Origin of the sequence: Micromonospora sp. CA-248089, from assembly GCF_050948515.1 — a bacterium.
Lineage (GTDB): Bacteria > Actinomycetota > Actinomycetes > Mycobacteriales > Micromonosporaceae > Micromonospora.
This window is the reverse complement of the sequence record NZ_CP192016.1, coordinates 4,084,199-4,141,435: the sequence shown is the minus strand read 5'-3', so window position 1 is coordinate 4,141,435 and position 57,237 is coordinate 4,084,199. Positions and strand designations below refer to the sequence as shown.

Genomic DNA, 57,237 nt, shown 5'->3' with positions numbered 1-57,237 from the left:
AGACGGAGCCGGTCGGCGACGTCCCGTGCCCAGAATCGGTATCCGTGGGTCGACGGGTGGAAGCGGTCGATGCTGAAGAAGTCGGGTGGCGGCGTCCCGGCGGGTTGGTCGATGAACGACGTTCGGGGGTGGCCGCAGCAGACCTCCCGGGTGACCGCGTCCAGTGCGGCGGCGCGCTCTCCGAGATAGCGCGCGAGGGTGGCCGGAATGGCCGGGAACAGGGTGAACGGCGGAAGTCCCACTACCGCCACCCGGTGTGCGCGGCGGGTGAGCCCGGCGAGGATACCGGTCAGGTCCTCGCGCCAGAGGTCCGGTCCGCGGCCGGCCAGCACGTCGTTCGCGCCGGCGAGCAGTACGACCAGGTCGAGGTCGTCGTGGAGGCGCGGCACGAGCTGGAATCGGATCCGGCGGGAGGTGGCGCCGAACTGGCCGACGGCCTGCCAGTCGACCGGCCGACGGGTGCGGGCGGCCAGTTCCCGTGCGAGGCTGGCCGCGAACGCCTCCTCGCCGTCGGTCACGCCGCAGCCGGCGGCGGTCGAGTCGCCCAGTACGGCCAGGCGCAGCGGCTCCGCCCCGGGGCCGGGGACGGTGCCGCTGACACCGCCACCCGGTGCCGACGCGAGCCGCAGGGTCGAGCGCAGCCAGGCGCCCTGGACCACGACGACCGGCAGCCAGACCGGGTTCATGCCGTCACTCCGGCGCCGTTGCGGGCCAGGGTCAGGGTGGTGCGCAGGTCGAGAGTCACCGTGCCGCCGAGGTCGTCGATCACCCGGCCGAGCAGTTCGAGGCCGCGCTGCCGCAGTTGCGGCGGGGCGGTCAAGAACGGGCCGAAGGTGCGTACCAGTGCGAGGTACCGGTCCCGGGTGAGCGGCAGATGGCGATGGAACTGCTGCATCCGGGCGTCAGTGAACATGTGGCTGGCCATCACGTCGGGTCCAGCCAGTGCCACGCCATGGCGCAGCCGAGCACGTCCACCCCGCCGGGCGGCGGAGTCCACTGCTCGAACGTTCCCGTATACACCTCGGCCCGCGGAACCTTGTCCTTCAGGAGGCCGGCCATGCGTGGATCCGGCTCGATGCAGATCAGCGGCGCGCCGATGGCGGCCAGCACCTCGGTGCCCTTGCCGGTGCCAGCGCCGATCTCGGCCACCGAGGCGGGCCCGCTGCCGTGGTAGGCGACGATCGCATCGGCCACGCCGGCCGGGTAAGCGGGCCGCTCCCGCTCGTGGAGGGCGGCCACGTGACCGAAGACGTTCATGACGACCTCCTGGGCGGCAGCGCCCCCGTGTACGCTGCCGTATACGGAAGGCTAGCTGGCCATGTACGGTGCCGTATACGGTGGAGTGAGGTGGATCACATCAAGTTCGAAACGCGGACCCCGCGAGACCGATGGATCGAGGCCGGCCTTGAGGCGCTCGCATCCGGCGGTCCGGATGCGGTACGGGTCGAGGCGCTGGCCAAGCGGCTCGGCGTATCCAAGGGCGGCTTCTACGGCTTCTTCGCCGACCGTGATGCGCTGCTGACGGCCATGGTGGACACCTGGGAGCGGGAGAGCACCGACGAGGTCATCAACCGTGTCGAGAAGGAAGGCGGCAGCCCGAAGACCCGAATCGCCCGAGCCGGCGTCCAGACCTTCTCCAGTGACCGGCTGCTGCCGATCGACCTGGCGATCCGTGACTGGGCCCGGCGCGACCCGGTGATCGCCGATCGTCTCCGCAGGGTCGACAACCGGCGGATGGGCCTCCTGCGGGAGATGATCGGCACCTTCTGCGACGACCCGGACGAGGTGGAAGCCCGCAGCGTCCTCGCGTTCTGCCTCCTGATCGGCGAGCACTTCCTGGCCGCCGACCACGGCGATCGGTCCCGGGCGCAGGTGCTCCGTCGCGCGGGTGACCTCATCCTGAACCGACACCCGGGCCAAACGCCGGCGTGACCGGCGAGCCCGGCCGCCGCGCGGGCCAGGGTGGCGTCCGCTCATGCCGCGATTCAGCGGTTCGCCGGTCGGGGCGCGCTCAGTCGGGCCAGCAGATCACCGCGTCGCCGGCCCGTGCGGCCGCGACGAGCAAGCGGTACGTCGCTGAGATCGTCACGGACATCGCGCGTGAGACGTGACCGCTCCGCCGGCGTAGGCGTCTTGCGGGGCACACAGAGCCGGGAGGTCTCGACGGCCTCCCGGAGCCATTGCCGGTCGACGTCCGAAACCACACTTCCCCCGTTCCTTGGAAACGTCAGACTGATGTGCGTCGTACCGCACGGCAACGGGTCACTTCTGTGCGCCAGGGACAGGCAGCGGCAGCAACCCGGCGGCGACTGCGGCGACGACGACCAGCAATCCGGTGACTGTGATCACGACGACGCCCGGAAGGCAGTACGCGAGCGCGGGCCACCTGCCCTGATGCGGTCCACACCGATACCGTGCTGTTGTGCGACTGGCCCGTGACCGCCGACAGGGTCCGTTGGCGAGCCTGCAGCTCGGCGGCCGGGCAGGAGCAGCGCTTCGGCTCCCACCGCCCGAAACCCGGCAGCTTGAAACGCCCGCACGCTGCGGGCGTTCCCGGCGGCCTGCTGGGACCAGACCGGCTGCCGATCAGGCACCAGATGCCGTGCGGCCAGCGCCAGCGACCGCCCCAGCCCTTGATGACGAAGCCCTTCATCGACCTCTATGGAGGCCTCCCAGCGGCCCGCCACACCTTGGCCCAGGACGATCACCCCGCCGTCAGCCGCCCAGACGCGAATGTTGTCACGACGGTGGCGCGCTCTGCCCGCTCGGGGGTGATCGGCTTCCAACAGCTCGGTCAGTCGCAGGGGAGGCGCGCCGGCGAGCGGGCTCGCGACAGTCAGCAGATCAATCGTGTCCATGGATCGCCCTGTCCGGCCGAGCAGCGCGCTCAAAAAGCCCGGATTCATGGTGGCGGCCAGGGCATCGCAGTCCAGGGCCGCCAGGACGCCACGTACCCAGAGTGGATCCTCGTCGGTGAATACCACCGAGTGTGCGGTGAACGCGATCACTCCGGCATCGCGATGGTTTGGCTGTGGCACTACGGTGGTTCCGCCGTCCGGTGCGGGAAAGTGCCCGTGCGCGGCAGCATTCAGGATGTCGGCCAATGCACTACTCATGATCAAGCTCTTTCCTGCCCGAATCGTCCAGGTGGCTTGAAGGTCGATCCTAGGCTCGCCACCCGAACCAGGGCTGTCCGTCCGATGAGTTCTTCGGCACGTCTGGGGTCATCAGCGACAGCGCTCCCAGTCGACGACCACGACCGCTCAGAGTCGGCGCGGTGTTGGCCCGAACGACGCTTTCGGCGGTGGGGCAATGGGTCGCGTTTCCGGGCCGGGTGACGGGTACAGCCCAAGGCTGCGACAGACATCCGGTTTGTGTTCCGGCCGGGGCCTACGAGGAACATCTGCCCGGACGCCGCCCGTCTCCTGCGGGCGGCCGTCCTCACTCGGCGGACGCGACCCCGACCAGCGTCGCCAGCTGAGCCCGCGACGTGATGCCCAGCTTGGGGAACGCCTTGTAGAGGTGGTAGCCCACGGTCCGTGGGCTGAGGAAGAGTTGGGCGGCGATGTCGCGGTTGGAGGCGCCGGCGGCGGCCGGCCGCACGACCTCGCGTTCCTGCGCCGTGAGCACGCTGAGCGGATCGCCGGCCGGGCGCGGCGCGGCGGGGACGTCCCCGGTCGCGCGCAGCTCGGTGCGGGCCCGCCGGGCCCACGACTCCGCGCCCAGCCGATCGAAGACCTCCAGCGCGGCGCGGAGCTGCGTGCGCGCGTCCGCCCGCCGCCGGGCCCGCCGCAGCCACTCGCCATAGGCGAGTCGCGTCCTCGCCTGCTCGTACGGCTGGTCGTCGCCGTCGTGGGCGCGGACGGCGGCGACGAAGTGCGCCTCGTCCTGCTCGACCAGGGCCCGGCAGCGCAGGGCGACCGCGTCCGAGGCCGGTTGACGGACATGCCGTGCCCAGGTCACGTAGCGCTCCAGCGGTTCGGCGGCCCGCTCCGGCCGGCCACTGCGGACCGCCGCCTCGACGAGATCGGCGGCGGCGAGCGTCCCGAACCCGGTCGGCGGGATCCGTTCCAACTGCTCCAGAGCGGCGTCCGCGTTTCCCTGACCGAGTTCGAGCCGGCCGAGCGCCCAACGTCCGAGGGTCGCCGCGAGGACCAGCTTGCGCTCGTCGGCCCGCCGGACGCCGTCCTCGGCCCTCGCGCGGCACCCCGCCACGTCGTCCTGATGAGCGAGCACCCAGGCCAGGCAGCAGGTGAGGTGGATGACCCGGTGCTCGTGACCAAGGGCGGTCGACAGCCGCAGCCCTTCGTCGAGGGTGGCCCTCGCCTCCCCGTAGCGGCCCTGTAGCCCTTGCGCGAACCCCTGGTCCTGGAGGGCGAACGCCAGCCAGCCGATCATCCCGCTTCTCCGGCAGTCCGCCACGACCCGGCCGGTTAGTTCCTCACAGAGTGTCGCGCGGCCCGTCGCGAGGGCGGCACCGGCGGTGAAGGTCAGTCCGGGAACGCCCAGCCCGGCGAGCCCGGACGGGTCCAGCGCGCCGCCGGTGAGCGGCAGCCCACCCGCGAGGTCGCCGGCCAGCAGCCGGGCCAGCCCGACCGCCTGGCCGACCAGCGGGGAATTGGTCGCCGGGAGCTCGTGGAGCGCCGTCGCCGCCTGTTCGGCCAGCGGCGCGTCGCCGGCGAACCAGGCGCAGCGAACCGCCTCCACCAGCAGCCAGGTCGCCTGCTCGGGCCCGTGCGCCGCCACCCGGGGCGCGGCGTCGAGGATGATCCGGCCAGCGGCCGGCGGGGTGCCGAGCTCGACCTCACGGTGGGCACGTACCTGGGTCAGCGCCACGATCATCGCCGGGTCGTCCACGTCGGGCGTGGCGCTTGCGGCGAGCGCGGCGGCGCGGTCGGTCAGACCGGCGTCGCTCGCGGCCAGCGCCGCCGCGGCGAGCCGAGCGGATCGGCGTACCGGATCGACGGTGAGCTCGGCGGCCCGCTGGTAGGCAGCCGCCACCGCGGCGTGACCGCCTCGGGTACGGGCCCGGCCCGCCGCCTCCTCCAGCTGCCACGCGACACCCTCATCGGGACCGAGCGCGGCGGCGGCCAAGTGCCAGATACGCCGGTCGGCGGCGTCGGGCGAGGCCGAGCCGCTCAGCGCGTCAGCGAGCGCCCGGTGTACGGCGAGGCGGCGGCTCACCGACGCGCTCTGGTACGCGGCCGCCCGGATGAGGGGATGACGGAAACCGACGGCCGTCCCGTTGATCCCGATCAACCGGCTCCGCTCGGCGGCTTCCAGACCGTCGAGCGGAGCGCCGGCGGCGACCAGCGTGGCGAGGTCGCCCGAGCCTTCCGCCGCCGCGACCAGGAGCGCGGTACGGGCGGCCTCGGGCAGCGCGGCCACCTGCGCGAGGAAGGCCTCCTGGATCCGCTCCGACACCGGCATCGCCCCCACCGGCGACAACCGCCCAGCCCGCTGTTCGGGAGTCAGCGCGGCCGACAGCTCGATGAGCGCCAACGGGTTGCCGGCCGACTCCTGGACGAGGTGCGCCCGAACCTGCGGCGGAAGATCGGCGGGAAGCAGGGCGGCGGCCGCCGTGTGGTCGAGCCCGGCGAGACGGTGTTCGGGAAGGCCGGTGACCGGGAGGTCCGGACGGGCGGCGAAGATCATGGCGACACCCTCGGCCCCGAGCCGGCGTGCCGCGAACACCAGGGCGTCGACGGACGCCTCGTCGCACCATTGCACGTCGTCCACGAGGCAGAGCAGCCCACCGTCCCCGGCCAGCTCCGACAGGAGACTCAGGGTCGCCAGACCCACCAGGAACCGGCTCTCCGGTGGCGCGTCGCGCAGTCCCAAGGCGGCGCCGAGCGCCCTCACCTGCGCGTCGGGCAGCGCGTCAATCCGGTCGAGTCCGGTCCGCAGAAGCATGTGCAGCGCGGCGAACGGCAACGCCGCCTCGGACTCGATGCCGACAGCGCGCACCACCCGCATGCCGGTCGCCCGCATCGCGGCGTACTCCAGCAGCACCGACTTGCCGATCCCCGGCGGTCCCCGGAGAACCAGGGCACCGCTGCGACCTTCCCGGGCGCCGTCCACCAGCCGGTCGATCTGCGCCTGTTCCTCGACCCGCCCGTACAGCACGACTGGCAACCTACCGTCACGATGACGGATTCGGCATGGCCACCAGCTCCGTAGCTTCGTGAGCAGACGCACGTCAGCACCACGAAGGGACTTCGAGATGGCCACCATCGCCAGCACCGCCCGGACCGCCGACGACGCCAAGCTGCTCCGCTTCGCCCTCAAGCAGGACGCGATCGGCTCAGGTGCCAACGGCGTCGTCTACCTCGCCGCCGCGGCGATCTTCGGCCGGATGTTCGGCCTTCCCGCCGGTCTCCTCTACCCCGTAGGCGTCTTCCTGGTCGCCTTCGCGGCCGCCCTGCTCTTCCTCGCGTCGAGGCCGACGGTGAGCCGACCCGCCGTGGTAGTCGTGATCGCCCTCAACATCGCCTGGGTCGCCGCGAGCGTCGAGCTGCTCGTCGCCGGCTGGTTCCCGTTGACCACCCTCGGCGCCGCGCTCGTCATCGCGCAGGCGGTGGTGGTCGCCGGCTTCGCCGCCCTCCAGATCGCCGGCCTGCGCCGGACCGCCTTCTGATTCGTGCTGATCCCCGGGTGCCCATTCCGGACCGGAGCGCGGGGGGATCTCGCAGGCCGATCCGGCCGGCGCCCGTCCAGTGATCGAGACGCCCGTACCGTCTGCGACAACCCACGGTGTGCGCTGAAGTCGATCGCTCTGGCGTGGACCGCCCGGCGGCGGTGCCGGTAGTCCTCTCTAGACGCGGGTCGGCCGGGTGGCCGCGGAACTGGACGTACCGCCACCGGCGCTTGCGTGACGAGAGTCCGCGCCGTGACTGAGAGGGAGTGCGGGCCGGATGAGTCGTTCGCCGAGAGCCAGCACCAGGGCGGCCACGCCGAGCAGGGCGCCGATCAGCACCGTGGCGCGCACACCGTGGCTCGGCAGGGCCAGGCCGCCGACGAACGCGCCGGCGGTGATGCCGACGTTGACCGCGGCGGAGACTGCGGCGGCGGCGAGGTCGGAGCGACCGGGGGCCACCTGCAGTACGAGACCGCCGAGCGTCGCGGTGAACGCGGCGAATGCCAGTCCGGCCAGAGCGATCAGGCCGACGGACACCGACGGCCGTTGGCCGAACGTGTACAGGCCGAGCAGTGCTGCCGATTGCAGTGCGACGGTCGTGAGGAGAGCGAGCCACGGGCTGCGGTCCAGCAGCGCGCCGACGGCGAGGATGCCGAGCACGCTGGCGATGCCACGCACGAACAGGATCGCCCCGACTGACGCGGCAGAGAATCCGCTGACCTCGGTGACGAAGAGGGCGACGTAGGTGTAGGCGGCGATGGCGCCGGCGGTCGCCAGGACGGCCATCGCCACCAGCAGCCAGAAGCGTCGGGCATCGGGCGTCGCACCTCGGGCGGCGTGTCCGTCTTCCGGCCGCGTCGAGGGCAGCAGCGCCGCCACCACGACGAGCACGACGGCGCCGAGCCCGGCTACCGCCAGGAACGATGTGCGCCATCCGGCGCGGTCGCCCAGCCAGGTGCCTGCGGGCACTCCCAGGGCCAACGCGACGGTGCCGCCGGCGAACACGACCGCGACGACCCGCCCGCGTCGTGCGGGCCGGAACAGCTCAGCCGCAGCCGGCACCACCACGGCCCAGAACAGCGCATGGGTCGTTGCGGTGACCATCCTGGCGACCAGGAGCAGCGCGAAGGTGCTCGTCAGTGCCGTGACGGCGGTGCTGAGAACGAAGCCGGCCAGGAGCGCCGACAGCAGCCGGCGGCGAGGGAACCTGCGGACCAGCGCCGTCAACGGTACCGAGGCGACCATCACCACCGCGCCGTACGCGGTGACGAGCATGCCCACCTGCGGCGGCGAGACGGCCAGGTCCACCGCCATCGGAAGCAGCAGCCCGACCGGCAGCGCCTCGGCGGTGGTGTAGAGGAACGTCCCGCCGGACAGTCCGATCAGCGCCCCCACTGCCCGTACGCGTCTCATCTGGCCCCCTGTTTCCGGTAAAAGGACTTACGATGGCAACACGCTAGCGGCGCCCGTCGATGCAGGTCAACTGGTAAAGTGAGTTTCGATGGAAACACTTGAGGGTGTGACGCGGGTGCGCCTGGTGGGCGGCAACCTCGCGCTGGACTTCATCAACACCCGTACCGGTCCGCCCGTCGGATCTCCGGACGGCGACGTGCTGACCGGCTACCCCGAGCTCGTCGCCTGGAGCGTGTACGCGGGTACGCTCAGCGAGCCGGAGGCGGAGGCGTTGCGGCGGCTGTCACGCGATGATCCGGCCGGCTCTCAGACCGCCTTCGCCCGATCGCTGCGGATCCGCGACGACCTCGACGACGTGTTCCGGGCAGTCGCTGCCGATCGCAGCCCGGGCAGGTCCGTGCTGGCCCGTCTGCGGGACGACGAAGCGGACGCGCTCGGTCATGCACGACTCGACCAAGGGCGTACGTTCGAGTGGACCTGGCGGGACGACCAGACCCTTGCCCGGCCGCTGCGGCCGGTGGTGCACGCGGCGGTCCAGCTCCTCACCACCGGCGCACTGGACCGGATCAAGGGATGCGGCGGCTGTCGTTTCCTCTTCCACGACGAGAGCAAGAACCGCAGTCGCCGCTGGTGCAGCATGGACGACTGCGGAACGTCCGAGAAGATGCGCCGCTACGTCGCGGCGCGACGTACCCGCGCGACGAGCTGAGCCTGGCCCGTCACGATCCGGCGGCGCGGCTGTCAGTCGAGCCGGCCCACCCCGCAATAGGTGGAGAAGCGGCGAGGGTCCTCGTCCGGGTCGACCGGCCAGTCGGGCCGCCACTCGGGCAGTTGCACCAGCCCTGGCGGAATGAGGGTGTAGCCGGTGAAGAGCCGTTCGATCTCGGACCGGCTGCGTAGGGTCATCCGGGCGGTGTTGGCGTACCCCTGGTTGTAGGTGTCGCGTAGCGCCAGTGCGTCGGAACGTTCGTCGGAGGAGGCGTGTGACAGGGCGAGGTAGCTGCCCGGGGCGAGCCGGTCGCGGTAGTGGGCGATGATCGGCGCCGGGTCGGTGGTGAGCTGGTGCAGCACGCCCACCAGCAGGACCGCGACCGGCCGGTCGAGGTCGAGCACGTCGCGCAGTGTCGGGTCACCGAGCACCGCCTCGGGCTGGGTGAGGTCGGCGTGCAAGACCACGGTCCGCGGGTCGTCGGCCAGGAGGCGTCGGCTGTGGTTGTACGCCACGGGGTCGATGTCGACGTACGCGACGACGGTGTCCGGGGCGGCCTGGCCGGCGACCTCGTGCACGTTGCCCACCGTGGGGATGCCGGAGCCGAGGTCGAGGAACTGCCGGATGCCCGCGTCGACGAGCGCCCGAACCGCGCGACGCAGGAACGCGCGGTTGGCCCGCATGATGTGCCCGATGTCGGGCATGGCCTGCTCCATGCGGGCCGCCAGCGCACGGTCCGCCGCGAAGTTGTGCGACCCGCCGAGGAAGTAGTCGTAGACCCGCGCAGGGCTGGGCGTGTCGAGATCGGGGGTGAGGTCCATGACACAAGTGTCCGTCGATACGCCTGTTCCGCGCTGTCCTGCGACACCCGACGACGTTCCTTGAGGGTGTCCACGACGTGCGGAAAGCCGGAAACGCGTTCTCCGAATGACGTTCGCTTCCGTAGGATCTCCGGCGATCAAAGGGGATGAGACGGTGGGCGACTTCCAGCAGTTCGTGACAGATGTGACCTCGCGTCTGTCCACCATGTCCAGGGGTGAGTTGTACCTCGTGGGCGACGGTCTCGACCGGGACTCGCTCTGGCTCACGTTCCTCGAGTCCTTCCCCGCCGGCACCAATCTGCGGTTCCGTGAGCGGTCCGAGTACGACTGCTCGACCTGCCGGGGGTTCATCAAGCACTTCGGCAACGTCGTCGAGATCCACGACGGGCGGGTCCGTACCGTCTGGTCCGGGGTGTCGGCATCCGACCCGGTCTTCTCCGTCGTCGCCGCCGCGATGGACGAGTTCGTCCTCTCGCTGCCGTTGTCCACCATCTTCCGGTCCAGCCAGGCGCAGTACGGGACGAAGACCACCCGGACGCTGCGCGACGGCCAGGTCGAGGTGTGGCATCACCTGCACGGCCGGGTGGCAGAGCGGCATCACACCGAGGACGTCGGCGCGGCGCAGGGCACCTTCGACGGCGCGGTGCAGGTCTTCCGGCGTGGCCTGGCCGAGCTGACCCGGCACGCTCTGGACACCGTGGTCGACCTGATCGACGACAACGCCCTCTACCGCGGCACGGAGCATCGTCCGGCGGTGACCGAGTTCCGGTCGCTGCAGAGCCGGTGGGCGAAGGCGACCGACGGACGCGCCTTCGTCTTCGCCAACGCCATGAACCCGGCGGCACGTCTGCGCAACACGGTGATCGGCACTCTCGTCCAGGATCTCTCCGCGGGCGTCGACCTGGCGCAGGCGGTCCGGTCGTTCGAGACGAAGGTGGCACCGCAGAACTACCAGCGACCCACCGCGTTGATCACCCCGGCCATGGTCAAGGCTGCCATGAAGACCATTGACGAGCTGGGTATCGAGGATTCGTTGCAGCGACGGTTCGCCCGGCTGTCCGACGTGTCGGTCACCAACGTGCTGTGGGTGGACAACGACACACAGCCGCTGATGAAGGACGGCATCGAGGGGCTGCTCATGCAGGCGGCCACCACGACGTCGACGGGCGCGCGCCTTCGTGACGCGAAGCCGGAGGAGGTTCCCGTGGTCTCCTTCATGAAGGACGTCCTGCCCGGCGCCACCACCATCGACCTGTGGGTCGCCAACGCCTACGAGCCGCACTTCGTCAGCCTCACGACCGGGCGCCACGCGGCTGCTCCGCGGTTGTTCAAGTGGGACAACGATTTCGGCTGGTCGTACGGCGGCAACGTCACCGACTCGATCCGGGAGAAGGTCAAGCGGGCCGGCGGCAACGTCACGGGCAAGCTGCGGGTGAGCCTGTCCTGGTTCAACCACGACGACCTCGACCTGCACGTGTTCGAACCCAACGGCGACCACATCTGGTACCAGGAGAAGCGCAACAAGCTGGACGTCGACATGAACGCCGGCGGGCCGCTCTCCCGTGAGCCGGTGGAGAACGTCACCTGGGCCGACCGTGTGCCCGACGGTGAGTACCGGATCGAGGTGAACCAGTACCGCAAGCGGGACAGCGCGCAGGTCGGCTTCGTGATCGAGACCGAGAGCAACGGGAAGATCGAGCATTACCGCCACGAGCGCGCGGTCGGCCACAAGGAGACCGTCGAGGTGGGCCGGATGACTGTCTCCGGCGGGGTGATCACCGCTTTCCGGCCGGGTAAGGACGTGCAGCAGGGCAGTGCGGGCAAGGAGTTGTGGGGCATCACCACCGAACAGTTCGTACCGGTCTCCACCGTCATGTACTCGCCGAACTACTTCGACGACCACGAGGTGGGCAACCGGCACTACTTCTTCATGCTGAAGGGGTGCGTGAACGACCAGCCGACGCGGGGGATCTACAACGAGTTCCTCCGCGCCGATCTGCAACCGCACCGCAAGGTGTTCGAGGTTCTCGGCGACCGCACCAAGTGCGAGCCGTCGCCCGATCAGCTTTCCGGCCTCGGCTTCAGCTCCACGGTACGCAACTCCGTGGTCGCCAAGGTGACCATGACCGGCGGCCGCCGCCGCCTCATCAGCATCCAGTTCTGATTCCCACCCCGACATCGGGGAGAGAGGCCATCGTGACCATTTTTGAGAAGGCCACGCGGGAGAAGTTCCGCTATCCGTCGGCCAAGGGGCAGCTGACCACGGAACAGTTGTGGGAACTGCCGCTGACCGCCAAGTCCGGCTTCAGCCTCGACGACGTGGCCAAGGCGGTCAACGCCGAACTCAAGGCCGTCGACACCGAGTCGTTCGTCGCCACCGAGGCCAATCCGGCCAAGGCGACCCTGGAGACCAAGCTGGAGGTCGTCAAGCACGTCATCGCCGTCCGCCTCGCGGAGGACCAGGCGGCGAAGGCGGCGGCGGCCAAGAAGCTGGAGAAGGAGAAGCTGCTGGCGGTCCTGGGCCGCAAGCAGGACGCGGTCCTGGAAAACCTGACCGAGGCAGAGCTGCTGGCACGGATCAACAACCTGTAGCCCGCCTGCGGTCGGCCTCGGCCAGCCGGTCCGCACATCGACCGGACGCCCCGTCATCGGCTTGGGCGTGCACGGGATCGGGGACACGACCCACAGGCTCACGGTGCGCGCTGAGATCGGCTCGGCGCGCACCGTCTGCGTATTCGCCGGCACCCGATCCCTCATCCCGAGCACACTGTTGCCCCCGCCGGTGACGATCCTCTACGGTCGGCTGAAGCGGTGGGCGGTGCGGTCCGCATCCGACCGACACCGCCGGGTGCCCCTCGCGCGGGCCGGGACGGTGGAGTCCCGGGCCACCCCGTCGGGGGCGTCGCGGCGGTCGTGTGACTCCAGCTCGTCCTCCGGGTGGTGCTGCCCGGCGCGGCTCCGCGCGGAGCCGGCGGCGAGCGGGCCACGCCGACCCCCACCGGAGAGTCCCGTGTTCCTCAGCCCGCACGAACAGGACCGCCTGCTCGTCCACGTCGCGGCCGACGTCGCTCGCCGCCGCCGCGAGCGCGGCCTGCGACTCAACTATCCCGAAGCCGTCGCGATCATCGTCGCCTTTCTGCTCGAAGGGGCCCGCGACGGACGGTCGGTGGTCGACCTCATGGCCGCCGGCCGGACGGTGCTCGGCCGCGAGGACGTCCAGGACGGCATCCCCGAGATGCTGAGGGAGGTGCAGGTGGAGGCGACGTTCCCGGACGGTACCAAGCTCGTGACGGTGCACCACCCGATCCCGTGATCCCCGGGGAGATCCTGCCGGCGGCCGGCCCGGTCGAGATCAACGTGGGTCGGCCGGTGACCACGGTGGTCGTGGTCAACACCGCCGACCGCCCGGTGCAGGTCGGTTCGCACTACCACTTCGCCGAGGCCAACCCGGCCCTGATGTTCGACCGGGCGGTCGCCTGGGGTCAGCGTCTCGCCGTTCCGGCGGGAACCTCGGTCCGGTTCGAGCCGGGCGTGAGCCGCGACGTCGAGCTGGTCCCGCTCGGCGGCGCACGCGTCGTGCCCGGTCTGCGCGGCGAGTGCGCCGGGCCGCTGGACGAAGCGCCACCGACCGCGCCGGAAACGGACGCGCCGACGAGCGACGGGCCGGCGCGGTGAGCGCCGTGCGGCGGGACCGCTACATCGACTTGTACGGGCCGACCACCGGCGACCGCATCCGGCTGGCCGACACGAGCCTGCTGATCGAGGTGGAGACCGACCACTGTGTGGGCGGCGACGAGGCGGTCTTCGGCGGCGGGAAGGTGATCCGCGAGTCGATGGGCCAGTCGCGGGCGACCCGCGCCGAGGGCGCCCTCGACACCGTCATCACCGGTGCGGTGGTGCTCGACCACTGGGGCGTGGTCAAGGCCGACGTGGGTCTGCGCGACGGGCGGATCGTGGCGCTGGGCCGGGCCGGTAACCCGGACACCATGCCCGGCGTGCACCCCGAGCTGGTCATCGGCCCGGCCACCGAGGTCATCGCCGGCAACGGCCGGATCCTCACGGCCGGCGCCGTCGACACCCACGTGCACTTCATCTGCCCGGAGATCGTCACCGAGGCGCTGGCAAGTGGCATCACCACACTCGTCGGCGGCGGCACCGGCCCCGCCGAGGGCACCCGGGCCACGACCGTCACCCCGAACGCCTGGCACCTGGCCCGCATGCACGAGGCGCTGGACACCCTGCCGGTCAACGTGCTGCTGCTCGGCAAGGGCAACACCATCTCGCCGGAGGCGCTGTGGGAGCAGTTGCGCGCCGGCGCGGGCGGTTTCAAGCTGCACGAGGACTGGGGCACCACACCGGCGGCGATCGACGCCTGCCTGCGGGTGGCGGACGCCTCCGGGGTGCAGGTGTCCATCCACACCGACACCCTCAACGAGGCCGGTTTCGTGGCCGACACGCTGCGGGCGATCGCCGGCCGCGCCATCCACTCGTACCACACCGAGGGGGCGGGAGGCGGGCACGCGCCGGACATCATCACGGTGGCCGGCGAGCCCAACGTGCTGCCGTCGTCGACCAACCCGACCCGGCCGTACACCGCCAACACCCTCGCCGAGCACCTGGACATGCTGATGGTCTGCCACCATCTCAACCCGTCCGTGCCGGAGGACCTGGCCTTCGCCGAGAGCCGCATCCGGCCGTCCACCATGGCCGCCGAGGACCTGCTGCACGACCTCGGCGCGATCTCGATCATCGGCTCCGACTCGCAGGCGATGGGCCGGGTGGGCGAGGTGATCCTGCGAACCTGGCAGAGCGCGCACGTCATGAAGGAGCGGGTCGGCGCGCTACCAGGCGACGGCGCGGCCGACAACCACCGGGCCCGCCGGTACGTGGCGAAGTACACCATCTGCGCGGCCATGGCGAACGGGCTGGACCGGGAGGTCGGCTCGGTCGAGCCGGGCAAGCTTGCCGACCTGGTGCTGTGGGAGCCGGCGTTCTTCGGCGTACGACCGCACCTGGTGCTCAAGGGCGGCATGATCGCGTACGCCCAGATGGGTGACGCCAACGCGTCCATCCCGACGCCGCAGCCGATGCTGCCGCGCCCGATGTTCGGGGCGTACGGTGCCGCCGCCTCGGCTACCAGCCTGGCGTTCGTCGCGCCGGCCGCCCTCGACGCCGGGCTGCGCCTCGACGTGCGGCGACGGGTGGTGCCCGTCGCGGACGTGCGCTCGCGGGGCAAGGCGGACCTGCCGGAGAACGACGCGATGCCCCGGATCGAGGTGGACCCGGACACCTTCACCGTGCGGATCGACGGTGAGGTGGTGGAGCCGGACCCGGTGCCACGCCTGCCGATGGCCCAGCGGTACTTCCTGTTCTGATGGCGACGTCGAGTCTGCTCCTGCTGCTGGCCGACGGCCGCTTCCCGGCCGGTGCGCACGCCCACTCGGGCGGCCTGGAGGCGGCCGTCGCCGCCGGCCGGGTCACCGACCTGGCCACGTTGGAGGCGTTCCTGGCCGGCCGGCTGGCGACCGCCGGGCTGGTCGGTGCGGCGTTCGCGGCGGCGGCGCACCGGGCGGTGACCTCGGCCGGTTCCGCCGTACGCCGGTCCACGCTGGCGTTGCTCGACGCGGAGCTGGACGCCCGGACGGCGGCGCCGGCGCTGCGTACGGTGTCCCGTCGCCAGGGACGGGCTCTGCTGCGCGCGGGCCGGGCCATCTGGCCGGAGGCGTCCTTCGACGACCTGCCCGCCACACCGGGTGGAGCGCACCAGCCGTTGGTGCTCGGGCTGCTCTGCGCCGCCGCCGGCCTGAGCCGCGTCGAGACCGCCACGGTTGCCACCCACGGGACGGTGACCGGTGCGGCCAGTGCTGCCGTACGCCTGCTCGGCCTCGACCCGTACCAGGTCCAGGCCCTGCTGGTCGGTCTCGCCTCCCGGTGCGACGGCACCGCCGCCGCGGCGGCCCGGGCCGCCGACGACCCACCCGAGCGGCTGCCCGCGGCAGCCGCGCCCCTTGCCGACATCCATGCCGAAGCTCATGCCACCTGGGAGGTGCGTCTCTTTGCGTCCTGAAACCGTTGCGCCCGATGCCGACCGGAATCCCGCCCGGCACGACGAGACCGTTCCGCACACCCACCCCGAACCGGGAGTGGACCCGCATCCGCCGCTGACACAAGCCGGCCGGGCGCTGCGCGTCGGCATCGGCGGGCCGGTCGGGTCCGGCAAGACCGCCCTGGTGGCGGCCCTGTGCCGGGCGTTCGCCGGCGAGCTGCGGCTCGGCGTGGTCACCAACGACATCTACACGACCGAGGACGCCGACTTCCTCAAGCGGGCCGGCGTGCTGGACCCGGCCCGGATCCGCGCCGTGGAGACCGGTTGCTGCCCGCACACCGCCATCCGGGACGACATCGGGGCCAACCTCGACGCCGTGGACGAGTTGGCCGAGGCGGTCGGCCCGCTGGACCTGGTGCTGGTCGAGAGCGGCGGGGACAACCTGACCGCCACCTTCAGCCGGGGCCTGGTGGACCGGCAGATATTCGTGGTCGACGTGGCCGGCGGGGACAAGGTGCCGCGCAAGGGCGGACCCGGTGTGACGTCCGCCGACCTGCTCGTGATCAACAAGACCGACCTGGCACCGATGGTGGGCGCGGACCTTTCCGTCATGGACCGGGACGCGCGGGCCCGGCGCGGCGACCTGCCGACCGTGTTCCTGTCGATCGTCGGCGACACGGCGGCGGGGCCGGTCGCCGACTGGATTCGCCACGAACTGGCCCACCACGCGGCAGCGCATCCGGCCGCCGCGCGGGGCGGCCCGGTCTGATGCGCGCGTACGCCCGGCTAGTGGCCCGGGCAGACGGCCGGGGCGGCACGGTCCTCGCCGAGCTACGCGGTGAGACGCCGCTGCTGCTGCGACAGACGCCCGGCAGCGGTCGTGCCGTGACCGTGTACGTCGTCGGCGGAGCGGCCGGCCCGCTCGCCGGCGACGACCTGCGGCTGGACATCGACGTGGGACCGGGGGCGGCGGTGCGGGTACACACCGTCGCCGCCTCGGTCGCCCTGCCCGGCCGGCCCGGCGTCGCGTCGCGGATGGCGGTCCACGCCGTGGTGCACGACGGCGGCGCACTGCACTGGCTGCCCGAGCAACTGGTCGCGGCGGCCGGCTGCGCGCATCTCGCCGAGTCCCGGGTGGAGCTGGCCGCCGGGGCGAGGCTGACCTGGCGCGACGAGGTGATCTGCGGCCGGTACGGCGAGGTGCCGGGCGGCGCCGTCGTCCACACCCGGGTCGACTACGACGGCCGGCCGCTGCTGCGCCAGTCGCTTGCCGTGGGACCGGGTGCGCCCGGCTGGGCCGGCCCCGCGGTGCTCGGCGGCGCACCGGCCACCGGGTCGCTGCTGGTGGTGGACCCGTCGCTTCCCGACGAGCGGGCGACGGTCGAGGGTACCGTCGCCCGGCTGCCCCTGGCGGGTGGTCCGGCGACACTGTGGACCGCCACCGCTCCCGACGCGCACACGCTGCGCGCTCACCTCGACGGGGAGCCGCTGCTCACCGAGGTGTAGGGAGGCGAAGGCCGGCCGCTTCGGCGTTGTCGCGGCGACCCGCCGGGTCGAGCCGGGCGATCAGGTCGGCGAGATGGTCGAGCAGGGCGGTGTCGGCCGGTACGCCCGCCTCGCCGAGGCTGGTCCGGACCCGTTCGTCGACGCGGGCGTGCTCGCGGCGGCCCCGGGCGGTCAGGTAGGCCCGGATCCGCCGGCGGTCCAGCGGGTCGATCCGCCGGAACACCAGGTTCCGGTCGACGAGCTGGTCGACCAGCTTGGTGAGGGTCCCGGGCGGCAACGACGCCTCGGCTGACACCTCGCTCATCGGATGGCCCTGGCCGTCGGCGAGCAGGCAGAGCACCCGCCACGCCTCGGTGGTCAGGTCGTCGTCGGCCAGAACGGCGGCCAACCGGCGGGAGAGCAGCCGTTCGGCGCGGGTGAGCGAGCGCAGCAGATCGGCTGGCGCCCCGGGCACGTCTGACATGGAACTCCCTGGGCCGGTGGCCCTGTCATCGTAGCGACTCGTCCCGCTCCGTGGAGAGCTGTGGTTTTCCCACGTCGGCCGGGCAATCATGGGCTCATGTCCGCGCCGGCACCGCCGTGGCTCACAGTCGATCGGGCCGTGGTCAGCATCGCGCTGGTGTACCCGATGCGCGGGCCGGCGGGAATGTTCGGCCCGACCTGCGAACTCTGCGCCCAGCTCGCGGTCGAGGAGATCAACGCCGGTGGCGGGGTGCTGGGCCGCGAGGTGCGGCTGGTGCCGGTCGACGGCGGCGCCCCGCCGGCCGAGGTGGCCGCCCAGGTGGAGGCGCTGGTGTCGATGGGCGCGGTGCAGGGCGTGACCGGCTGGCACATCTCCTCGGTGCGGCAGGCGCTCGCGCCCCGGGTCGCGCACCGCGTGCCGTACGTCTACACCGCCCTGTACGAGGGCGGTGAGCGTACCGAAGGGGTCTATCTGACCAGCGAGACACCGGATGCCCAGCTGTGGCCCGCGATGCGGCTGCTCGCGGGGGAGCAGGGCGTGCGCCGCTGGTTCGTGGTCGGCAACGACTACGTGTGGCCCCGGCGCACCGCGCGGGCGGCCCACCGGTACGCGCTGCGCGGCGGTGGCCGCGTGGTGGGGCAGGCGTTCCTGCCGTTGGAGACGCACGACTTCGACGACGTGTTGCGCCGGATCGAGCGCAGCGGCGCCGACGCCGTGGTGATGCTGCTCGTCGGCGCGGACGCGGTGCGGTTCAACCGGGCGTTCGCGCGTGCCGCGATGGACCAGCGCTGCCTGCGGCTGAGCACCCTGATGGACGAGAACATGCTGCTGGCCAGCGGGGCGGGCGCGACGCGGCGGCTCTACAGCACGGCGGGCTTCTTCGCCGGCCTCGTGACGCAGGAGAACCTCGACTTCCACGGCGAGTTCGCCCGCCGGTTCGGGGTGGAGGCGCCGCCGCTGGGCAGCCTGGGGGAGTCCTGCTACGAGGGCGTGATGCTGCTCGCCGCCCTGATCGGGCAGGCCCGCACCCTCGACGTACGGGCGATCGAGACGGCTGCCGACACGGTGGCGTACCACGGGCCGCGCGGTCGGCTGCAGCTGCGCCGGCGGCACGTGCGTCAGCGGATCTACCTCGCCGAGGCCGACGGCCTCGACTTCACCGTGCTCGCCCAGATCTGACCGTCCGATGCGGACCCTTGACACGTCCACCCGGCCCGGCCCTAAGATACTTCCTGCGTGAAGTATCTGTCCCGGAGGGTGGATACCGCGATCTCCTGTCCACCGTCGGCGGAATGCGTCCGCCGACCATTCCGGTGGCAATTTTTTCACTGCGTTGACCACGGCTGAAACCGCCTTACACCAGGCGGTTGCGGCCGTTGTGGCGTGCGTTCTCTCCGCTGTGCGGGAAACAGTCAATTAAGGACTGGGAAACGTCCGCGCAATCATGCCGGTCGACGCTTTGCGTGCCCGTAACCAATGCGATGACCGTAGTTGACGTCCACCCGTCGGCCCCGGCGTCGCCAACTCCACCGGACCGCACCGACCGTCCTTTCGCTACCTGAGTGCACCGCAGGGAGATTAGATGTCACTTCTTCGGAGCCGCCGCATCATGGCGGGTGCCATGACCCTCGTCGCCGCGGTCGCCGTGACCGCGTGCGGCAGCAAGACCGGTGACGAGGGCGGCGCGGCCGGCGTCACCGCCGACGTCTCCGGCAACACCGTCAAGGTGGGCCTGCTCAACTCGCTCTCCGGCACCATGGCGATCAGCGAGGTCACCGTCCGCGACTCCATCATGCTCGCCGTCGAGGAGATCAACGCGGCCGGCGGCGTCCTCGGCAAGAAGATCCAGCCGATCGGGGAGGACGGCGCCTCGGACTGGCCCACCTTCGCGGAGAAGGCCGAGAAGCTCATCTCCGAGGACCGGGTGGCCGCCGTTTTCGGCTGCTGGACGTCGGCCAGCCGCAAGGCGGTCAAGCCGGTGTTCGAGAAGAACAAGGCGCTGCTGTTCTACCCGGTGCAGTACGAGGGTCTGGAACAGTCGCCCTACATCTTCTACACGGGCGCGACGACCAACCAGCAGATCGTCCCCGGGCTCGACTACCTCAAGGCTCAGGGAACGAAATCGGTCTACCTGGTCGGCAGCGACTACGTCTTCCCGCGCACGGCCAACAAAATCATCAAGGCGTACGCGGCGGCGAACGGCATGACAGTGGTCGGCGAGGATTACGCGCCACTCGGGTCGACGGAATTCGGCACGATCGTCAACAAGGTCAAGTCGTCCGGCGCGAAGGCGGTCTTCAACACCCTCAACGGTGACAGCAACGTGGCGTTCTTCAAGGAGTACAAGTCGGCCGGGCTGACCGCCGCCGCGATGCCGGTGGTCTCGGTGTCCATCGCCGAGGAGGAGGTCAAGGGCATCGGCACCCAGTACCTGGAGGGCCAGCTGACCGCCTGGAACTACTACCAGACCACGCCCGGCGCGGCGAACAACAAGTTCGTGGCCGCGTACAAGGCGAAGTACGGCGCGGACAAGCCGACGAGCGACCCGATGGAGGCCGCCTACGTCAGCGTCTACCTGTGGAAGGCGATGGTCGAGAAGGCCGGCACGTTCGACGTCGAGAAGGTCCGCGGCGCCTCGGACGGAATCACCTTCGACGCGCCGGAGGGCCTGGTCACCGTCGACGGCAAGACCCAGCACATCGCCAAGACCGCCCGCATCGGCAAGGTCGGCGCGGACGGCCTGATCACCGAGGTGTGGAACTCCGGCAAGCCGATCGCGCCGGACCCGTACCTGAAGACCTATCCGTGGGCGAGCGGCCTGAGCTGACGACGCCGGCCCCGGGCGGGCACCGCGACGACGCGCCCCGCCCGGGTCCCCGACCAGCAGTACGGGAGTACCCACCGTGACAGTCCTCTTCGGTCAACTCTTCACCGGCATCAGCATCGGCGCGGTGCTGCTGCTCATCGCGCTCGGGCTGGCGCTGACCTTCGGCCAGATGAACGTCATCAACATGGCGCACGGCGAGTTCATCATGGCCGGCGCCTACACCACCTACGTGCTGCAACAGAGCATCACCGGCGCCGGCCTGTCGCTGCTGGTCGCGCTGCCTGTCGCGTTCGTGGTCGCCGGCACGATGGGGGTGCTGCTGGAGATCCTGCTGATCCGCCGGCTCTACGCCCGTCCCCTGGACACCCTGCTGGTCACCTGGGGCGTGTCCCTGATGCTGCAACAGCTCGCCCGGGACATCTTCGGCAGTCCGAACGTGCAGACCCGCGCGCCGGACCTGCTCACGGGCAACGTGGCCCTGCCCGGCGGGCTGACGGTCGCCAACAACCGGCTGTTCATCCTGGCCCTGGCCCTGGCCGCCGTCGCCGCCCTCACCCTGGCGCTGCGGCTCACCCCGTTGGGGCGCCGGATCCGCGCGGTCGTGCAGAACCGCGACCTCGCCGCGGTGTCCGGCGTACCCACCGCCCGGGTCGACCGGACGACCTTCTTCCTCGGCTCGGGCCTGGCCGGGCTCGCCGGGGTCGCGCTCACCCTGCTCGGCCCGATCGGCCCGACCATGGGCACCAACCTGATCATCGACGCCTTCCTGGTCGTCGTGGTCGGCGGGATCGGCCAGCTCAAGGGCAGCGTGATCGTCGCCTTCGCCCTCGGGGTCCTCCAGGCCACCGGGGAGTACCTCACCACCCTCAGCGTCGCCAAGGTGATCGTCTTCGTGGCGATCGTCGCGTTCCTCCAGTGGCGGCCACAGGGCCTGTTCACCCTGCGGACCAGGAGCCTCGCATGACCGCCGTGACACCCGCGCCGCCGAGCACCGCCGACCCGCCGGCCCCGGCCGGCACCGCACCGGGAAGCCGACCGGGTGGCCGGTCCCGGCTGCGCGCGGCGGCGGGGTTCGCGTTCGGCGCGGCGCTGCTGTTCGCCGTCGCGCCGCTGGCGCTGTCGGACTTCCGGCTGGCCCTGCTCGCCAAGTACCTCTGCGTCGCCATGGTGGCCGTCGGCATCGGCATCGCCTGGGGACGCGGCGGCATGCTCACCCTCGGTCAGGGCGTCTTCTTCGGCCTGGGCGGCTACGCGATGGCCATGCACCTCAAGCTCGCCGACGCGGGTCCCGGTGGGATGCCCGACTTCATGCAGCTGTACGGGCAGCTCGACGAACTACCGGTCTGGTGGCGGCCGTTCGCCAGCCCGTGGTTCGCGCTGCCGGCCACGGTGCTGCTGCCGATGGCCGTCGCCTTCGGGCTCGGCTCACTGGTGTTCCGCCGCCGGGTGCGGGGCGCGTACTTCGCCATCCTCAGCCAGGCGCTCGCCGCCGCCATGGTGATCCTGCTGATCGGCCAGCAGGGGACCACGGGCGGCACCAACGGGCTCACCGACATCCAGGGCTTCTTCGGGTACGACCTGGACGACCCGGTCAACCAGCGGATGGTCTACTTCATCATCGCCGGCGTCCTGCTCGCGCTGCTCGCGCTGGCCCGCCAGATCGTCCACAGCCGCTACGGGGAACTGCTGGTGGCGGTACGGGACAGCGAGGAGCGGGTCCGTTTCCTCGGCTACGACCCGGCGTCGGTCAAGCTCGTCGCCTACGTGGTGGCGGCGGGCATGGCGGGCCTCGCCGGCGCGCTGTTCGTGCCGGCGGTGGGGATCATCTCGCCCGCCCTCATCGGCATCGTCCCGTCGATCGAGTTCGTCATCGGAGTGGCGGTGGGCGGCCGGGCCACGCTGCTCGGGCCGGTGCTCGGCGCGGTGGCGGTCGCCTGGGCGCGTACCGCCCTCTCCGAACGTTTCCCGGGCACCTGGACGTACCTGCAGGGTCTGCTGTTCGTGGTGGTGGTGGCGTTCCTTCCCGGCGGCCTGGCGTCGCTGTGGGCGCTGGCCCGCCGCCGCGCGAAGCGGGCGGAGGTGGAGACACCGTGAGCGACGACCGGCTGGACGGGCTGTCCGTCCGTGACGTGCGGGTCAGCTTCGACGGCTTCACCGCCGTCGACGGCGTCTCGCTGGAGGTGCCCGCCGGTGACATCCGGTTCCTGATCGGGCCGAACGGCGCCGGCAAGACCACCCTCGTCGACGCGATCACCGGTCTGGTGCGGGCCACCGGTTCGGTCTGCTTCGGCGACCAGGAACTGCTGGGTCGCCCGGTGCACCGGATCAGCCGGCTCGGCATCGGCCGGACGTTCCAGACGTCGGCGGTCTTCGAGGAGCTGTCGGTGCTGCAGAACCTGGACATCGCCGCGGGCGCCCGCCGGAGCTGGGCCACCCTGGCCCGGCGCCGGCGGGGGATCCCCGACGAGGTGGCCGCCGCGCTGGAGACCATCGGGCTCACCGGCCGGGCCGACCAGTTGGCCGGCACGCTCGCGCACGGCCAGAAGCAGTGGCTGGAGATCGGCATGCTGCTGGTGCAGGACGCGCGGCTGCTGCTGCTCGACGAGCCGGTCGCCGGGATGAGCCACGAGGAGCGCGACGCCACGGGCGCCCTGCTGGAGAGGGTGAGCCGGGACCGCACGGTGGTGGTGATCGAGCACGACATGGACTTCCTGCGTCGCTTCGCGCGCAGCGTCACCGTGCTGCACGCGGGGAAGGTCCTCAGCGAGGGCACCGTGGCGCAGGTCCAGGCGGACCCGCGCGTGCAGGAGGTCTACCTCGGCCACCCGGTCGACGCCGGGTCGGTCCCCAGCGGTCTGGAGGCATGATGCTGACCCTGCGTGGGGTGCACGCCGGATATGGGCGTTCCCGGGTGCTGCACGGCGTGGACCTCGCCGTCCCGCCCGACGGGGTGGCCGCGGTGCTCGGGCACAACGGCGCCGGCAAGAGCACACTGCTGCGGGTCGCGGCGGGCCTGCTGCGCCCGGCCGCCGGCACCGTCGAGCTGGACGGCGAGGACGTCACCCGTCTCGCGCCGCACGAGCGGGTGGCGCGCGGCATGGCGTACGTCCCGCAGGGCCAGCAGTGCTTCCCGCACCTGACGGCGGCGGAGAACCTGCGCCTTGTCGCCGACGCCCGGCGCGACGGCGCGGTGGCGACGGCGGAGGTGCTGGACCTGTTCCCGGCGCTGCGCCCGCTGCTGCGGCGGCGGGCCGGGCTGCTCTCCGGCGGTCAGCGTCAGCAACTCGCCATCGCCCGCGCGTTGATCACCCGGCCGCGGCTGCTCATGCTCGACGAGCCGACCGAGGGCATCCAGCCGTCGGTGGTCGCCGAGATCCAGGAGCGGATCGTCGAGCTGACCCGGCAGTCCGGCTTCAGCGTGCTGCTCGTCGAGCAGCACCTCGGGTTCGCGCTGCGGGTGGCGAACCGCTACCACGTCCTCGAATCCGGCCGGGTCACCTCGCACGGCGACGGGGGAGTGACGGCGGAGCGGGAGGTACGCGCGGCCCTCGCGGTCTGATCCGGGCCGGTGTCCGATTTACATTGACCGCGGTCTTTACTACCATCGTGGCTGGGAGTCGCCAAGCGCTGCTGGGCAGCAGTGCCGTCCGCCCCTGGGACGGCTTGAATCGATCGGCGTCATCTTCTCCGGGGTGGGCACCCAGCGAGGGTAACTGGGCGCCGGCGCATCCACTGGAGCATCATGAAAATCTCACGGACAGCACGCCGTCTGGGACTGGCTGCGGTCGCAGTTCTCGTCGCCTCGTTCACGATGGTCGTGGTCAACCAGGCCGGTCCGGCCTCGGCGCACGGATCGGTCACCAACCCGCCGTCACGCAACTACGGATGTTACGAGCGCTGGGGTTCCGATCACCTCAACCCCACGATGGCCCAGACCGACCCGATGTGCTGGCAGGCGTGGCAGGCCAACCCGAACACGATGTGGAACTGGAACGGCCTGTACCGCGAGAACGTCGGCGGCAACCACCAGGCCGCCGTGCCGGACGGGCAGCTGTGCAGCGGCGGTCGTACCCAGAACGGCCTGTACGCCTCGCTCGACGCGGTCGGCGCGTGGACCGCGAAGCCGATGCCGAACAACTTCACCCTGACGCTGACCGACGGTGCTCGGCACGGCGCCGACTACATGCTGATCTACATCACCAAGCAGGGTTTCGACCCGACCACCCAGCCCCTCACCTGGAACAGCCTCGAGCTGGTACTCCGTACCGGCAGCTACCCGACCACCGGGCTCTACGAGGCGCAGGTGAACGCGGGCAACCGCACCGGGCGGCACGTCGTCTACACCATCTGGCAGGCGTCCCACCTCGACCAGCCGTACTACCTGTGCAGTGACGTGATCTTCGGCGGCGGCGGCAACCCGCCGCCCACGACCCCGCCGCCCACCACCACGCCGCCGACGACCCCGCCGCCCACCACGACGCCCCCGACGACCCCGCCGCCGGCCGGAAACGGCGCCTGCACCGCCACCTTCCGCAAGACGAACGAGTGGTCCGGTGGCTTCGGCGCCGAGGTCACCGTCCGGGCCGGTAACGCCGCGATCTCCGGATGGACGGTGGCGTGGACCTGGCCCAACGGCCAGAGCATCACCAACGCCTGGAACGCGACGGTCACCTCGAGCGGTTCTTCGGTCTCCGCGTCGAACGTCGCCTACAACGGTTCCCTGAGCGCCAACGCCAGCACCAGCTTCGGCTTCAACGCCTCCTGGAACGGCACCAACTCCACACCCACCCTCACCTGCACCGCCCGGTAACAGCGTCCGCGGTGGGGTGGCGCGGCACGCGCCACCCCACCGTCGAAAAGGCTGCCCTCCGCCAGCATCAGGAACCGCAGTGAGGTGAGGAACGACAATGATTTCCCGGGCAGGCGTCAGCGGCTGGTACCGAAGCCGGTTCGTGTGGATCGAGGTGTGCCTGCTGGCCGCGTCGCTCGGGGCGGCCAGCGTGGTCACCTCGATCGTCCCGAGGACGGACCCGGCAGTTCTCCGCCAGGAGATCCTGACCCGGATGCGTACGACGCTCGAGCAGGCGGACCCGAAAGATCATCAGCACGCCGGGCACACCGTCCCAGAGGCGCCGGCCGGAGAGCAGGCCGCGCCGGCGGTCGTCTGCGGCGTCCATGTCTACGGCTACGAGCCCACCGGGGCGGCCACACTGGCCGACGTCCACACGGTCTACGGCTTCCACCTCTGCGGCGTGGCCGAACAGAGGCGCCACTGGGACGGAGCGGTCAAACTCGTCGGCCCGGTGATCATGGACATGACCACCCAGCCTCCCGGCATTCAGGTGGTCGAGGCGACCGCCGACGTCAGGTTCGTCGACCGGCTACGGGAGATGTTCCCCGACAAGTACGAGGAACTGGCACTCAGGGAAGCGTTGCCCGCATCGGAGATGGCCGACCTGCGGCGCCGGTACGACGCCGCCGCCGGCCTCTGACCACGCCGAGCGGTCGACACACGCTGCCCCCGCCATCCGCGCCGTCGGCGAGCATCCGACGGCAGCCCCGTTCCGACATGAGAGGCCCCGGCACCGTCCCTGCCGTCGACCCGAACCCTACGGATCGCCCGCCCGCGGGAGGCACTTCTCTCTCACCGGCCACCCTCCGGGGCGACAATCACCGGGTGGACAGGGTTGTGGCGGTGCTCGTGGGACTGCCGCCGCTGCTCGTCCTGACCCTGGTGATCGTGCTGCCGGCCCTGGAGTCCTCGACGCTGCTCGGGCTGGTCGTGCCGGGTGAGACAGCGATCCTGATCGGTGGGCTGGTGGCCCACGGTGGCGCGCTGCCGCTCTGGGCGGTGGTGGCCGCCGGGGCGGCCGGGGCCTGCCTCGGTGACCAGGCCGGGTACGCCATCGGCCGCCGGTACGGCGCAGGTGTGCTCGCCCGCGCCCCGCGAGTGCTGCGCCGGCGCCTCGACATCGCGCGGGCCCGCCGCCTGGTCGCCCGTCGCGGGGCGTGGGCGGTGCTCATCGGACGCTGGGTGGCGGTGCTGCGGGCCGTGGTTCCCATGATCGCCGGCGCCGGTGGGATGCGGTGGCCGGTGTTCCTGCGGGCGAACCTGGCCGGTGGGCTGGTGTGGGCGACGGCCGTGGCGCTGCTGGGCTACCTGGGCGCCGCCTCCTACCGCTATCTGGAACGGGAACTGGGCATCGGGGAGTGGGCGCTGCTGGCCCTGATCGGCGTCGGCGTGGCGCTGCGGGCGTGGCAGAGGACACGGCGCGAACCGGCCGGCGGCGAGCGGGAAGGCCGATCACCCGCGAGCGGTGGAGCGGATCGGTAGCGTCACTCGCGGGGGTGGTCGGCGACCGCGGACGCAGTGGAGCACGGGCCCAACCGGGTCGACGAAGGCGCCATGCGGGCTGGCGGCTCCTGCTGTCACAGAACGCCGACAACTGTGGTCCGCGGCCCCTGCCGCATGATCGACATCGGGTGGACGGCGGACCGTGACGGTCTCGATCCATCGGTGATCGCCTATTGACAAACAATATTAACAATTGGACTCTGCTGAGAGAGCGCTCTCCCGTCCCGTCTCCAGCGAGGTGTCGCCATGCGTCTTCGAAGAAAGCTGCTCGCCGCTGCGTCCGCACTGCTCTCCGGGCTCGCGGTCACCGTCGTCGCCACGCCCGCCCACGCGGTCGGACCGGCGTTGCTGCCCGTCACCGTCACCAACACCACCGGTCGCAGCGACCCGGTCCACCTCTATGTCATCGGCGTCCAGCTGTCCTCGGGCCGGCTCGGCTACGTCACCTCCGGCGGCGCCTTCGTGCCGTGGAGCGGCGGGCAGATCCCGCCGTCGCCCGCGCCGGACGTCTCCATACCGGGCCCCGGCAACGGTGGCAGCACCACGATCCAGTTCCCCCGGGGCTTCTCCGGCCGGGCCTACTTCGCACTCGGGCAGAAGCTGAAGTTCTTCCTCACCCCCGACGGGCTGGTGCAGCCCGCGCCCTGGGCGGCCGGTGACGCGAACCGTGACATCCTCTTCGACTGGAGCGAGTTCACCTACAACGACTCCGGGCTGTGGCTCAACAGCTCCCAGGTCGACATGTTCGCGATCCCGCACGCGGTCACCGTGACCGGCGCCAACGGCGTCACCAAGCGCACCGGCGACGTGGTGGCCAACGGACGCAACGCGGTCATCGACGGCATCCGGGCGCAGCCGGGCTGGGCCGACACCGTCCACACCCGCTCCGACGGGACCGTGCTGCGCGTCCTGGCTCCGGGGAAGGCGGCCGGGGCCGGCCTGCTGAGCACCACCTACCTGGACTCGTACATCGCCTCCGCGTGGAACGCGTACACCACGAAGACCCTGACCGTGGCGCCCTTCGCCGACCAGCCGGCCATCCGGTACTACGGCCGCACCTCGGGCAACACCATGACCTTCACCAACGGCAGCGGCCAGGTGGTCGCCTCCTTCAACCGGCCCTCCTCGGCCAGCGTCTGGGGCTGCGACGGCGACCTGCCCGCGCCGAACGACCAGGTGGTCGGCCCGATCTCGCGCACGCTCTGCGCCGCCCTCAACCGGGGCACGCTCGGCACCGTCGACACCCAGCCCAGCACGAACGCCGCCGACTTCTACCGCAGCAACCCCACCAACCAGTACGCCCGCCTGATCCACGCCAACATGACCGACGGCCGGGCGTACGCGTTCGCCTTCGACGACGTCGGCGGATTCGAGTCACTGGTGCACGACGGCGACCCCCGTTCGGCCGGACTGATCCTCAGCCCGTTCACCGGCGGTGGGGGCGGCAACCCGACCACCGGGGTGCCCGTGGTCAGCAACTGGAACAACAAGTGCATCGACGTGCCGAGCTCCAACTTCGTCGACCGCGTGCCGCTGCAGATGTGGAACTGCAACAACACCAACGCGCAGAAGTGGACGTTCAGCGGCACTGCCCTGAAGAGCCAGAACGACAAGTGCATGGACGTCGACGCCGGGTCCACCGCCAACGGGGCGGTGGTGCAGCTCTATACCTGCAACGGCACCGGCGCTCAGCAGTTCACCCTGAACGCGGCCGGAGACCTGGTCAACCTTCAGGCCAACAAGTGCGTCGACATCAAGGACCGGAACGGCAACGACGGCGCGAGGCTCCAGCTCTGGGACTGCACGGGCACGGCCAGCCAGAAGTGGCGCAAGGGCTGACCGGCCCTGCGACGGGGGCGGGGGCCGACCGCGAGTCGCTCCCGCCACCGGCAGGCCGGCGGACGACGAGTCAGGCGCCGGGCGAGCCGGCGGAGGCCGTTCTCCGCTCCGCTCGGGCCCTCTCGTCGCACGCAGGCACCTCGCTGCCGCGACGGCTCGCCGTCCCGCAGGGCGGACGCGCCGACCACGTCGGCTCACCGCCCCATACGATGGACAACGGTGCTGGTTCGCCGTGCCCGTGAAGGGTGCGGCGTCGTAAGAGGGAACCCGGTGTGAGTCCGGGACTGCCCCGCAGCGGTGAGTGGGAACGACAGCCGTCATCGAAGCACTGGACCGTGAGGTCTGGGAAGCGACGGCCAGTAGGTGACCGGATGGACCGGTCGCGCCCGCGAGTCCGAAGACCTGCCCGCACTGCGCACACCGTCCGGTGTGCGCCGCCGACGGTCGCTCGGGACGGCCGGTGCGGAAGCCGGTACGCCGCCTGTACCCCTTCCCTCCCTGCCCCGATCGGCCTCGTGTGCTTCGAGGGAAGGGATCTCCATGAGTACCGCATTCGGTCAGAGCACCGTGCTGGGCTATCCGCGTATCGGGGGCAACCGGCAACTCAAGAAGGCCGTCGAGGCCTACTGGGCGGGTCGGATCGACGCCGAGGAGTTGGCGGCGACCTCTGCCGTGCTGCGGGCGGAGGTCTGGCAGACGCTGCGCGACGCGCGCCTGGACGCGATCCCGTCCAACACGTTCTCCTACTACGACCACGTCCTGGACACGGCCGTCGCCGTCGGCGCGATCCCACACCGGTTCGCCCGTCTCGGCCTCGGCGATCTCGACACCTACTTCGCCATGGCCCGGGGTGTCGACGCCGAGCCGGCGCTCGAACTGACGAAGTGGTTCGACACCAACTACCACTACCTGGTTCCCGAGATCGGCTCCGACACCGCCTTCGCGGCGAATCCCGACAAGGCGCTGCGCGAGTACCGCGAGGCCCGCGAGCTGGGAATCGACACCCGGCCGGTGCTGGTCGGTCCGGCCACATTCCTGCTGCTGGCCAAGCCCACCGAGGCGGGCGGCGATCCGCTCGACCGGTTGACCGACCTGGTCGACGTGTACGCCGACATCCTGCGATCCCTCGCCGCGGCGGGCGTGCGATGGGTGCAACTGGACGAACCCGCCTACGTCGCCGACCGGAGCACCGCCGAGATCGACGCGCTGCGGGAGGCGTACACCCGGCTCGGCGCGGTGGAACAGCGGCCGGCGATTTTCGTCGCCACCTACTTCGGCGAGATCGGTGACGCGCTGCCCGCCCTGCTCGACACGCCGGTCGAAGCGGTTGGTGTGGATCTGGTGGCCGGGCCCGGCAACCTGCGGCGGCTGGCCGGTGCGGGCCCGTTGCGCGGCAAGACGATCGTCGCGGGCCTCGTCGACGGCCGCAACGTCTGGCGTACCGACCTGCGCGCCGCCGTGGCGGCTGGTGCCGCTGTCACCGCCCTCGCCGACCACGTCACCGTGTCCACCTCGTGCTCGCTTCTGCACGTGCCGGTGGACCTGTCCGCCGAGACCACTCTCGACGCGGCGCTGCGTCAGCGGCTCGCCTTCGCTCGGCAGAAGGTCGATGAGGTCGTCCGGCTCGGCCGCGCGCTGCGCAACGGCACCACGTCCCTGCCCGAGCCGCTGCCGCCGACCCCGGCCGCGTGGCGCGACGACACCGTACGCGGCCGGCTCGCCGCGCTGCGCGCCACGGATCGGCAGCGCGGCGCGTACCCGGAGCGAGCGGCGGCACAGCAGGCCCGGCTGAACCTGCCGCCCCTGCCGACCACGACCATCGGATCGTTCCCGCAGACCGACGAGCTGCGCCGCGCGCGTGCCGAGCATCGGGCCGGCCGCCTCGACGACACCGCCTACACCCGGCGCATGCGCGCCGAGGTGGAGCACGTCGTCCGGCTCCAGGAGCGGCTGGGCCTGGACGTGCTCGTGCACGGCGAGCCGGAACGAAACGACATGGTCCAGTACTTCGGCGAGCAGTTGGACGGGTTCGCCGCCACCGAACACGGCTGGGTTCAGTCCTACGGCTCCCGATGCGTGCGCCCGCCCATCATCTACGGGGACGTGGCACGCAGGGCGCCGATGACCGTCAACTGGTCCACCTACGCGCAGTCGCTGACCGACCGACCGGTCAAGGGCATGCTCACCGGACCGGTCACCATCCTGGCCTGGTCGTTCGTCCGCAGCGACCAGCCACTGGCAGACACCGCGGACCAGGTTGCGCTCGCCCTGCGCGACGAGTGCCGCGATCTCGAGGCAGCCGGTATCCGGGTCATCCAGGTCGACGAGCCGGCCCTGCGTGAGACGCTGCCACTGCGCGGGGCGGACCAGAAGGCGTACCTGGACTGGGCAGTCGGGGCGTTCCGCCTGGCCACCTGCGGAGTCGCCGACGACACCCAGATCCACACCCATCTGTGCTACTCGGAGTTCGGAGAGGTGATCACGGCCATCGAAGCCCTCGACGCCGATGTCACAAGCATCGAGGCATCCCGCTCCCGGATGGAGGTCCTCGACGACCTCGCCGCGATCGGATACCGCCGGGGTGTGGGGCCCGGCGTCTGGGACATCCACTCACCCCGGGTGCCGTCCCACGACGAGGTCGTCGGCGCGCTGCGCCGGGCAGTGGCCGCGGTGCCGGCCGAGCGGCTGTGGGTGAACCCCGACTGCGGCCTGAAGACGCGCGGCTATCCCGAGGTCGAGGCGTCCCTCCAGCACCTGGTCGCCGCTGCGGCCGAGCTGCGCGGACGCTGAGCCGCGGGCCGGGCGGAACGCCGCGCCGTTCCGCCCGGCCCGGACCCGGTTCCGTCCTTGACAGACCGTGCCCCGAGCGCCGAGGCTGCATGAAGTGATGTGTGTCGATGCACGGGGGCATGATGCGACGCAGGATCTTCGCGCTGGCTACAGCCGCAGCGGTTGTCGTCGGCGGGGCCACGACGATGGCGCTGCGGCCGGCGTACGCCGCGACGGCGTGCACGGTGGACTACACGATCACCCGGGAGTGGTCCAGCGGCTTCTGGGCCGAGCTCACCGTCACCAACCTGGGCGCTCCCGTCACCGACTGGTGGCTGCGATTCCGGCAGGCAAACGGCCAGACGATCACCATGGGCCTCGACCGGCTGCCGGACGGATACACGCTCGGCAGCGGCGAGCTGTACCCGGTGACCATGCTCCGCCCACCGGCGGGCTCCACGCTGCCCACCGGCGCCTCGGTGACGGTGCGGTTCGGCGGCAACTACCGGGGTGCCGACCCCGAGCCGACCGACTGGGTGTTGAGCGGCCAGCCGTGCGACGCGGACGGCGGCGGCCCGACCGGCTCGTCGCCGCCGTCGGCCTCGGGGAGCCCGCAGCCCAGCCCACTGCCGGGCGGGCCGTCGGTGGCGCTCACCTCGCCCCTGCCCAACGACTTCTTCGCCGCGCCGGGCGTCGTCCCGATCCGTGCGGAGGCGACGGCGGCGCCCGGCCGGCGGATCGAGCGGGTCGAGTTCCGCGAGCGCGGCACGTTACTCGCCGTGGACACCACCGCGCCGTACGCGTTCGACTGGCGCGGCGTGCCGCCGAACAGCGGTACCCGCGTCACCGCCACCGCCTACGACAGCGCCGGCGCCCGGGCCACCGCCGAGGTCCGCGGCGTCCGGGTGCTCCCGCCGCAGGCACCCGGTGCCGCACCCGCGCTGAAGGCGTTCGGCAACCGCATCCTCACGGTCACCGCCGACCCGAGGCCGTACCGGCCACGCGGAGTCATCCGGTCGGCCGCGCCCGGCGAGTGCGCGTGGGGACCGATTCGCTGGGACGGCCCGGTCGACGACGCGTCAGTGGGCGCGCTGCGGGCCCGCGGCGTCAACGCGGTGCGGGTCGTGCTGAGTGACGCCTGCTACGTCTACACCGGCGGCCCGGCCGACAGGCAGAACCGCGTCGGCTACCTCGACGAGGCGGCCCGATACGTCGACCGGCTCGTCCGGGGCGGCATCACACCCGTCGTGTCGCTGCGCCAGAGCGACATCCTCGCCACGCGCTCGTTCTGGAGCGCGGTGGCGGAGGTGTTCGGCGACGACAACGCGGTGGTCTTCGACATCTCGCCGTACGACTTCCCGGCGGCGGGCGGCACCGACCCCGCGGCGGTCTGGACCTGTTGGCGCGACGGCGGCCCTGCTTGCCTGGACGCCGGCCTGCCGAACTTCGGCGTGCAGGAGCAGATCCGCCTGCTTCGCGTCCAGGGGTCGTTCAACCTGGTCCTCGCCGCCGGGGTCGACGGCGGCAACGACCTGCGGCGGTGGCTGGAATACCGCCCGGCCGACCCGGACGGCCGCAGCGTTGCCGCCGCCTGGCGCGTCGACGACCGCTCGGCCTGCGCCACGCCGGCCTGCTGGCAGTCCACGCTGCTTCCGGTCGCCGCCCAGGTACCGCTGGTCGCCACCGACGTCAGCGCCGGCCCGGGAGCGCCGACGTTCGTGCCGCGGACGGTCACCTGGCTCGACCGGCACGGCATCGGCCACCTGCGCCGGTTGAACGGCCCCATCGGCAGTCGGTGAGCTGGTCAGACGGTCGTGCGCGACCACTGCTGGTTGGCGCCGGTGTTGCACGCGTACTGCTTGAGGACGACTCCGTCCGCGGTCGACGCGGCCGGTACGTCCACGCACTTGCCGCTGTGCCGTGCCCGGAGCTGGAAGTAGCTGCCGCCGGCGACCATCTGGAACTGCTGGTTGGCGCCACTGCCACAGGTGTACTGGATCAGCTCGGCGCCGTCGGCGGTGGACGCGCTCACCACGTCGAGGCACTTCCCGCTGTTGCGGCTGACGAGTCGCCAGTAGCCGCCGCCCGCGTCCTGGAACTGCCACTGCTGCCACACGTTGCCGTTGTACGTGTACTGGCCGACGCGCGCGCCGTTGTCGGTGTTCGGTTGCTGGACGTCCATGGCCTTGCCGCTGTGCCGCACGGTGATCCGGTAGAACGTGCCAGTCGGCGGGGGCGTCGTCGGGCCACCCCCGACGGTGTCGCCCCACGCGTACCGGATCTGGTCGGCGCCGGAGGTGTTGCGGACGGTCAGGTTGAGGTCGGTGCCGCCGCCGCTGAGCGAGTACATCGAGTACCAGTCGTAGCCGATGGTGCCGGGCTTTCCGCCGAGGGCGGGCCAGTAGGTGCCGCCCATCCGGTTGTCGCGCATGACCTGGGCCATGGCGCGGATGTGGCGCACGAAGTTGTCGCTGCTGTTCGCGTCGGCGTAGTTGCGGCCGTCGTTCATGGGTGCGCCGAACTCGGTGGCGACCGCCCGCGACGCGCAGTTGCCGAGGCGGGTCTGGATGTGGCCGCGGAAGGCGTCGTAGGTCATCTCACCGTAGAAGAAGGCGTAGTGGTGGAAGGACAGCAGCGTCGAGGCGAAGCGGGTGTCGTTGCAGACGTCCCGCAGGTCCTGGCTGAACCCGGTGCCCCCGATGAGCACGCGGCTGGGCACCGCCGAGTAGTGGTAGCTGAGCCAGTTGGCCGCGACGTTGCGCCACTCCGTCGAGCTGTAACCGTGCGGTTCGTTCATCGGCTCGAAGTAGACGTTGGGGTTCGAGCCGTACGTGTTGGTCACCGTGGACCACATCGCGTTCCAGGCGGCGAGGTTCGTGATCCTGCCGCCGGAGGCGGCACCGTCCTCCCAGTACGCGAGGATGACCTTGAACCCGCGGGCGGTGGCGGCGTCGACGGCGCCTCGGTAGGCCTCCCACCACGCCGTCCCGACCGTGTGGGTGTTGATGGGCAGCCGGACGGTGTTGACCCCCATGGTGGAAGCCATGTCGTCGTAGAGAGCGTTGGCCTTGGCCCGTACCGTCGCGTTGCTGTCGGAGGAGCTCAGGCCCTGCACGACGAGGGGGCCGGTGCTGAAGTTGTCACCCAGCACGGCCCAGTTCATGCCTCGGAACTGGCTGGTGGCGGCAATGGCGGGCGACGACATGACGACAACGCCGCCGGCCATCGCCGTCATCGCGGCCACCAGCGCGATCAGCAGCCGGCGTAACGACCGGGTGCGCCGCGTTGGTCCCGCTGCGTGACCCCGCAGCAACGTGATCCGCGTCAAGAAGTGGTCGATCACGATCCAGCCTCTCTGGGTTCGGATGTCAGACCGATCGCCGGAGCCGCTGCTGCCACCGACGCCCGACGTCGTTAGCGTTAACATTGCTCAATCACCCACAAGCCAGGTCTTCGCGGCCAGGCCGATGTTTTCTGGTGGTTAAGTGCGCGTTACCGGCAAGTGTTAGCGGTCCCATCTGGAGAGTCAAGGGATCGACCAAGGTCGTTCCCATTGTGTCCCCGCTCACCGGCCTCCGCCGGGTGGGCGCGGAAACCAGGCACCCAGCGCGGTGCCCGGCACTAGATTGAGGCGGGTGAGCCAGGGCGAACCATCGGCGCAGGCCGGTCCGTCGGGCGAGGACGCGACGGCGAGGATGCTGGCGGCGGCGGCGCGCGCGGGCGACGGCGCGGCCTTCAGCCGTCTGGTCGCACCCCTGCGGGACGAGCTGCGTGCGCACTGCTACCGGATGCTCGGTTCCTTCCACGACGCGGAGGACGCGGTCCAGGACACCATGGACCGGGCATGGCGGGCCGTCGACAGGTTCGAGGGTCACCGCTCGATCCGGCCGTGGCTCTACCGGATCGCCACCAACCGCGCTCTGTCTCTCCTCGGCGCACGCGGGCGGCGTGAACTGCCCACCGACTTCAGCGCCCCGGGCATGTCCCGGGGCGAGGTGAGCTGGCTCGAACCGTATCCGGACCGCCTTGCGGCCCGGCCCGCCGAATCGGATCCGGAGACCCGCGCGATCGCGCGGGAGACCATGGAACTCGCGTTCGTCGCCGCGTTGCAGCACCTGCCGCCGCGACAACGGGCCGCTCTGCTGCTGCGTGACGTTCTCGGTTACTCCGCCGAGGAGACCGCCGGGATGCTGGGCACCACCGTCGCCGCGGTCAACAGCGCGATGCAGCGGGCCCGCCGGATCGTCGCCGGGCTGAAGCCGTCCGGGAGCCAGCAGCGGACCCTCGCCGAGCTGGGCGACGCGGGGCAGCGGGAGGTGGCCAGGCGGTACGCCGCGGCGTGGGAGTCCGGCGACGTCGAGACGATCGTGGCGATGCTGACGGAGGACGCGCGGTACTCGATGCCGCCGCTGACCGTCTGGTACGAGGGCCACGAGCAGATCCGCGGTTTCCTGACCGAGGTGACAGCGGGGCGAAGGTGGCGGTTCCTGCCGACGGGTGCCAACGGGCAGCTCGCCTTCGGGACGTACCTGTGGGACGAGGCGGCTGCCGCCTACCTCCCGGCGGGGCTGGACCTGCTCGTGCTGCGGGGACGCCGGGTGGCCGAGGTCGTCTCGTTCCTCGACGCGCGCCTGCCTGCCTTCGACCTGCCGGATCGGCTTCCGGAAAGTTCGCGCGGAGGCGATGAGTTCGCGGCCCGGCCGGGGTTGTAGTCCTGACGGGTCCACCAGCCACGAAGGGCAGAGCCGACATGCCGAGCAACGAAGAACAGATCCGGGCCCTGGTCGCGCGCTGGGCCGCCGCGGTCCACGAGGGGAACCTCGCCGGCGTCCTGGCCGACCACGCCGAGGACATGGTGATGTTCGACGTGCCGCCGCCGTACGAGGGCGTGCGCGGGTTGGACGCCTACCGGGAGATCTGGCCGCCGTTCTTCAGGTGGCAGGCGCAGGGTGCGTCGTTCGAGGTCGAGTCGCTGGACGTCGTCGCCGGCGAGGACGTGGCCTTCGCGTACGCGCTGCTGCGGTGCGGCACGCCGGCCGACGTCGCTGCGGATCCGGAGAACCGCCTGCGGGTGACCTTCGGCCTGCGGAGGCGGGAGGGCCGGTGGATCGTCGCCCACGAACACCATTCCTTCCCGCTCGCCGGTACCGAGCCGGACGCGGACGCGGCCGAGGCGGAGGTGCGCCGGCTTCACCGGCGGTGGTTCGAGGGCACGGCGGCCAAGGACCTCGATGCCCTGATGGATGCCGTCGCCGACGACGTGGTCTCGTACGAGCACGACCAACCGCTGCGATACGTCGGTGTGAACGCTGTTCGCGAGGTCTGCGCGGCGGGCCTGGCGGCGTCGGGTGACGGATCAGTCGCCTGGGACGTTCCCGACCTGACGATCGTGGTCGACGGTGACCTCGCCGTCGCGTGGGGCCTCAACCACGTCTCGGTACGCCCGAGCAGTGGTCCACCGATCGAGAGCTGGTCCCGGGGCACCCGGGTCTTCCAGCGGCGCGACGGGGCCTGGCTGATGACCCACCAGCACCTCTCCTACCCGTACGACCCCTCGACCGGGACGGCACGGACGGATCTGCGTCCGTAGCGGCGGGACATCGCACATCGAGCCGTCCATCGACGTTCATCCACCAGATCGGCGTGCGTAAGCTCCGCACGGTCGGATCTGGGGAACCTACGGAGGAGGTTCCATGGATCGTCGAGCGATGTTGCGGGCCACTGTTCTCGGTGCGGGCGCCGTCGCCCTGCCGTTCACGGCGTGGTCGGCCGCGTACGGAGCCCCGGCGCAGAACGCGGCGGGGCCGTACGGTGGGCTCCAGGCCGCCGACGCCAACGGCATCCAGCTGCCGGCCGGATTCACCAGCTCGGTCGTCGCGCGATCCCGGCGGAAGGTGCCGGGGACGTCGTACACCTGGCACGACGCCCCGGACGGCGGCGCCGTGTTCCCGAACGGCTCCGGCTGGATCTACGTGTCGAACTCCGAGGTGTCGGCCGGGGCGGGCGGCGGCGCCTCACGCCTCGTCTTCAACTCCAGCGGTGTCGTGGTCGGGGCGTCGCGAATCCTCTCCGGCACCGACAACAACTGCGCCGGGGGCAAGACGCCGTGGAACACCTGGCTCTCCTGCGAGGAGGTGTCCCTGGGCCGGGTCTTCGAGACGTACCCCCTCGGCGGGACCGCGGTGGCGCGTCCCGCGATGGGCCGGTTCAAGCACGAGGCGGCCGCGGCCGACCCGGTCCGCCGGGTCGTCTACCTGACCGAGGACGAGACCGACGGCAAGTTCTACCGCTTCGTGCCGACCACCTGGGGCGACCTGTCCGCCGGAACCCTCCAGGTCCTCCGCGCCGGTACGGCCACCTCCGGCACCTTCACCTGGGCCACGGTGCCCGATCCGGACGGCTCGCCCACCCCGACCCGGCAGCAGGTGTCCGGCGCGAAGACGTTCAACGGTGGCGAGGGCTGCCACTACGCCGACGACACCGTCTGGTTCACCACGAAGGGCGACAACCGTGTGTGGCAGGTGAACCTGGCCGCCGGCACGTACGAACTCGCCTACGACGACAACCTGGTCAGCCACGGCACCGCTCCGCTGACCGGCGTCGACAACATCACCGGGTCCACTGCCGGTGACCTGTACGTCGCCGAGGACGGCGGCAACATGGAGATCTGCATGATCACGCCGGACGACAAGATCTCGGTGTTCCTGCGGATCACTGGACAGAGCGGCTCGGAGATCACCGGGCCGGCGTTCACCCCGGCGGGCGACCGGCTGTACTTCTCGTCGCAGCGCGGCACGACCGGCTCGTCCTCCGGCGGCTTCACCTACTGCGTCACCGGGCCGTTCCGCCGATGAGCGGCTCCCGGCCCCGCTGACGGCCCCGAAGCCGGACCAGCCGTTCTTACCACTGTCTTACGGGACCGTCGCCGGGCGTACGCGGAACGTCCCGGAGCGCGATGCTGAGGACCTGCCATCAATCGGGGAAGAGGGCATCATGGGATCTCTGGCACGGTACGGGCTGTCGGCGGCGGCGGTCTCCACTCTGACGGTGGGCATGGTGCTCCCGGCGGGCACGCCGGTCGTGGCCGCATCATCGTCGGCCTGGACGGCGACGGTTCCCGCGCTGATCCACGACAGCCGGCTCACCGACGTGGCCGCCACCGGCCCGAACAACGCCTGGTCCGTCGGCTACCAGGCGTCGACCTACACGGGGTACTCGATCGACCAGCCGTACGCCCTGCTCCAGTGGAACGGAGGGGCGTGGATCGAGCGGCGGCTGCCGCACCAGGCGCATGTGCTGTACAAGGTGGACGCGGTGAACGCCGGCGACGTCTGGACGGTGGGCATCCGGCGCTCCGGAGAGCCGTACGCCGGGCACTTCGACGGCGTGACCTGGACGTCCCACACGCCGTGGTCCGCCCCGTCCGGGACCTCGGACCTGCTGGACGTGGCCGGGACCGGTGGCGGGCGGGCCGTGCTCGTCGGTCACGACGGCGGCCGGCCGCTGGTCGTCGAAGGCGACGCGCGTCAGTTCAGCCGGGTGGCGGTACCGGGGACGGAAGGAGTGAACGGCGTCCTGCGGGCGGTCTCGCGCACCAAGGACGGTGCCGTCTTCGCCGCCGGCGACCGGTACGTCACCGACGCGCCCTACCCGGAGCCGATGATCGTGCAGCGCATCGGCGGGTCGTGGCGGGTGGCCCCGATTCCGCCGATCGTGAGCGTCCACCTCACCGGCGTGTGGGCCCGCTCGGCGACCGACGCCTGGGCGGTCGGCACCCAGGACTTCGACTCCTCGCCCAAGCCGGTCATCCTGCACTGGGACGGCCGGACGTGGCAGCGGGTGGCCGGACCGGCGCCAGCGGGCTGGGTGTACGCGGTCGCCGGCGACGCGAACGGCAACGTCTGGATCAGCGGCACGAACCCGATTCCGCCGTACGTCGAGTACCCGGGCACGCTGTTGCTGCGCTACACCGGCGGGCGGTGGAGTGTCGCGTACGGACCCAAGGTCGACGGCAACGACCCGCACCTGGACGCGCTGGCCAACATCCCGGGAACCTCGTCCTTCTGGGGCAGCGGCGCTGCGACCGTCGACGGGTTCCGCCAGGCCGGTGTGATCGAGCGCACCAGATGAGCGGCCAGGCCCACGCCCCTGCCCGGGGTGACTCGGCAACGACCGGGGCGTGGGCCTGGCCCTGCTGTGGCGAGGTCATGATGCAATGAAGCGCATGATTCTCCAGCGGATCGGCGCCGGCCTCCTGTTGCTGATCGGGATCCTGGCGATGGCGGCCACGCGCACCTTCCCGTTCCTCGACGATTTCCCCGAGCTGGCGGAGACGGCGGTCGCGATCGGTGGCGCGGCGTGCATGCTGGCGGGGGTGTGGCTGTGGTTGCGCAAGCCGGCGGAGGGGTCGTCCACGCCCGCGACCGGCGACGTCGAAAGCCGGTGACGGCGCTCGATCAGACGTCGGCGGGCGATCCCGGCGGTGGCGTCGGATACTGGGCCGATGACCAACCCCGACCTCGATCCCGAGCTGTACCCGCCGATCGACCCGCGTGAGGACGTGCCGGACGACCCCGGCGAACTCCTCCCGGACACGCCCGGCGAACTGCCCGAGGCGCCGGTCGAGCCGATGCCCGACGACGGGGAGCCCGGGGGCGTGCCCGAACCGGCCTGACCGGCCGGCGCAGGGCGCCCGGCAGATCGACGATGATGGATAATCCTGTGGTGACCGGAGCGCCGACCGCAGGGGAGACCGGATGAGAATCGTCGACGCCCGGGTGATCGTGACCTGCCCCGGCCGGAACTTCGTGACCCTGAAGGTCGTGACCGACGAGGGAGTCACCGGCGTCGGTGACGCCACCCTCAACGGCCGGGAACTCGCAGTCGCGTCCTACCTGCGCGACCACGTCGTGCCGCTGCTGATCGGGCGCGATCCGGCCCGGATCGAGGACACCTGGCAGTACCTCTACCAGGGGTCGTACTGGCGGCGCGGGCCGGTCACGATGAGCGCCGTCGCCGCCGTGGACACCGCGCTGTGGGACATCAAGGGCAAGGTCGCCGGGCTGCCGGTCTACCAGCTGCTCGGCGGCCGGTCCCGCGAGGGCGTGACGGTGTACGGACACGCCAACGGCGAGACGGTCGACGAGGTGCTGACCGAGGTCGCCCGTTTCGTCGACCTCGGCTACCGCGCGGTGCGGGTGCAGTGCGGCGTGCCCGGCCTGCCCCGGACGTACGGCGTCAGCGCCGACAAGATGTTCTACGAGCCCGCCGACGCCGCGCTGCCGACCGAGACGACCTGGTCGACGGAGGCGTATCTGGCCCACGCGCCGGGCGTGTTCGCCCGGGTCCGCGAGGAGTTCGGCCCCACCCTCCGGCTGCTGCACGACGTGCACCACCGGCTCACCCCGATCGAGGCGGCGCGGCTCGGCAAGAGCCTGGAGCCGTACGCGTTGACCTGGATGGAGGATCCCGTCCCGGCGGACCTGCAGGAGGGGTTCCGGCTCATCCGCTCGCACACCACCACGCCGATCGCCGTCGGCGAGGTCTTCAGCAGCATCTGGGACGCCGCCCAGCTCATCCGGGAACAGCTCATCGACTACGTGCGCACCACAGTGGTCCACGCCGGTGGGATCACCCACCTGCGGCGCATCTTCGACCTCGCCGCGCTGCACCACGTCCGCAGCGGCTCGCACGGCGCCACCGACCTGTCCCCGGTCTGCATGGCCGCCGCGCTGCACCTGGACCTGGCCATCCCCAACTTCGGCCTGCAGGAGTACATGCGGCACACCGAGGCGACGGACGAGGTGTTCCCGCACGGCTACCACTACGACGGCGGCTACCTGCATCCGGCCGAGACTCCGGGGCTCGGGGTGGACATCGACGAGCAGGCCGCGGCCCGCTACCCGTACGCGCCGGCCTACCTGCCGGTGAACCGGCTGGCGGACGGCACCGTGCACCCCTGGTGAGCGCGCCGGTTCAGTGGATGCGGCGACCGTGCGCGTCCGGGATCCCGGACTTGCGGAAGAAGTAGGTGTTGATCTGGTCCCGCCACTCCACGGCGCTGCGGAACTGTTCGTCGAGGCGCTCGGCCACCCGGTCGTGGACGGCCGGGTCGATCGCCCCGGCGAGGAGCCGCCACCGTTCCCGCATCGCCGCCACCTCCTCGACCCCGGCGAAGTGCGTGTCGTAGATGTGCTGGATCACGGTACGGCCGCTGTGCAGCACGTGCCGGTACGGGACGTGGTGGAAGAACAGCAGCAGTTCGTCGGGGCAGCGCTCGCGTGACTCGTACACCTCCGACCACGGCGGCGGGTACTGGCCGGTGAACCCGGTCCCGGTCGCCCGGGTCCGGTCCACCCCGACGCCGTCGCGGTCGGCGAAGTGGTAGGTGCCCCACGGGGTGTACTCGTAGCCGTCCACGTCCGGGCCGTAGTGGTGGCCGGGCCGCACCATGAAGCCGACGCCGAGCGGGGCCGTGTAGCGCTCGTAGGTGCGCCAGGAGTCGTCCATGACGGCGTGCATCGTCCGCCGCACCGTCTCCGGATCGCCGGTGGAGACCGGCAGCCAGGTCAGGTCGATCCACTCGTCGAGGATCGCGCCGGGATCCAGCAGCGGGTCCCAGGCGAGCCGGCCGAAGGCGTACAGGTTCGCCTGGGCCAGCGGGTGCCCGGTCCAGAACGGGTCGTCGCCCACGTTGGACACGGCGACCAGGCCGCCACCGGTGCCCGCCGGGCCGGCCGCCACGTCGGCGATCGTGCCGCCGGTCGCGCCCCGGGGCCGGATCCGCAGGACCTCGCTCCACCAGGGTGCGAGGTAGCAGACGTGCCGCTGCTGGCCGGTGTACTCCTGCGTCGCCTGCACCTCCACCGCCAGCCGGGTGGCCGGCATCGCCGCGAGCACCGGGGACACCGGTTCGCGTGGCTGGAAGTCGATCGGGCCGAACTTCACCTGGAGGATCACGTTGTCGGCGAATCGTCCGTCCAGCGGCGCGAAGTGGTCGTGGGCGGCCCGGGCCCGGTCGGTCGACCGGTCCCGCCAGTCCTGGTGGTGGTCGTAGACGAACGCCCGCCAGCGCACCACGCCTCCGTGCGGGGCGAGCGCCTCGGCGAGCAGGTTCGCGCCGTCGGCGTGGTCGCGCCCGTACGCGAACGGGCCGGGCCGGCCCTCGGAGTCGGCCTTCACCAGATACCCGCCGAAGTCGGGGATCCGCCGGTAGACCCGCCGGGTGACGGCGGCCCACCAGGCCCGTACCCCCTCGTCCAGCGGATCGGCGGTGGGCAGGCCACCGAGGACCACCGGGGCGGCGAAGGTCACCGACAGGTGCACCCGGATGCCGTACGGGCGCAGCACCTCGGCGATCTCCGCGACGTCGCCGAGCCGGTCGGTCAGCAGCAGTGCCTCGGTGTCGTGCACGTTGACGTTGTTCACGCAGATCGCGTTGACCCCGCAGGCGGCGAGCAGGCGGCCGTAGTCGCGGAGCCGGGCGGGCTCGCGCCGGGCGGCGCCGTCGCGCCAGAACAGGGAGCCGCCGGCGTAGCCCCGCTCGACCTGGCCCGACACCGGGTGTACGGCCACGTTGTCCCAGTGGTCGAGCATCCGCCGGTCCAGTGCCGGCCGGTGCCGCCGCGCCGGAAGGTCGTCGTCGAAGGCCGCCGCGCCGAGCCGGACCACGTGGAACATCCCGTACAGCAGGCCGGCCGGCGCGTCGGCCAGGACCACTGTCACGCCGTCCACCCGCGTCAGCAGGTACCCCTCGTCGCCGAGGGAGCCGTCGCCGGTGCCGTTCACCGCCGGTGTCGCGCCGAGCCGGGCCGCCTCCGCCGCCGCGTTCGGCACCGGGCCGGCCCCGCGCAGGGCCAGCACCAGGTCGGCGTCGACCGGCCATGGCGGACCGTGCCAGAGCCGCCCGCCGTACCGGGCGCAGGCCCGGCTCACCTCGTCGAGGACGGTGTCGACCAGGGGCCCGTCGCCGTGCACCAGCACGCCGCGTGAGCCGAGTTCGCGGAACGCCGCTGGTGGCAGCCAGGCGGCGTGCCAGGCCGACTCGCCGCTGCCGGCCGACGCGCGGCCGGTGGCCGGAACGCTCACGCGGTGAACTCCGCCCGAATGTCGTCGATCATGGGATGGCCGATCCGCAGCAGCGCCAGCACCAGGAGCGCCGCGAGCAGGGCGAGCACCGCCTCGGAGAACACCGCGGTGACGCCGGCGGCGGCGGCCAGCAGCGCGACGTTGCCGACGGTGACGCCGGGCTTGCGCGCCACGTAGTACACGGCGAGCCGGAGCACGTCGCGGGTGCGGAAGGTGAACAGGGAGACGATCACCAGCGCGTTGACCCCGACCAGGATCACCCCCGCCCCGACCACCACCAGCGGCACCGCCCACCAGCCGGGGACGGCGGCGGCGGGCAGGTTCGCCAGGTTGACCGCGATGACGGCCAGCCACAGCAGCGTGGGTGCCCAGACGCGCAGCACACCCGGCAGGTTGGCCCGGTAGGCCCGGCGGAACGCGGCGGCGGGACGCAGATCGGTCAGGTCGGGGCGCTGGTGCCGCAGCGTGTACAGCGCGGCCGAGACGGCCGGGCCGACCGGTAGCGCGGCGACGGCGACCAGCGGGAGGTTGCTGCTGTCGCGGTCGAGAAGCACGAGCACGGCCAGACCGGGCAGCGTGCTCACCAGGAGCAGCAGTTCGACCACGAGCAGGGTGTGAACCGTCGCGGCGGCCCGCGACAACGGCCCGTCGCCGAACTCCCGCAGCCCGCCCGTCGCGCCGGTCACTGTCGATCCCCGGGCGGGTCGAGCAGCCTGTCGTCCCACCACGGCGGGGTCTCGTCCACCACCGGAGTCAGCTCGGCGAGAGTCACCTCGTGCCGGGCGAGGACGAGGTCGAGGTCCGCCCGCCCGGCCGCGACCGGCACCGCCCGATGGGTACGGGCCGGCTCGGCGGCCTCCCGCAACGCGTCGAACTGCCGGGGCCGTGGTGAGTGCGGGCTGCCCATCTCCCGCCAGGCCGCGAAGGCGTTGCCGGCGTCCTCGCTCACCGACGAGCGGAGCAGGAACGCCGACGCGGTGCCCGACGGGCCGATCGGCACCGACAGCGACAGGGTGTGCCGCTCGGGTGCCGGTTCCCGGCCGGTGACGTCGACAGGGGCCCAGGCCAGCACCGCGATCCGGCCGTCGGGGTGCCGGGTGACGAGGTGGTCCGGCCCGCGCGCGAGCACCTCGTCACCGAGCCGGGCCATGAACGCGTACAGGTGGTAGGTGGGTTTCTTGATCTGCCGGTGGGTGAGCAGGCCGAAGCCGCCGTGCAGCGGCGCGGTCGGCACCCCCTCCTCCTCGAACACGTCGCTGAAGGTCCAGTAGGAGAAGGAGTCGACCAGGTCCCCGCCGCCGGCCAGCACCGGAGCGAGGTAGGCGGCGTGGAAGGCCGTGTCGTGGATCGGGTTGTCCGGCCGGTAGGAGGAGTTGAACTCGGTGATGTGCACCGGGCGGTCGGCCAGCGCGGTGCCGGCCAGGTGCCGGCGGGGCGCGGCGAACTGCTCCAGCAGTTCCGCGGCCGGGGCCAGGGTCTGCCGGGTGCCGAACGGCACGTGCCGGGCCGGGCCGGAGGTGTAGGCGTGCCGGCTGACGAAGTCGACAGGCACGTCGCGGTCGGTGACGAACTCGGCGAACGGCTTCAGCCACTCGTCGGCGCCGGGGGACAGGGCCGGGCCGCCGACCTGGAGCGCCGCGTCGACGTCCTTGACGGCGTGCGCCGACACCTCGTACAGGCGGTGGTAGGCGTCCTGGTCGGCGCCCGCCCAGAACGCCGGCAGGTTGGGCTCGTTCCAGACCTCGACGGGCCAGCCGCGTACCTCGTCGAGGCCGTACCGGTCGACCAGGTGGCCCACCGTGGCGCGCACCAGGTCACCCCATTCGGTGTACGACTCCGGAGGCGTCACGTTGCCCCGCCACCAGAACACCGTCTGGTCGCCGGAGGCGAGCGCCGAGGGCATGAACCCCAGCTCGACGAAGGGCCGGATGCCCATCGCGAGGTAGGCGTCGACGACCTGGTCGACGTAGGTGAAGGCGTGCCGCACCCGGCGCTCGCCCTGGTACGTGTAGGGGCGGTGCACGCCGACGCCGTCGCTGAGCAGCCCGTGCCCGCGGATGTGCCGGAACCCGATGTCCCGCTGCACCAGCGCCAGCGAGTCCTGATAGTCGCGTCGCAGGGCCAGGTCGAACCGGCCGGTGCCCACGCAGGTACGCCAGGCGTCGGTCAGCCGGCCGACGGGCCGCTCGGGGACGAGGAGCCGCATCATCCGTGGTCTTTGCGGTACCGCTCGTACGCCTTGTTGACCAGGTCGATGTAGGCCTGCGCGTTCTTGCCCTTCAGCTCCGAGACGTAGGCGTCCCACTCGCTCAGCGGCCGCTGGCCGAGGGCGAACTTCAGCGTGTTCTGGGTGACGTGGTCCTTCAGCGCGGTCGCCCAGAGCGTCGTCTGCTCCCGCTCCTCGTCGCTCAGCGGCGCGGGTGGCGGAGTCACCCAGGGCGCGGCCTTGCGGGCGTTCATCTCCTTCTGGAACTCCAGTTCCTCGGGCGAGAAGAACGACTGCACCAGGTCGAGCTTGCCGCCGTACGCGAAGACGCCGTTGTAGAAACCGAAGTCCTTCTGCAGATGCTTGCTGGCCTTGGGGTTGAGCCCGATGACGTTGACGTCCGGGGCGAGGCTGCGCTTGCCCGAGGCGTCCTTGGTGTACGTGGTGCCCTCGACGCCCCACTTGGCGAACTCCTGGCCGGCGTCGGAGTACCAGAGCCAGTCGACGAACTGCATCATGGCCACGAAGTTCTTGCCGTCGCGGGCCTTGCTGGAGATCATCACGCCGTTCTCCAGCCGGCTCGCCGCGTTGACCGGGCCGGCCGGACCGACCGGGAAGAGGATCTTGCCGAGCCGGGCGTTCGGGTTGATCTTCGCGATGTCCGGGCGGTAGTCGTTCACCAGGGTCTGCGCGTTCGTGCTGATCACGAAGGACTTGCCGCTGGCGAGCTTCTGCCGGGCCTGGTCGTCGGTCTGGGTGAACGTCTCCGGGTCGAGCAGCCCTTCGGCGACCAGCTTGTGGAGGTACTCCACGACCTGCCGGTAGCCGTCCGAGGCGCCGGTGAAGACGTACTTGCCGGCGCCTTCGTCCCAGCTCGTCGGCTGGTAGTTCCAGCCGGCGCCGGGCAGGCCGTGCGCGAGGGCCAGCATGTTCAGCAGGTTGCCGGCCGGGTTGGGCTTGCCGAACCGGTCGGAGAAGGGGATGACATCCGGGTGGGCCGCCTTCATCGCCTTGAGCATGGCGTACACCTCGTCCCAGGTGGTCGGGGACGGGATCTTCAACTGCTCCAGCACGTCGGTGCGGACCGCGAGCGTGTAGTCCTGCCAGGGCTTCTCGTGCAGCCCGGGCAGCAGGTAGAACTTGCCGTCCTCCTGCCGGAGCGTGTCCATCTCCGGCTTGAGGTTCCACTTCTCGATCTTGTCCTTGAAGTGCGGCATCAGGTCGAGGTAGTCGCTGACCGGCAGGATCGCGCCGGACGAGACGTACGAGTTCTCCTGCGGATGGTAGGTCTTCGGGATGATCAGCGGGGCGTCGCCGGAGCCGACCAGCACACTGCGTTTCTGCTCGTAGTCGCTCAGCGGGACGGCGACCGGGTCCAGCTTGACGTTCGTCCGCCCGGCCAGCTCGGTCCAGAACAGCCATTCGGGCTTGAGCGGGTAGTTCGGGTGGTTGTTGTAGAGGATCGAGAACGTGACCGGCTCGGTGGCCTTGAACTGGTCGCCGACGCCGTACTTCTCCATCGCGCCCGCGCGGTTGCGGTCGAGGTCCTCCTTGTCCGGGGCGTCGTCGCCGCAACCCGCCAGGGAGGCGACGGCGGCCGCGCCGGTGGCGAGCAGCACCTGGCGCCGGGACAGCTTGGCCATGGGTTCTTCCTTCCGGTGGTGGGGTGGTGATGCCGGTGGCGGCTATCCCTTCACGGCGCCGAGCATGATTCCGGAGACGAAATAGCGCTGGATGAAGGGATAGACCGCGAGGATCGGCAGGATCGTCAGCACGATGGTCACGGACTGGATGGTGGCGGCGGACTGGACGACGTCGCCGGCGCTACCGAGGCCGCCGCCGGTCTGCGTGGCGTCGGTCGCGCCCGCGATCAGGTTGCGCAGATAGACGGTCACCGGGAGCAGGTCCTGACGGTCCATGTAGAGGAACGCGGCGAACCAGGAGTTCCAGAACGAGACGGCGTAGAACAGCACCATCGTGGCGACCATCGCCTTCGACAGCGGCAGCACGATCCGCAGCAGCGTGCCGTACGTGTTCAGCCCGTCGACGGCGGCCGCCTCCTCCAGTTCGACCGGCAGGCTCTCGAAGAACGCCTTCATCACCAGCAGGTTGAACACGTTTATCGCGTTGGGCAGGGCGATCGCCCACACGGTGTTCTTCAGTCCGAGGCTGGTGACCAGGACGTAGTTGGGGATCAGGCCGCCGGTGAAGAACATGGTGAACACGGCGATCCCGACCAGCGCGGTCCGGCCCCGCAGGTGCTTCTTCGACAGCACGTACGCGTAGCAGGTGGTCAGCACGACGGAGATGAGCGTGGCGACCACCGTGTAGAAGACGGTGTTGCGGTAGCTGACCCAGAACGTCGGGTCCGACGTCACCACGCGGTACGCGGTGAGGTTGAACCCGCGCGGCACGAGGTTCACCTCGCCCGCGACGATGTACGCGTTGTCGCTGAGCGAGCGGGCCACGATGGTGAGGAACGGATACAGGGTCACCACCACGACGCCGGTCAGCACGACGACGTTCACCACCTGGAAGACCCGGTAGCCCCGGCTGGGCCGGGGGCCACGCGGCCGGGCCGCCGGTTCTCGTGTCGGGGCCTGGGTGCGGGCCCGCGTGCTCACCACAGGCTTGTCCCCACCGTGCGCCGGGAGATCGCGTTCGCCGACAGCACCAGCGTCAGCCCGATCACGGACTCGAACAGGCCGATCGCGGCGGCGTAGCTGAGGTTCCCGGAGACGATGCCCACCCGGTACAGGTAGGTCGAGATCACGTCCGCCGTCGGGTAGGTGAGCGGGTTGTACAGCAGCAGGATCTTCTCGAAGCCGACGGCCATGAAGGTGCCGATGTTGAGGATCAGCAGGGTCACCATCGTCGGCCGGATCCCCGGCAGCGTCACGTGCCAGGTCTGCCGCCACCGGTTGGCGCCGTCGATGCGGGCCGCCTCGTACAGGTCGCCGTCGACGGTGGTGAGCGCGGCGAGGTAGAGGATGGTGCCCCACCCGACGGTCTGCCAGACCTCCGAGGAGACGTAGATCGTCCGGAACCATCCGGCCTGCTGCATGAACGCCACCGGCTCGCCGCCCACGGCGCGCACCATCTGGTTCACCGTGCCGTCCACCGACAGCAACTGGAGGACCATGGCGGCCACGATCACGATCGACAGGAAGTGCGGCAGGTAGGACACCGACTGGACGAACCGCTTGAGGGCGCGGTTGCGCACCTCGTTGAGCAGCAGCGCGAGGACGATCGGCAGCGGGAAGCAGAACAGCAGGGTCAGCGAGCCCAGCACGAGCGTGTTGGTGAACACGCTCCAGAAGGTGGGGTCGGTGAAGAACAGCCGGAAGTACCGCAGCCCGGTCCAGTACTCGCCGAAGATGCTGCCGCCCGGCTGGAAGCGCCGGAACGCGATCACGTTGCCGAGCATCGGCAGGTAGCGGAACGTCACGAAGAACAGCAGCGGCAGGACGGCGAGCGAGTAGAGCTGCCAGTCCCGGCGCAGGGCCCGCCGCCAGGGCGTACGACGACTGCGCGGGATCGGGGCTGCCAAACTCGTCCTCCCGCCTGACCGTCAGATGGAACTTTCCGGTAATACGTCGCAAGCCTTTCGGAAATTTATGGGTATCGTTATCGGCGTGTCAAGAGCGTCGATTGATAACTCCCTCGACCAGCTCCGTCGCTACACGCCGGCCGTCGTCGAGCCCGCCGACTTCGACCGGTTCTGGCGTGCCACCCTCACCGCCGCCGCGGCCACCCCGGTGCTCGTCGACGTCCGGCCCGAACCCACCGACCTGCGGCTGGTCGACGTGTGGGACGTGACGTTCGCCGGGTTCGACGGCGAACCGGTCCGGGCCTGGTACACCCGGCCCGCGGGCGTACCGGCGCCGCTGCCGGCCGTGGTGGAGTACCCCGGCTACGGGCGCGGCCGGGGCCTGCCGGGCGAGCGGCTCACCTGGCCGGTGGCCGGTTACGCCCACCTCCTGGTGGACAACCGGGGCCAGGCCGGGCTGTACAGCCGCGGGGACACCCCGGACCCGCACGACGCGCCCGGCGGGCCCAGCCCGGCCACGCGGGGAATCCTGTCCCCGGACGACTACCACTACCGCCGACTGATCACCGACGCGGTCCGCGCGATCGACGCCGTCCGCGTCCTGCCCGGGGTGGACCCGGCCCGCGTCGCCGCGGTGGGCAACAGCCAGGGCGGGGGACTCGCGCTCGCGGCGGCGGGCCTCGCCGACGGCCTCGCCGCGCTCCTGGTCACCGCCCCGTTCCTGTGCGACATCCAGCGCGCCGTCGAACTGACCGAGGCATCCCCCTACGGCGAGATCGCCCGCTACCTGGCGGTGCACCGCGAGGCCGAGGAGGCGGTCCGGCGCACCCTGTCGTACGTGGACGGCGTCACCTTCGCCCGGCGGGCCACCGCCCCGGCGCACTTCGGGATCGGTCTGCGCGACGAGGTCTGCCCGCCGAGCACCGGCTTCGCCGCCTACAACCAGTACGCCGCCGCCGGATCGACGGTGCCGTTACGGGAGATGCACACGTACCCGTTCAACGGCCACGAGGGCGGCGAGGCCGTCCACGTCCGGCGGCAGCTGCGCTGGCTCGACGCGGTGATCCGTGCCGCCGGGACGGCAGCCGGCTGACCGGCTCACCGGATGCCCGCACGGAGCGCCCGCACCTGGACCGGCGCGTGGTGGTCCGGCTCGGGGCACCGGGTGGCGGGGGACCGCTCACGCCGGATCCAGGTGCAGCCGCGCCAGCTTGACCGGGTCGACCACGGCCCTGACGGCGGTGATCCGGCCGTCGGTGACGGCAAACGCGAGGATCGAGAGCGGCGTGCCGTCCGCGCGCCAGGAGACAACTCCGGGCAGGCCGTCCACCAGCGCGGTCCGGGTCGACGCGGCCTGGCCGGCGGCGGCCCGCGCGCCGGCGGCGACCCTGGTGGCACCGATGGTGACCACCGCGTCGCCGGGGCCGTCGACGGTGAGCCTCACGTCGGGATCGAGCACGCGAAGCAGACCTTCGAAGTCTCCACCGCGAGCCGCCGCCAGGAAGGCGGAGACCACCTCGCGTTGTTCCCGGCCCGGGCCGGTCGGGCGTTCGGTCGCCTGGACCTTCCTGCGGGCACGGCTGGCTAGCATCTTGGTGGCGTCGGTGGACTTGCCGAGGATGCGGCCGATCTCGTCGAACGGCACCGCGAACAGATCGTGGAGCACGAATGCCAGCCGCTCGCTCGGGCGCAGTGAATCGAGAACGACGAGGAGCGCGAGCCCGACCGAGTCGGCGAGCACCGCGTCGTCGTCCGGAGCGTGTGCGTCGTCGAACGTCACCACGAGGTCGGGAAGGTGGATGTCGAAAGAGGCCTCGGGGCGGGCCTGGCGCGCCCGCAGGACGTCGAGGCTGAGCCGGCCGACCACTGTGGTGAGCCATCCGGCGAGGTTGTCGATGGTGTCCGCGTCCTGGCGGGCGAGTCTCAGCCAGGCTTCCTGGACCACGTCCTCGGCGTCGGCGTGCGACCCGAGTACGCGGTAGGCGACCGCGCGCAGCCGGTCGCGGTGGGACTCGAATGCCGTTGCCGCCGAGTCCGTCGAGCCGCTGTCGACCATGTTGTTACCTTCCACGATTCCGCTTCGTCAGAGGTGATGACGGGCCCGGGCGGGCCCGGGTAACCGCTGAAGGAGCAGGGACTGATGGAACCACGCCTCAAGAGTGCGATGAACCCGGATCTGATGACTGCGGTCCAGCACCTCCACAAGGCGATAGCCGCCGGGGGTGTCGAGCCGCGCCTGCTGTCGCTGGTCCACCTCCGCGCCAGTCAGATCAACGGCTGTGCGCCGTGCGTCTTCGCGTCCGTCTCGGGGGCGAAGAAGGCCGGCGAGACGGACGAGCGGCTGCACCACGTGGTCGCGTGGCGGGAGACGCCGTTCTTCAGCGAACAGGAGCGGGCGGCGCTCGCGCTGACCGAGGCCGCCACCCGCATTCAGGACGGTGCCCCCGGCGTGACCGATCAGGTCTGGGACGCCGCCGCCGAACACTTCAGCGAGGAGGAGTTGAACGCGATCGTCCTGGAGATCGCCATGACCAACTTCTTCAACCGGATCAACCACTCCATCCGGGAACAGGCCGGCAAGACCTGGTGAGCCGCCCCGCACCATCACCTCACCGCCGCCGATGAAGGCGAAGACATTCCTGATTCGACCTCGGTTTCTGGCAATACGGATCGTGGGTACCGGAAAGAAAGTGATCAGGAATAGAGAAGGCGTGGCACACCGGGTGCGACTAGCCTGAGGAGAACGGTGACGAGAGAGAGGAGCGGTACCTAAGTGAGCACCACGTCGAAAGCCAGTAAGGTCGGCAAGCAGAGCAAGTCTTCCGATGAGGGATTCTCCGAGGTCGAGCGAGCCGCCATCAAGGACCGCGCGGCCGAGTTGAAGTCGGAGGCTCGCCGCAGCAAGAGCGCGAACAAGGCGGCGGCCGACGAGAAGGACGTGCTCGCGAAGATCGCCGAGATGGGGCAGCCTGACCGGAAGGTGGCCGAGCGCCTGCACGCCATCATCACGGAAACCGCTCCCGAACTGGCCCCGAAGCTGTGGTACGGCCAGCCCGCCTACGCCCGCGGCGGGAAGGTGGTGTGCTTCTTCCGCAGCGGCAAGGTGGACAAGGAACGCTACTCGTCGTTCGGGTTCACGACGGAAGCGAAGCTCGACGAGGACCACGGCCTCTGGCCGACGTCCTTCGCTCTCACCGAGCTCAGCGACAAGGGTGAGGCGACGATCAAGAAGCTTCTGAAGAAGGCTATGGGTTGATTTCCGCGGTCGAAAACAGCGCGGGCGACCCAGCGTCATAGTCCGGCCGAGCAGCGACAGCTGCTCGGCCGGCCCGCGCTTCCGGCCCGTCTCTGCAGCCCGTGTGCCCACGGCGTCGCGCGACGCCGTGGGCACACGGGTTTCGTCGTCGGTCAGGCGTCTCGGCGCTTGAGCAGGACAGCTGCGAGCGCGAGCAGCGCGGCGGTCCACAGGCAGAACACTCCGAAGCCCTGCCACGGCGTGAGCAGATCGCCGGGGAGCTTCGTGGCCTGCCCGATGAGGATTCCGGCCTCGGTGGGCAGGTACGCGTGGGCGTACTCACCGACCTTGCCGGGCAGCAGCTGGACCAGCGGAGCCAGCACGAGCACGAACATGATCACGCTGGTGATGCCGGCCGCGGTGCGCCGGACGATGGCGCCGATGGCGAACGCGAACAGGCTCAGCACGGCCAGGTACAGCGCCGTGCCCACCACGGCCCTCGCCACACCGGGGTCGCCCAGCGAGACGTCGACCTTGCTGGCCAGCATCGAGGCCCCGACGAAGAAGGAGGCGAACGCCGCCACGAGACTCACGGCCAGGACCAGCAGGCACAACACCACGGCCTTGGCGGCGAGAAGCGGCATCCGCCGCGGTACGGCGAGGAGGCTGGCACGGATCATGCCGGTCGAGTACTCCGACGCGATCGCCATGACACCCAGGACGCAGATCGCCGGCTGGCTGATCAGGAAGCCGCTGCCGAGGATGACGGCGGCGGGATCCGAGGCGGCCAGGGCCCGGTCGCTCTCGGTCATCTGATCCCACGAGGCGACGGTCAGGCCGACGAACAGCGCCGTGAAGGCCGGATACAGCACCGCGAGCAGGGCGAGCGACCATCCGGTCGACCGCACCGACTTCAGCTTCGTCCATTCGGAGAGCATCACCTGGCCGAACCCGGAGCGACTGGCCACCGGTGTCGTGGTGACGTCAGCAGTGGCCGTGGTCATCGGGCAGCTCCTCGGGAGTTGGGGGCGACGGTTTCGCGGGTGGATCCGGTGCCACCGGTACCGGTGTACTCGACGCTCTCGCGCGTCAGTTCCATGAACGCCTCTTCCAATGTGCTTCGCTGCGGCACGACCTCGTGCAGGACGTGCCCCCCGGCGGAGGCGATCTCGCCGATCCGGGCCGCCGTCATGTCCTGGACACTCAGTTCGCCGTCGCCGTTGCGGGTCACCTCGCCGCCCTCACGCGTGATCGCCTCGGCCAGCAGGTCGGCGTGCGGGCTGCGGACCAGCACCGTCTGCTTCTTGCCGCGTTCGATGAACTCCTGGGTGGGGCAGTCGGCGACCAACCGGCCGCGTCCGATGATGATGAGATGCTCGGCGGTCACCGCCATCTCGTTCATCAGGTGGCTGGAGACGAACACGGTTCGCCCCTCGGCCGCCAGTTTCCTCATCAGGGTGCGAATCCACAGGATGCCCTCAGGGTCGAGCCCGTTGACCGGCTCGTCCAGGATCAGCACGGACGGGTCGCCGAGCAGGGCGGCGGCCAGCCCGAGACGCTGCCCCATACCGAGGGAGAAGCCGCCGGCCCGCTTGCGTGCTACCTCCGTCAGCCCGACGAGGTCGAGGACCTCGTTCACCCGCTTCTTGCCGATGCCCTGCGACTGGGCGAGGCAGAGCAGGTGGTTGTACGCGCTGCGGCCGGGGTGCACGGCCTTGGCCTCCAACAACGAGCCGACGACGGTCAGCGGCGTGGCGAGTTCGTGGTACTGCTTGCCGTCGATGGTGGCGTTGCCGCCGTCGGGACGGTCGAGGCCCAGCAACAGGCGCATCGTCGTTGATTTTCCGGCGCCGTTGGGCCCGAGGAATCCGGTCACCTTGCCGGGGCCGACGGTGAAGGACAGATCCTTCACCGCGGTCTTGTCGCCGTAGCGCTTGGTAAGGTTCCTGGCTTCGATCATCCGTTCCGTCCTGGATTAGGCGATGAGTGGGACAAAGCGAGGGAGTCGGAATCAGTCGCGTTCGCATTCGCCCCGGGAACAACGTCCCCGAGCAGTCATCGGGAACGCGGTTGCGCGAAACGCAGCGCGTTGCCGGCGGGATCCTGGACGGCGCAGTCGCGAACGCCCCAGGGCTGATCGGTCGGTTCCTGCGTGACCGTCGCTCCCGCTTCGCGGAGGCGCTCGAACGTGGCGTCGCAGTCGTCGGTACGGAACACGAGACCGGGCAGCAACCCCTTCGCCAAAAGGCTTGCGAGGGCCTGCTGGTCGGCGGGCGAAGTCTCCGGATCGACGACAAGGGACTGGAGGACGATGTCGGCGTCAGGCTGTGCGGCCGAACCGAGAGTCACCCAGCGCAGTCCCTCGAACGCTATGTCCTTGAGCACCTCGAAACCGAGGACATCCCGGTAGAAGGCAATTGCCTTCTCGTGGTCGTCCACGGCGACGAAGCACTGTGAAACCTTGACTCCCATGCGTGTCACGCTACTGACAGACGGTGCCCGGTTGCTTCTCGATTCCTGACGGGTGTCGGGCCGATCCGGACGGGAAGGCCCGTGTGCCGACGGTTCCATAAGAGCGTCCTTCCGTGCGCCGGTGAGCCTCAGGCCTTGACGAATTCGACCAGGACCCGGGCGAGGATTTCGGTCTCCACCCGGTGCCAGGATCCGGGCAGTTCGCGTCCGGAGCCGTTGGGCAGGGCCTTCGCCGTCGCCTGCGCCGCCGCCCGCAGCCAGTCACTGGTGCCGTCGCTGTTGACGACCAACGTCTCCGTCCGGAGGGCCGCGAGCCGCTCGACCGGGACGTCGAAGTCACCGCAGATCGCCGTGTCGTACGCGAGCGTGTGGGCGTTCGCCTCGTTCGTCGCCCACAGTGGGCCCTGCCGCCACTGGCCGATCGCCTCGGGCGGCAGTCCCATCAGCACCGTGAGGAAGTACTCCGCCGCTTCGCCGCGCCTGCCGTCGGCAACAAGCGTCCGGAGCGCGTCGGCGGCGTCGAGGGGCGGCTTCGGGTGACCGTCGACCCGGAAGTACGGCTCGTGCAGTGCGAGCTTCGTGATCGCCAGACCCGCCATCGCCGCCTCCAGCGCGAGGTTCGCGCCGCACGAACCGGCGAACACCACAGCGCTGCCGCCGGCCTCCTCGATCACCGCGGCGAGATCCTCGATCTCGCGCTCGACCTCGTAGACGGGCGAGTCACCGCTCTGCCCCCGTCCTCGGCGGTCGTAGACGAACGTGGTGCAGTACGGCGCCAGCTCGGGCACGAGCGCGTCGAAGATCGTGTGATCGCGAAACGCGCCGTTCAGCAAGACGATCGGTGGCCCTTCGCCGGCTCGTTCATAGGCGATCGTCGTACCGTCCCGCGAAACGACCTTGCGCATGGCGCTCTCCTCAGTGGGCCCGCACGGATGAATCCGCAGCCAACGTGCGGCTGGCTGGTTGACGTCCGGTCGAGGAGCGGTCGTGCCTGACGCGGTCCGAATCGCCGCGCCGGCGGCGAGGTCTACGAGGCGATGGCGGTGACGCCGCCCTCCAACCCCGGATCGCCGGCGAGGATCGCGGCCAGGAGTCGTTGCACCCGCGGGCCTGGTTCGACGCCGAGCTCGTCGTTCAGCACGGCACGAAGGCGGTGATAGACCTGCAGCGATCGACCGACGTGGCCGGCGCGGTACATGGCTGTCATCAGCAGGGCACAGAGGTTCTCGTTCATCGGATTCCGGGCCGTCAGGAGCGTCAGCTCGGCCAGCAGGTCGGAGTGCCGCCCGAGAGCGAGGTCGGCCTCGATCCGGCGTTCCAGCGCGCCGAGCCGGCTCTCCTCCAACGAAGCCGCCTCGATCTCGAGTATCGGCCCCATTCGGACGTCGACCAGTGCCGAGCCGCGCCATACCTGCAGCGCGCGACTGAATTCGTGGGAAGCCCGGCGGTGATCGTCTGACTCGGCCGCTTCGCGACCGGCGACGAGATGGCGGTTGTAGACCTCGACGTCCGTTTCGCAGGCGTGGTCCTCGAGCAGATAACCGTTGTGGCGGGTGCTGATGATCTGCCGTGCCCGCAGATTTCCGCAGCCGGCGGCGGCAAGAGCGTTGCGCAGCTGCAGAATGTACGTCTGCAACGTGGTGGCGTGGCTTCGTGGTGGGCGGTCCCCCCACAGTTCTTCGATAAGTGTCGGCACGGTGACGACGCGGCCCGCATTGAGCGCGAGAAGAGCGAGAACCTGTCGTTGTTTCGGTGCGCTTGCCGTCACCGCCGTCCGGCAGAAACGTAGGGACAGTGGGCCGAGCAGCCCGATACTGAGTGGCTTCTGATTCTTCTCCATATAATCTCCTGCCCCGTTTCGGATTGCTGTGGCCGAGCTCTCCGTCGTGACATAACAAATGCTTGACCGATGCGTCTTCGGTACACAACGATTTTATTCACGCGAATGTGAAAATAGGCGCGATTGGGGCACAAGGCCCGGCTCGGCGCCGATGGTAACGGGTGCAAGTTTTTTACTCGATGAGTCTCCCCCTACAAGATCGAATAACTGGATTACTGCACGCGATTACGCATTGTGGTGTGATCCGGTGGTCCCGGGGAACTGCGGGTTTATCGTACCCGACCGCTTACCTGATGCGCTGCAAAAGTTGGGGTGGGATCGCGTATCCGGAGGCTGAGCTGCGAGAAGTCGATGTGTCGAGATTTGGGACGCGTCCTCTTTAGACTGCTTCGACGGACTCGGCGCCCGCCGGTTCCCGCGCTGCTGCCGGGGTGCGGCCGATGGCCTCCGGGGGCCGCGTCG

Annotated in this window: 53 protein-coding genes, 1 pseudogene and 1 riboswitch (1 of these 55 running past the window's edge); of the genes and pseudogenes, 33 read left to right on the top strand and 21 right to left on the bottom strand. The window is 70.9% G+C overall.

From position 1 onward, the window contains the following. The 3 genes in view from ACQP26_RS19490 to ACQP26_RS19480 are tightly spaced (at most 11 nt apart) and all read right to left on the bottom strand, a layout consistent with a single transcriptional unit that may run on beyond the window. Positions 1–686: the 5' portion of an SGNH/GDSL hydrolase family protein gene (locus ACQP26_RS19490; RefSeq protein WP_433493610.1), read on the bottom strand. Its footprint begins 19 nt before the window's first position; only the first 686 of its 705 coding nucleotides appear in the window; its start codon is at positions 684–686; the stop codon falls past the left edge of the window. Then, positions 683–913, bottom strand: a complete 231-nt coding sequence (locus ACQP26_RS19485) for a hypothetical protein (protein ID WP_433493609.1) — start codon at positions 911–913, stop codon at positions 683–685. The genes ACQP26_RS19490 and ACQP26_RS19485 overlap by 4 nt, the downstream gene beginning before the upstream one ends. 11 nt (positions 914–924) lie before the next feature. Further along, a complete protein-coding gene (locus tag ACQP26_RS19480; protein ID WP_433493608.1) occupies positions 925–1,257 on the bottom strand; it encodes a class I SAM-dependent methyltransferase in 333 nt (110 codons plus the stop codon). Positions 1,258–1,347: 90 nt separating this feature from the next. Between ACQP26_RS19480 and ACQP26_RS19475 the strand changes: the two genes are divergently transcribed. After that, a complete protein-coding gene (locus tag ACQP26_RS19475; RefSeq protein ID WP_281577375.1) occupies positions 1,348–1,932 on the top strand; it encodes a TetR/AcrR family transcriptional regulator in 585 nt (194 codons plus the stop codon). 554 nt (positions 1,933–2,486) lie between these two features. Here ACQP26_RS19475 and ACQP26_RS19470 read toward each other — a convergent pair. After that, a pseudogene (locus tag ACQP26_RS19470) lies at positions 2,487–3,116 on the bottom strand (GNAT family N-acetyltransferase); the annotation flags it as partial. A 325-nt stretch (positions 3,117–3,441) separates the two neighbouring features. Next, complete coding sequence (locus ACQP26_RS19465) at positions 3,442–6,126, bottom strand: AAA family ATPase (RefSeq protein WP_433493607.1); 2,685 nt, start codon at positions 6,124–6,126, stop codon at positions 3,442–3,444. A 97-nt stretch (positions 6,127–6,223) separates the two neighbouring features. On the opposite strand from ACQP26_RS19465, the gene ACQP26_RS19460 reads away from it, so the two are divergent. After that, positions 6,224–6,637, top strand: coding sequence for a hypothetical protein (locus ACQP26_RS19460; protein WP_433493606.1), 414 nt, complete (start codon positions 6,224–6,226; stop codon positions 6,635–6,637). A gap of 177 nt (positions 6,638–6,814) precedes the next feature. Here ACQP26_RS19460 and ACQP26_RS19455 read toward each other — a convergent pair whose 3' ends face one another. After that, positions 6,815–8,050: an MFS transporter gene (locus ACQP26_RS19455; RefSeq protein WP_433493605.1), complete on the bottom strand. Its 1,236-nt coding sequence runs from the start codon at positions 8,048–8,050 to the stop codon at positions 6,815–6,817. 88 nt (positions 8,051–8,138) lie between these two features. Here ACQP26_RS19455 and ACQP26_RS19450 point away from each other — a divergent pair, with 88 nt between their 5' ends. After that, positions 8,139–8,759 carry a CGNR zinc finger domain-containing protein gene (locus tag ACQP26_RS19450; RefSeq protein WP_281577379.1) on the top strand — a complete coding sequence of 207 codons (621 nt, stop codon included), beginning with the start codon at positions 8,139–8,141 and terminating at the stop codon, positions 8,757–8,759. A gap of 32 nt (positions 8,760–8,791) precedes the next feature. Here the strand turns inward: ACQP26_RS19450 and ACQP26_RS19445 are convergent, their stop codons facing one another. Further along, positions 8,792–9,580: an SAM-dependent methyltransferase gene (locus ACQP26_RS19445; RefSeq protein WP_269705277.1), complete on the bottom strand. Its 789-nt coding sequence runs from the start codon at positions 9,578–9,580 to the stop codon at positions 8,792–8,794. 154 nt (positions 9,581–9,734) lie between these two features. Here ACQP26_RS19445 and ACQP26_RS19440 point away from each other — a divergent pair, with 154 nt between their 5' ends. The 8 genes from ACQP26_RS19440 to ACQP26_RS19405 all read left to right on the top strand — a co-directional run bounded on the left by ACQP26_RS19440 (position 9,735) and on the right by ACQP26_RS19405 (position 17,132). Continuing rightward, positions 9,735–11,744: a hypothetical protein gene (locus tag ACQP26_RS19440; RefSeq protein WP_433493604.1), complete on the top strand. Its 2,010-nt coding sequence runs from the start codon at positions 9,735–9,737 to the stop codon at positions 11,742–11,744. Between the two features lie 32 nt (positions 11,745–11,776). Further along, entirely contained in the window at positions 11,777–12,172 is a 396-nt protein-coding gene (locus tag ACQP26_RS19435; protein WP_433493603.1) for a hypothetical protein, read from the top strand. A gap of 418 nt (positions 12,173–12,590) precedes the next feature. Further along, complete coding sequence (locus ACQP26_RS19430) at positions 12,591–12,893, top strand: urease subunit gamma (RefSeq protein ID WP_269705280.1); 303 nt, start codon at positions 12,591–12,593, stop codon at positions 12,891–12,893. Next, a complete protein-coding gene (locus ACQP26_RS19425; protein ID WP_332367315.1) occupies positions 12,890–13,255 on the top strand; it encodes an urease subunit beta in 366 nt (121 codons plus the stop codon). Before ACQP26_RS19430 ends, ACQP26_RS19425 begins: the two co-directional genes overlap by 4 nt. After that, a complete protein-coding gene (locus ACQP26_RS19420) occupies positions 13,252–14,955 on the top strand; it encodes an urease subunit alpha (protein ID WP_433493602.1) in 1,704 nt (567 codons plus the stop codon). Before ACQP26_RS19425 ends, ACQP26_RS19420 begins: the two co-directional genes overlap by 4 nt. Then, positions 14,955–15,647: an urease accessory protein UreF gene (locus ACQP26_RS19415; protein WP_433493601.1), complete on the top strand. Its 693-nt coding sequence runs from the start codon at positions 14,955–14,957 to the stop codon at positions 15,645–15,647. Before ACQP26_RS19420 ends, ACQP26_RS19415 begins: the two co-directional genes overlap by 1 nt. Beyond that, positions 15,637–16,395 carry an urease accessory protein UreG gene (gene ureG / locus ACQP26_RS19410; RefSeq protein WP_433493600.1) on the top strand — a complete coding sequence of 253 codons (759 nt, stop codon included), beginning with the start codon at positions 15,637–15,639 and terminating at the stop codon, positions 16,393–16,395. Before ACQP26_RS19415 ends, ureG begins: the two co-directional genes overlap by 11 nt. 20 nt (positions 16,396–16,415) lie before the next feature. Then, positions 16,416–17,132, top strand: a complete 717-nt coding sequence (locus ACQP26_RS19405; protein ID WP_433493599.1) for an urease accessory protein UreD — start codon at positions 16,416–16,418, stop codon at positions 17,130–17,132. On the opposite strand, the gene ACQP26_RS19400 is transcribed toward ACQP26_RS19405, so the two are convergent. Further along, on the bottom strand, positions 17,119–17,595 hold the full coding sequence (locus tag ACQP26_RS19400; protein WP_433493598.1) for a MarR family winged helix-turn-helix transcriptional regulator: 477 nt from the start codon (positions 17,593–17,595) through the stop codon (positions 17,119–17,121). The two genes, ACQP26_RS19405 and ACQP26_RS19400, sit on opposite strands and share 14 nt — an antisense overlap. 96 nt (positions 17,596–17,691) lie before the next feature. Here ACQP26_RS19400 and ACQP26_RS19395 point away from each other — a divergent pair, with 96 nt between their 5' ends. The 12 genes from ACQP26_RS19395 (at position 17,692) to ACQP26_RS19340 (ending at position 33,184) form a co-directional block, all read left to right on the top strand. Further along, positions 17,692–18,774: a substrate-binding domain-containing protein gene (locus tag ACQP26_RS19395; RefSeq protein WP_269705287.1), complete on the top strand. Its 1,083-nt coding sequence runs from the start codon at positions 17,692–17,694 to the stop codon at positions 18,772–18,774. Between the two features lie 403 nt (positions 18,775–19,177). Continuing rightward, positions 19,178–20,422: an urea ABC transporter substrate-binding protein gene (gene urtA, locus ACQP26_RS19390; RefSeq protein WP_433493597.1), complete on the top strand. Its 1,245-nt coding sequence runs from the start codon at positions 19,178–19,180 to the stop codon at positions 20,420–20,422. Between the two features lie 76 nt (positions 20,423–20,498). Beyond that, positions 20,499–21,386 carry an urea ABC transporter permease subunit UrtB gene (urtB, locus tag ACQP26_RS19385; protein ID WP_334459007.1) on the top strand — a complete coding sequence of 296 codons (888 nt, stop codon included), beginning with the start codon at positions 20,499–20,501 and terminating at the stop codon, positions 21,384–21,386. Continuing rightward, positions 21,383–22,516, top strand: a complete 1,134-nt coding sequence (urtC, locus tag ACQP26_RS19380) for an urea ABC transporter permease subunit UrtC (RefSeq protein WP_281577387.1) — start codon at positions 21,383–21,385, stop codon at positions 22,514–22,516. The genes urtB and urtC overlap by 4 nt, the downstream gene beginning before the upstream one ends. Continuing rightward, entirely contained in the window at positions 22,513–23,289 is a 777-nt protein-coding gene (gene urtD, locus ACQP26_RS19375) for an urea ABC transporter ATP-binding protein UrtD (protein ID WP_433493596.1), read from the top strand. The genes urtC and urtD overlap by 4 nt, the downstream gene beginning before the upstream one ends. Then, positions 23,289–23,981, top strand: coding sequence for an urea ABC transporter ATP-binding subunit UrtE (gene urtE / locus ACQP26_RS19370; protein ID WP_433493595.1), 693 nt, complete (start codon positions 23,289–23,291; stop codon positions 23,979–23,981). Before urtD ends, urtE begins: the two co-directional genes overlap by 1 nt. Before the next feature lie 183 nt (positions 23,982–24,164). Then, entirely contained in the window at positions 24,165–25,232 is a 1,068-nt protein-coding gene (locus ACQP26_RS19365) for a lytic polysaccharide monooxygenase auxiliary activity family 9 protein (protein ID WP_281577390.1), read from the top strand. Positions 25,233–25,329: 97 nt separating this feature from the next. Further along, complete coding sequence (locus ACQP26_RS19360) at positions 25,330–25,914, top strand: hypothetical protein (protein ID WP_281577391.1); 585 nt, start codon at positions 25,330–25,332, stop codon at positions 25,912–25,914. Between the two features lie 185 nt (positions 25,915–26,099). Continuing rightward, positions 26,100–26,756: a DedA family protein gene (locus ACQP26_RS19355; RefSeq protein ID WP_433493594.1), complete on the top strand. Its 657-nt coding sequence runs from the start codon at positions 26,100–26,102 to the stop codon at positions 26,754–26,756. Between the two features lie 267 nt (positions 26,757–27,023). Beyond that, entirely contained in the window at positions 27,024–28,616 is a 1,593-nt protein-coding gene (locus ACQP26_RS19350) for a beta-1,3-glucanase family protein (protein WP_433493593.1), read from the top strand. Between the two features lie 206 nt (positions 28,617–28,822). Next, a riboswitch (cobalamin riboswitch) is annotated at positions 28,823–29,040 on the top strand. A gap of 116 nt (positions 29,041–29,156) precedes the next feature. Beyond that, positions 29,157–31,406 carry a 5-methyltetrahydropteroyltriglutamate--homocysteine S-methyltransferase gene (gene metE, locus ACQP26_RS19345; RefSeq protein WP_433493592.1) on the top strand — a complete coding sequence of 750 codons (2,250 nt, stop codon included), beginning with the start codon at positions 29,157–29,159 and terminating at the stop codon, positions 31,404–31,406. A 119-nt stretch (positions 31,407–31,525) separates the two neighbouring features. Next, on the top strand, positions 31,526–33,184 hold the full coding sequence (locus ACQP26_RS19340; RefSeq protein WP_433493591.1) for an Ig-like domain-containing protein: 1,659 nt from the start codon (positions 31,526–31,528) through the stop codon (positions 33,182–33,184). A gap of 5 nt (positions 33,185–33,189) precedes the next feature. Here ACQP26_RS19340 and ACQP26_RS19335 read toward each other — a convergent pair whose 3' ends face one another. Then, positions 33,190–34,728, bottom strand: a complete 1,539-nt coding sequence (locus tag ACQP26_RS19335) for an RICIN domain-containing protein (RefSeq protein ID WP_433493590.1) — start codon at positions 34,726–34,728, stop codon at positions 33,190–33,192. Between the two features lie 352 nt (positions 34,729–35,080). On the opposite strand from ACQP26_RS19335, the gene ACQP26_RS19330 reads away from it, so the two are divergent. The 7 genes from ACQP26_RS19330 to manD all read left to right on the top strand — a co-directional run bounded on the left by ACQP26_RS19330 (position 35,081) and on the right by manD (position 41,350). Beyond that, the gene (locus ACQP26_RS19330; protein WP_433496162.1) at positions 35,081–36,097 is read left to right on the top strand and encodes a sigma-70 family RNA polymerase sigma factor; all 1,017 of its coding nucleotides are present in this window, start codon (positions 35,081–35,083) and stop codon (positions 36,095–36,097) included. A gap of 38 nt (positions 36,098–36,135) precedes the next feature. Then, positions 36,136–36,975, top strand: coding sequence for a nuclear transport factor 2 family protein (locus ACQP26_RS19325; RefSeq protein WP_269705298.1), 840 nt, complete (start codon positions 36,136–36,138; stop codon positions 36,973–36,975). A 103-nt stretch (positions 36,976–37,078) separates the two neighbouring features. Then, entirely contained in the window at positions 37,079–38,239 is a 1,161-nt protein-coding gene (locus ACQP26_RS19320; RefSeq protein WP_433493589.1) for an alkaline phosphatase PhoX, read from the top strand. A 139-nt stretch (positions 38,240–38,378) separates the two neighbouring features. Continuing rightward, entirely contained in the window at positions 38,379–39,515 is a 1,137-nt protein-coding gene (locus ACQP26_RS19315; protein ID WP_433493588.1) for a hypothetical protein, read from the top strand. Between the two features lie 49 nt (positions 39,516–39,564). Continuing rightward, positions 39,565–39,831 carry a hypothetical protein gene (locus ACQP26_RS19310; RefSeq protein WP_269705301.1) on the top strand — a complete coding sequence of 89 codons (267 nt, stop codon included), beginning with the start codon at positions 39,565–39,567 and terminating at the stop codon, positions 39,829–39,831. Positions 39,832–39,888: 57 nt separating this feature from the next. After that, positions 39,889–40,059: a hypothetical protein gene (locus tag ACQP26_RS19305; RefSeq protein WP_184686617.1), complete on the top strand. Its 171-nt coding sequence runs from the start codon at positions 39,889–39,891 to the stop codon at positions 40,057–40,059. A gap of 82 nt (positions 40,060–40,141) precedes the next feature. Beyond that, a complete protein-coding gene (gene manD, locus ACQP26_RS19300; protein WP_269705302.1) occupies positions 40,142–41,350 on the top strand; it encodes a D-mannonate dehydratase ManD in 1,209 nt (402 codons plus the stop codon). Positions 41,351–41,360: 10 nt separating this feature from the next. Here the strand turns inward: manD and ACQP26_RS19295 are convergent, their stop codons facing one another. Genes ACQP26_RS19295 through ACQP26_RS19270 form a run of 6 tightly spaced genes read right to left on the bottom strand, consistent with a single transcriptional unit; the run spans position 41,361 to position 49,228 of the window. Continuing rightward, positions 41,361–43,472 carry an alpha-glucuronidase gene (locus ACQP26_RS19295; RefSeq protein ID WP_433493587.1) on the bottom strand — a complete coding sequence of 704 codons (2,112 nt, stop codon included), beginning with the start codon at positions 43,470–43,472 and terminating at the stop codon, positions 41,361–41,363. Then, complete coding sequence (locus ACQP26_RS19290) at positions 43,469–44,158, bottom strand: hypothetical protein (protein WP_433493586.1); 690 nt, start codon at positions 44,156–44,158, stop codon at positions 43,469–43,471. Before ACQP26_RS19290 ends, ACQP26_RS19295 begins: the two co-directional genes overlap by 4 nt. Then, complete coding sequence (locus ACQP26_RS19285) at positions 44,155–45,681, bottom strand: GH39 family glycosyl hydrolase (protein ID WP_433493585.1); 1,527 nt, start codon at positions 45,679–45,681, stop codon at positions 44,155–44,157. The genes ACQP26_RS19290 and ACQP26_RS19285 overlap by 4 nt, the downstream gene beginning before the upstream one ends. After that, entirely contained in the window at positions 45,678–47,321 is a 1,644-nt protein-coding gene (locus ACQP26_RS19280) for an extracellular solute-binding protein (RefSeq protein ID WP_433493584.1), read from the bottom strand. The genes ACQP26_RS19285 and ACQP26_RS19280 overlap by 4 nt, the downstream gene beginning before the upstream one ends. A gap of 42 nt (positions 47,322–47,363) precedes the next feature. After that, positions 47,364–48,302: a carbohydrate ABC transporter permease gene (locus tag ACQP26_RS19275; RefSeq protein ID WP_433493583.1), complete on the bottom strand. Its 939-nt coding sequence runs from the start codon at positions 48,300–48,302 to the stop codon at positions 47,364–47,366. Continuing rightward, complete coding sequence (locus ACQP26_RS19270; protein ID WP_433493582.1) at positions 48,299–49,228, bottom strand: ABC transporter permease; 930 nt, start codon at positions 49,226–49,228, stop codon at positions 48,299–48,301. The genes ACQP26_RS19275 and ACQP26_RS19270 overlap by 4 nt, the downstream gene beginning before the upstream one ends. A 67-nt stretch (positions 49,229–49,295) precedes the next feature. Between ACQP26_RS19270 and ACQP26_RS19265 the strand changes: the two genes are divergently transcribed. Continuing rightward, complete coding sequence (locus ACQP26_RS19265) at positions 49,296–50,321, top strand: acetylxylan esterase (protein ID WP_269705309.1); 1,026 nt, start codon at positions 49,296–49,298, stop codon at positions 50,319–50,321. 87 nt (positions 50,322–50,408) lie between these two features. On the opposite strand, the gene ACQP26_RS19260 is transcribed toward ACQP26_RS19265, so the two are convergent. After that, positions 50,409–51,284 (bottom strand): sigma-70 family RNA polymerase sigma factor, encoded by an 876-nt coding sequence (locus tag ACQP26_RS19260; protein WP_433493581.1) that lies wholly within the window; start codon positions 51,282–51,284, stop codon positions 50,409–50,411. A gap of 84 nt (positions 51,285–51,368) precedes the next feature. Here ACQP26_RS19260 and ACQP26_RS19255 point away from each other — a divergent pair, with 84 nt between their 5' ends. Both ACQP26_RS19255 and ACQP26_RS19250 read left to right on the top strand, forming a co-directional pair. Then, positions 51,369–51,818 (top strand): carboxymuconolactone decarboxylase family protein, encoded by a 450-nt coding sequence (locus ACQP26_RS19255; protein WP_433493580.1) that lies wholly within the window; start codon positions 51,369–51,371, stop codon positions 51,816–51,818. 183 nt (positions 51,819–52,001) lie between these two features. Beyond that, the gene (locus ACQP26_RS19250; RefSeq protein WP_269705312.1) at positions 52,002–52,484 is read left to right on the top strand and encodes an iron chaperone; all 483 of its coding nucleotides are present in this window, start codon (positions 52,002–52,004) and stop codon (positions 52,482–52,484) included. Positions 52,485–52,636: 152 nt separating this feature from the next. Here the strand turns inward: ACQP26_RS19250 and ACQP26_RS19245 are convergent, their stop codons facing one another. The 5 genes from ACQP26_RS19245 to ACQP26_RS19225 all read right to left on the bottom strand — a co-directional run bounded on the left by ACQP26_RS19245 (position 52,637) and on the right by ACQP26_RS19225 (position 56,775). Further along, positions 52,637–53,467: an ABC transporter permease subunit gene (locus ACQP26_RS19245; protein ID WP_269705313.1), complete on the bottom strand. Its 831-nt coding sequence runs from the start codon at positions 53,465–53,467 to the stop codon at positions 52,637–52,639. Beyond that, entirely contained in the window at positions 53,464–54,423 is a 960-nt protein-coding gene (locus tag ACQP26_RS19240) for an ABC transporter ATP-binding protein (protein WP_281577405.1), read from the bottom strand. Before ACQP26_RS19240 ends, ACQP26_RS19245 begins: the two co-directional genes overlap by 4 nt. Positions 54,424–54,518: 95 nt before the next feature. Then, entirely contained in the window at positions 54,519–54,935 is a 417-nt protein-coding gene (locus ACQP26_RS19235; protein WP_269705315.1) for a VOC family protein, read from the bottom strand. Between the two features lie 128 nt (positions 54,936–55,063). After that, positions 55,064–55,840, bottom strand: a complete 777-nt coding sequence (locus ACQP26_RS19230) for an alpha/beta fold hydrolase (RefSeq protein WP_433493579.1) — start codon at positions 55,838–55,840, stop codon at positions 55,064–55,066. A 122-nt stretch (positions 55,841–55,962) separates the two neighbouring features. Then, positions 55,963–56,775: an AfsR/SARP family transcriptional regulator gene (locus ACQP26_RS19225; protein WP_433493578.1), complete on the bottom strand. Its 813-nt coding sequence runs from the start codon at positions 56,773–56,775 to the stop codon at positions 55,963–55,965. Positions 56,776–57,237 lie beyond the last annotated feature (462 nt).

Bases quoted from the DNA above. Each gene is read 5' to 3' on its own strand.
- ACQP26_RS19485 (WP_433493609.1), bottom strand. From the start codon at position 913: ATGTTCACTGACGCCCGGATGCAGCAGTTCCATCGCCATCTGCCGCTC.
- ACQP26_RS19480 (WP_433493608.1), bottom strand. From the start codon at position 1,257: ATGAACGTCTTCGGTCACGTGGCCGCCCTCCACGAGCGGGAGCGGCCC.
- ACQP26_RS19460 (WP_433493606.1), top strand. From the start codon at position 6,224: ATGGCCACCATCGCCAGCACCGCCCGGACCGCCGACGACGCCAAGCTG.
- ACQP26_RS19455 (WP_433493605.1), bottom strand. From the start codon at position 8,050: ATGAGACGCGTACGGGCAGTGGGGGCGCTGATCGGACTGTCCGGCGGG.
- ACQP26_RS19450 (WP_281577379.1), top strand. From the start codon at position 8,139: ATGGAAACACTTGAGGGTGTGACGCGGGTGCGCCTGGTGGGCGGCAAC.
- ACQP26_RS19445 (WP_269705277.1), bottom strand. From the start codon at position 9,580: ATGGACCTCACCCCCGATCTCGACACGCCCAGCCCTGCGCGGGTCTAC.
- ACQP26_RS19415 (WP_433493601.1), top strand. From the start codon at position 14,955: ATGGCGACGTCGAGTCTGCTCCTGCTGCTGGCCGACGGCCGCTTCCCG.
- ACQP26_RS19400 (WP_433493598.1), bottom strand. From the start codon at position 17,595: ATGTCAGACGTGCCCGGGGCGCCAGCCGATCTGCTGCGCTCGCTCACC.
- ACQP26_RS19395 (WP_269705287.1), top strand. From the start codon at position 17,692: ATGTCCGCGCCGGCACCGCCGTGGCTCACAGTCGATCGGGCCGTGGTC.
- urtA (WP_433493597.1), top strand. From the start codon at position 19,178: ATGTCACTTCTTCGGAGCCGCCGCATCATGGCGGGTGCCATGACCCTC.
- urtC (WP_281577387.1), top strand. From the start codon at position 21,383: ATGACCGCCGTGACACCCGCGCCGCCGAGCACCGCCGACCCGCCGGCC.
- urtE (WP_433493595.1), top strand. From the start codon at position 23,289: ATGCTGACCCTGCGTGGGGTGCACGCCGGATATGGGCGTTCCCGGGTG.
- ACQP26_RS19365 (WP_281577390.1), top strand. From the start codon at position 24,165: ATGAAAATCTCACGGACAGCACGCCGTCTGGGACTGGCTGCGGTCGCA.
- ACQP26_RS19360 (WP_281577391.1), top strand. From the start codon at position 25,330: ATGATTTCCCGGGCAGGCGTCAGCGGCTGGTACCGAAGCCGGTTCGTG.
- ACQP26_RS19350 (WP_433493593.1), top strand. From the start codon at position 27,024: ATGCGTCTTCGAAGAAAGCTGCTCGCCGCTGCGTCCGCACTGCTCTCC.
- metE (WP_433493592.1), top strand. From the start codon at position 29,157: ATGAGTACCGCATTCGGTCAGAGCACCGTGCTGGGCTATCCGCGTATC.
- ACQP26_RS19340 (WP_433493591.1), top strand. From the start codon at position 31,526: ATGATGCGACGCAGGATCTTCGCGCTGGCTACAGCCGCAGCGGTTGTC.
- ACQP26_RS19330 (WP_433496162.1), top strand. From the start codon at position 35,081: ATGCTGGCGGCGGCGGCGCGCGCGGGCGACGGCGCGGCCTTCAGCCGT.
- ACQP26_RS19325 (WP_269705298.1), top strand. From the start codon at position 36,136: ATGCCGAGCAACGAAGAACAGATCCGGGCCCTGGTCGCGCGCTGGGCC.
- ACQP26_RS19320 (WP_433493589.1), top strand. From the start codon at position 37,079: ATGGATCGTCGAGCGATGTTGCGGGCCACTGTTCTCGGTGCGGGCGCC.
- ACQP26_RS19315 (WP_433493588.1), top strand. From the start codon at position 38,379: ATGGGATCTCTGGCACGGTACGGGCTGTCGGCGGCGGCGGTCTCCACT.
- ACQP26_RS19305 (WP_184686617.1), top strand. From the start codon at position 39,889: ATGACCAACCCCGACCTCGATCCCGAGCTGTACCCGCCGATCGACCCG.
- manD (WP_269705302.1), top strand. From the start codon at position 40,142: ATGAGAATCGTCGACGCCCGGGTGATCGTGACCTGCCCCGGCCGGAAC.
- ACQP26_RS19285 (WP_433493585.1), bottom strand. From the start codon at position 45,681: ATGATGCGGCTCCTCGTCCCCGAGCGGCCCGTCGGCCGGCTGACCGAC.
- ACQP26_RS19280 (WP_433493584.1), bottom strand. From the start codon at position 47,321: ATGGCCAAGCTGTCCCGGCGCCAGGTGCTGCTCGCCACCGGCGCGGCC.
- ACQP26_RS19265 (WP_269705309.1), top strand. From the start codon at position 49,296: ATGGGTATCGTTATCGGCGTGTCAAGAGCGTCGATTGATAACTCCCTC.
- ACQP26_RS19260 (WP_433493581.1), bottom strand. From the start codon at position 51,284: ATGGTCGACAGCGGCTCGACGGACTCGGCGGCAACGGCATTCGAGTCC.
- ACQP26_RS19255 (WP_433493580.1), top strand. From the start codon at position 51,369: ATGGAACCACGCCTCAAGAGTGCGATGAACCCGGATCTGATGACTGCG.
- ACQP26_RS19245 (WP_269705313.1), bottom strand. From the start codon at position 53,467: ATGACCACGGCCACTGCTGACGTCACCACGACACCGGTGGCCAGTCGC.
- ACQP26_RS19240 (WP_281577405.1), bottom strand. From the start codon at position 54,423: ATGATCGAAGCCAGGAACCTTACCAAGCGCTACGGCGACAAGACCGCG.
- ACQP26_RS19235 (WP_269705315.1), bottom strand. From the start codon at position 54,935: ATGGGAGTCAAGGTTTCACAGTGCTTCGTCGCCGTGGACGACCACGAG.
- ACQP26_RS19230 (WP_433493579.1), bottom strand. From the start codon at position 55,840: ATGCGCAAGGTCGTTTCGCGGGACGGTACGACGATCGCCTATGAACGA.
- ACQP26_RS19225 (WP_433493578.1), bottom strand. From the start codon at position 56,775: ATGGAGAAGAATCAGAAGCCACTCAGTATCGGGCTGCTCGGCCCACTG.